Raw genomic sequence first — 57,671 nt, 5'->3', positions numbered from 1 at the left:
AGATCATCCTTGCGCTCACGCAGCAGGTGCAGGAACTCGAACAACACGCGGGCACGGCGAATCGGCGGTGTGTCGGCCCAACCTGCGAACGCAGCCTGGGCAGCGGCGACGGCCTCGGACACGGTCTGGCGACTGGCCAGGGCGACGCGGCCGGTCTTTTCGCCAGTGGCCGGGTTAAAGACGTCCTGATAGCGATCATCGCGGCTCACGCGCTGGTCGTTGATGTAGTGCTCGAGGGTGGTAGTCATGGCAGAGGCTCCCTGGTGGATGGCAATGGAAGCCACGATAGGCTTTCGCTTTGTTCCCAACCAGAGCAGAATTCAGAACTTATTGTCCATACAAGAGAACAATAGCACCATGGAAAAAGCCGAGATCGAGGGATTGTGGACCCATATTCACTGGCTGTCGGTGCTGGAGGAGCAAGGCACCTACACCGCCGCCGCGGCGCGCCTGGGCGTGAGCAAGTCCGCCGTCAGCCAGCGCATCTCGGACCTGGAGAAAGCCACCGGTACACGGTTGGTCACCCGCACCACACGCAGCGTACGGCTGACCGATGCGGGGCAGTCCCTGACCCGCGAAGTGCGCAGCGCCTATGCCCAAATCGCGCGCAGTTTCTCTTCGGTACGCGACTCGGCCGGGGAGATTCGCGGCCTGGTGCGCCTCACCGCGCCGGTGGCCTTTGCCCGGCAACAGTTGGTGCCGCATCTGTCGGAGTTCTTGCAGCTCTACCCGCAGGTGCGCATTCAACTGGATGTTTCCGATACCTTGAGTTCGCTGGCGGCCGAGGGCTACGACCTGGCGGTGCGCCACGGTTTCCAGGTGCCGGAAACCCATGTGGCGTGGAAGCTGTGCGACACCGCCTCGGTGCTGGTGGCAACCCGCGAATACTTGCAACGCCACGGCGAGCCGTGCGAACCCGGCGACCTCACTGCGCATAATTGCCTGTTCTACCCACGCGGGGCAGACCAACCGGCCTGGACCTTCGAACGCCACGCCGAGCGTATCACCGTGCCCATCGCCGGTAGTTTTGCCACCAACAACAGCGAAGCCCTGCGCGACTCGGCGCTCAACCACCTGGGTATCGCCCTGCTCCCGGATTTCAGTGCCCACGCCGCATTGGCCAGCGGCACGCTGGTGCAGGTGCTCGAGGGTTGGACGCTCAAAGGGGTATTTGCCGATGAGATCTACTTGATCCGCCCCTACTCGCCCCATGTACCCAAGTCGGTCAGTACGTTAGTTGGCTATCTAAAGAACAAGTTATCAGCGGGGTTTCGTTTCACTGGATAAACAACAAGCACATTAAGCGGAATCATTCTCGACAAACCGCTTTTTAATAAGAAACCATATAGCCAGCGGCAATAATCCTCATAACAAACACTTCAACTATGTGGGCTCATAACAAGTTATTGACGCCCACTGAATTTCAATACAACTAATTGTATTGAATATAAAAATCTTGCCCATACCGCCTACGTTACAGCCGTTGTGACTCGACGTACTTGCAAAAAAACCACAACCGTCTAGGTTCATGAATACCGTGAAGGCCAACCGCCATTGTTCATTCAGCCAGCCATTCTGGCGAGGGATTCTATTGCTCTGAAACAAGACCCGACGCTGCTCTAAATACAGACACGGAACTTAAGTCTTAATACTCAGAAGGGATGCTTTGATGAAACGCAGCCAGCCGTATCGTGCGTTCTTGAAAAAGGGGCCAGCCCAACATTTCTGGCTGTCATTGTTTGGCTTTTGCGTGTTGGTCATCGCCAGCTTCCTGTTGTTCGAGCAACAGATCCAGGCCTTCCTGCTTCACCTCAACCTGTACCAACCTTCCACGCCCGGTGTGGCACTCAACCTGGCCCTGCTGCTGATTACCCTGCTCGCTTTGGATGTGCTGCTGCCCGTACCCTCGAGCGTGGTTGCGCTGCTGGCGGTTGCCATGCTCGGAGGCCTGGGCGGCTACCTGGTGATTTTTATCGGCTTGTGCCTGGGTGCCGGGTTGGGCTACGCGTTGGGCGCCGGCTACTTTCGGTTGTTATCCGGTCGTCTTGGCCTGCATCAGCGTCGCCCGGGGCACTTGGCGTATCGGCTGAACACGCTGTCGTTGATTTGCCTGCGCGGGGTGCCGGTGCTGGCGGAAACTTCGGTGGTGGCCGCCGGAATGCAGCGTTACCCGCTGCGCGCGTTTCTGTTGATTACCACGCTGGCCAATGCGGGCCTGGCGTTGGCCTATACCGCCATCGGCACGTTCCTGATCGAGCAGAATGCACTGCTGGTGACGATCCTTGCCAGCATGGTGCTACCGCTGCTGTTCGTGGCGGGGTACAGCCTATACAAATCTTTGCGCAAACCCGCTGCCGAACAGGCGTTGCGTGGCTGCTTCAGCGTCAGCTATGACTACCCGGTGGTGTTCACCGACCACCTGTTCGACCCACGCAACCCTTGCCTGCATCAACAACTCAGCGCACCGCACAACGGGCCAGTGACGGTGCTGGTGTTTGCCGACGCACAACTGCTGCACAGCGCGCCTCATCTGCGGGAGCAGATCGACGCGTATTTCGCCGCCCACACCGACCTGCACCTGCAAACGGCGCCCATCGCCGTGCCGGCCGGCGAACTGAGCAAAAACACCCAAGTCCTGGAGCAGCTCTACAGCGACATGCTGCAGCACCATCTGGACCGGCATTGCTACGTACTGGCCCTGGGCGGCGGTGCGGTGCTGGACGCGGTGGGCTACGCCTGCGCGACCTTTCATCGCGGCATCCGTCTGGTGCGCGTCCCCAGCACGGTACTGGCGCAGAACGACGCCGGTATCGGGGTGAAAAATGGCATCAATGCCTTCGGTCAGAAGAACCTGCTGGGCGCGTTCTATCCCGCTACAGCGGTGCTCAACGACTTCCAATTGCTCACCAGCCTGACCCACCGCGACCAGATCGCCGGGCTGGCCGAAGCGGTCAAGGTGGCGCTGATCAAGGACTCGGCGTTTTTCGAGTGGATGGAGCAGCATGCCGACGCCCTCGCGCGCTTTGATCACCCGGCCAGCCGCTACGCCATTCGCCGTTGCGCCGAACTGCACCTGGGGCATATCACCGGCGCCGGGGACCCGTTCGAACGCGGTAATGGCCGCCCACTGGACTACGGGCATTGGGCCGCGCACAAGCTGGAAAACCTCAGCCAGCACCGCCTGCGTCATGGTGAAGCCGTCGCCGTGGGCATGGCGCTGGACGGTCTGTACGCCAATGCCGTGGGGTTGTTGAGCGCTAGCGACACGCAACGGCTGATGAACCTGCTGCACACCCTGGGCTTCAACCTGTGCCCGCCGGAACTGAAGATGAAAGATGCCCAGGGCCGCTCCCAGGTGTTGCTCGGCCTGGAGGAGTTCCGTCAGCACCTGGGCGGGCAGCTGTCGATCCCCATGCTTCGTTGCATCGGAGAGTCGGTAGACCTGCATGCCATCGATGACGCACAAATGGAACAGGCGCTGCAACGGTTGGCGAACCGCGGCGACCTGGCGCTGCCACTGAGTTACGCGCAATGAGCCAGACCAACCTGAAAACCTGGTTGACCCTGGGTCGCGTGTCCAACCTGCCCACGGTGTGGACCAACACGCTGGCTGCCGCCCTGCTCGCCAGCAGCGCCGGAGCGTTGGCGCCGCCGTCGTCGCTGGTCTGGGGGTTGCTGCTGAGCACGCTGTCGCTGTTGTACCTGGCCGGCATGCTGTTGAACGACTGGCTGGACGCCGACTGGGATCGACAACACCACAACCCGCGCCCCATCACCCTGGGCCTGGCCAGCCGGCAGCAAGTGGGCCTGGCCACGGCGCTGCTGCTGATCCTCGCCGCCATGGCCGTGCTGGGCCTGAGCCGCCTGATCGATCAGCCCCACTGGCTGCTTGGCGGCGTGGGGCTGCTGCTGGCCTGCATCTTCGGCTACAACCTGCTGCACAAAAAATACGCCCACAGCGTATGGCTGATGGGAGCGTGCCGCTCGGCGCTGTACCTCACGGCGGCAGCCAGCCTGGCACTGCCGCCGGAGCCGATCTGGCTGTGCGCAATGCTGCTGGGCGTGTACATCAGCGGCCTGACTTACCTGGCTCGCCAGGAACACCGCAACCAACTGGTCAGCCGCCTGCCGCTGTTGCTGATGCTCAGCCCGCTGGCTTTGGCGATCTACTCCAACAACCTGTGGTTCTGGCCGGTGCTGCTGCTCTGGCTGGGTTGGTTGGGCCTGCACTACCGCAGGCACCTGGCCAACCCGCAACAACGTCAGGTGCGCGCTTTTATCGGCGCAGGCCTGGCGGCGTTGCCGCTGTTCGATGGGCTGGTGTTGGCCGTGGCCGACCAGCCGTTGGGCAGTCTGCTGTGTGTGCTGGTGTTTTTCCTGCTTCCCCACTTTCAGCGTTGGATCAAGCCGACATGAACATGCGCCAGGATCGCCTTATCGAACTGCGCCAAGTCCTAAGCCAGCGACTGCACGACAGCCAAGCGCTGTGGTGGTGCCAGGCGCAGGCCGCGCTCGCGCAACAACCGGACGCCACCACGGCGGCATTGTTGAGCAGCCAGTGCAAGCGTCACTTGACGGCCCCTGAGGTCGACCTGGCGCGTGCACTGCTGCTGGGCCAGGTGCTGGAAACCGCCGCCATTGCCGAACATTTAACCCTGCTACGCCAGTGGTTCCTGTGGGGCGACGATCAGGAAAAAATCGCCCTGCTCGGTGCCCTCGACTGGCTCGACAGCAACGGTCAGTGCCTGGCGCTGGCCTTGCAGGCCGGACGCACCAGCAACCCGCAGGTGTTTGCCGCCCTGGCCCTCGACAACGCCTACCCATCACGCCATTACCCCGAGCGGGCCTTTCACCAGCTTGTACTCAAGGCACTCGGCATGGGCCTGGACGTCGGGCGTGTGGTCGGCCTCAAGCAACGGCATAGCACCACGTTCAATCAGTTGGCCCTGGACCTGATGCAAGAGCAACAGGCCGCGGGCCGTCCCATATCGCCCGGCCTGCCCGAGGTGATCGCCTTCCACCTGCTGGACCCGGAACAACGCCGACACCTGCCACCGCAGTGGCACCCGTACCTGAACTGAGACTTTCCCTGAAGAGGATTCACTATGCCCACCTACTTCGATCCGCATATCCATATGGTCAGCCGCACCACCGACGACTACCAGAACATGGCCGCCGCCGGGATTACCGGGGTGATCGAGCCGGCGTTCTGGCAGGGCCAGGCACGCACCAGCGTCGGCAGTTTCATCGACTACTTCGACACCTTGCTCGGCTGGGAACGCTTTCGCGCCAGCATGTTCGGCATCCATCATTTCTGCACCATTGGCCTGAACCCCAAGGAGGCCAATGACCTGTCGGTGGCCAATGAGGTGCTGGAGATATTGCCGCGTTACCTGGTGAAAGACGGTGTGGTGGCCGTCGGTGAAATCGGCTACGACGACATCACCCCCGAAGAGGACCGTTTTCTCGCCGCGCAACTGGAGCTGGCCAGGCAGTTCAACCTGCCGGTGCTGGTGCACACGCCCCACCGCGACAAGATCGGCGGCACCAAGCGCACCCTGGCGGTGATCCGCGAAGTGGGGATTGCCGAGCACCTGGTGATCATCGACCACCTCAACGAACTGACCTTGCCCCTGGTGCTCGACAGCGACTGCTGGCGCGGCCATTCCATCTACCCCAACACCAAGATGTCGGAGCAGCGCATGGTCGCCTTGCTCCAGGAATACGGCACGGAAAAAATGGTGGTCAACAGTGCCGCTGACTGGGGCATCAGCGACCCGCTGAAGGTGCCCAAGACCGGCCAGGCGATGTTGGCGGCGGGCTTCAGCCAGGCCCAGGTCGAACAGGTGCTGTTCCATAACCCGGTGGATTTCTTCGCCCAGAGCGGCCAGTTGGACAAGGCCCTGGTCAGCACACCGCTGCCCATCGACCAGCGCAAGCAATGGCAGGACAACTCGGCCCTGCGCGGCCAGGAGCCGGTGGTCAAATGAGCGACATCGGCGGTTGGACGGCCACTCAGGTCGGCTATTGCAGCAATGTGCACCCGACCCGCGACCTGGCCGGACTCAGGGCCTCGATCGCCGAACATTTCCGGGGCGTGCGCAACCTGCGCGGGTTGGACGTGCAGGACAGTGGTTTGTGGATCTGCGCTCACGCGGCCCGGCAGTTGCAGCAACCCGCGGCGCGCCAGGAATTCCTGGGGTTGCTGCAAGACAGCGGGTTGCGCCTGACCTCCTTGAATGGCTTCCCCTATGGCGAGTTCCATCAGGGCGCGGTGAAAGCCGAGGTCTACCTGCCCAGTTGGGCCGACCCGCAGCGGTTGGCCTACAGCCTCGACCTGGCGTACCTGCTGGCCCAGGCGTTACCGCCGGATTGCCGCCAAGGGGTGATATCCACGGTGCCGCTGGGCTATGCCGCCACCTGGAGCACGGTGCTGCAAGCGCGTGCCGACGAGCACCTCAGCCAACTCACCGCCGCACTCGCCCAATTGCACCAGGACAGCGGCAAGAAAATTGTGTTCTGCCTGGAGATGGAGCCGGACTGCGTGCTGGAAAACACCGAGCAGGCCATTGCGTTTTTCCAGCGACGGCAGGCGATGGACCCGAACCATGCCTACCTGGCCCTGTGTTTCGACGTGTGCCACCAGGCGGTCATGTTCGAGGATTGTTACCAGTCCCTGGACCGGCTACGCCAGGCAGGCGTAACGGTGGGCAAGGTCCAGCTGTCCAACGCGATGATCTGCCGCCTGCCGCCGCCGCATGATCCGCGACGCGAACACGTGCTCGACACCCTGGGCCGCTTTGCCGAGGCCACCTACCTGCACCAGGTGAAGGCTCTCGACCCACAGGGTCGACGCGTGGCCTGGGCGGACTTGCCCGCAGCCCTGGCGCAGTGCAGTGAGTTTCGCGAGCTGCGCGTTCACTTCCATATACCGCTGTTCAGCGAACGGCTGCTGCTGCCCGAACTCAGCGGCAGCCAGGAGGCGCTGGCGCAGACCTTCGACTACCTGTCCGACCACGTCGAGTTTCACCCGGTATTGGAGGTCGAGACCTACAGCTGGGGCGTGCTGCCCGCTCAACTGCGCCCCACCACCACCCTGGCCCAGCTCGAAGGCATCGTCGCCGAACTGCACTGGGTCGAGGACCAGTTGCGCCAGCGCGGCCTGTTGCACGCCTATAGCCGGGAGGCCTACGCCGATGCTTTCTGAGCAACCGCTGCTGCTGATCAACGTGGTAGGGCTGACGCCTGCGCTGCTCGGTGAGGCGACACCGCACATCAACCGGTTGCTCAAGACCGCCCAGTTGGCTCACTTGCAACCGGTATTCCCCGCCGTCACCTCGACGGTGCAGGCGTCGATCCTCACCGGCGCGCCGCCGTCGCAGCATGGCATCGTCGGCAATGGCTGGTACTTTCGCGACCAGGCCGAGGTGCGTTTCTGGCTGCAACCCAATGGGCTGATCCAGGGGGAAAAGGTCTGGCACACGCTCCAACGCGAAATCCCGGGGTTTCGCTGCAGCCAGTTGTTCTGGTGGTTCAACATGTATGCCGACGTGGACGCCGCCATCACCCCGCGCCCGCACTACCCGGCCGATGGGCGCAAACAGTTCGGCCTGTATTCGTCGCCACCCGGGCTGCATGAGCAGATCGAGCAGCAGATCGGCGAGTTCCCGTTCCCAGGGTTCTGGGGGCCGGCGGCGGGCATTGCCTCGAGCCGCTGGATCGTTGATTGCGCCATCACCGAATTCCAGATCAACCGGCCACATCTACAACTGATCTACCTGCCCCACCTGGATTACAGCCTGCAACGCGTGGGGCCTGAGCATCCGTCGATCGCCGCCGAAGTTCGCGCCATCGACAGCCAGGTCGGGCGCCTGCTGGATTTTGCCCAGGCCCAGGGCGCCGCCGTGATGCTGCTCTCGGAATATGGAATCGATGCGGTCGAGCAATCGGTGTCGATCAACCGCATCCTGCGCAACGAAGGTCTGTTGCAGGTGCGCCAGTCCCTGGGCTGGGAACTGCTCGACCCTGGCGCCAGCCCGGCGTTTGCGGTGGCGGACCATCAAATTGCACATATCTACGTCAAACGCGCCCAGGACATTCCTCGGGTCAAGGCCCTGCTGCAGCGCCAGCCCGGCATCGAACAGGTGCTGGATAAGGCCGAGCAACACGCCTGGCAGCTCGACCATCCGCGCAGCGGCGAACTGGTGGCCGTGGCCGCCAGCGGGTGCTGGTTCGATTACTACTACTGGCTGGACGAGCGCAAAGCACCGGACTTCGCGCGTACCGTGGACATTCACCGCAAGCCCGGCTACGACCCGGTGGAGCTGTTTGTCGACCCGGCCATTCGCTTTCCCACGCTGAAAGTGGCGCGGCGCCTGCTGCAAAAAAAACTCGGCTTTCGCTACTACATGGACCTGATCCCGCTGGACACCTCACTGGTGCGTGGCAGCCATGGTCGCCTTCCGAGCAACGCGCAGAACGGCCCGTTGCTGATCACCGATTGCGCACTGTCGTTACCGCCACGGTTGGCGGCGACGGCCGTGAAGCAACTGCTCCTGGAGCATTTCCTGGGGCGCCCACAGACCGAACCGGCCACAGCCAAGGAGCTTCCATGCGGCGAGCCTTATCTATCACAGTCCTGAGTGCACTGGCCGGGTTGGCCCATGCCCAAGACACCAACCCCTTCGACTGCACGAACTTTTTGCAGTATGGAGGCAACCTCGATCAGACCCGGGCCACCTTCGTGCAAAGCCCCGAGACCCTGGCCTGGAACTGGTTTGCCTGCCTGAATCAGCCGGCTGCTGCACAGAGCCCGAATGTGGTATGGGAAACCTTGAAACCTTCCGACCAGGTCTACCTGCCCAATGGCGCCGCGCCCCAACCCTACAACCAGAGCGTGGCGCCGCCTGCCGCCGTACTGACCCAGGCCCAGGCGATGGGTATGAACCCGAATCGCACCTTCCACAACCTCAACGCCACCCAGCAGGTGGACGGGCTGATCCTGGAAATGGGCGGCCAGGTACCCGCCGCCGAACAAGGCCAGGCGGTGCGCTTCCAACTGCTGATGGGCGAGGACACCTTCAATTACATCGTGCAGCAGAAGGTCTACAACGTGAATGGCCAGGCCGCGCTGACCAGCGACCTTGATTTTCCCGCCACTGCCTGGGAGCTCAAAGCCGCCTGGCTGTGGATCGGCAACGACCAAAGCTACCAGCAGCAACTGGCCAGTGACGGCTACTACATCGCCCAGGCCTACTACCAGCAAGGCACGCAGTATGTGGTGGGGTATGCCGCGCTGAGCGGCCTGCATGTGATCAACAAACTCAATCCCGACTGGGTGTGGACCACCTTCGAAAACCGCAATAACGGCAAGTACACCGTGACCAACGCAATCCCGCCCACGCCGATGACCAACAGCACCGGGCCAACCCCGGCGGCGCAACCGGTCAACAGCACATTCCAGGCCCAGTACCCGACACTGGCGCAGTATGAGTTGATCGGCGTGCAGTCCAAGACCACCCCGACCTTGCTCGCCAACTCCCAGTTGGAATCAGCGTTCCAGAGCGAGTCGTCGTGTTTCGCCTGCCATGGCACCGCCGCGTATTCGCCCAAGCAGGGCTACTTCAATTTCGCCCTGAACAAAGACGGCGGCATCGTCTACCCCACCGCCCCGCTACCGGACACCGACTTTGTTGGTTACCACAAACTGGATTTTGTCTGGTCGCTCAAACGCGCCCAGTGGCAACGTTAAGGAGCCTGACATGAGCGTATTGAATTTCCCGCGCATCTACCTCGGCGGCCATATGTTCTGGAACCCGCCGACCGCCAACAACAATGACATGTTCCCGCTCTACGACGCGGTGAAGATGCAGATGAACTGGCGGTTCCTGAAAGACTTCGACATCACGCCATGGAACGCTGCCAGCACTCTGCTGCCCTGGACCATAACGCCGCTGCCCCCGGCCCAGGTGCCCGCCTACGTCATGCAGGTGCCGGGTAATGCCGCGAATTTGGCCGCGCCGACCATCCCCGGCGAATGGAACCTGTTCGGCGACAACGCCTGCGGCACCGTGAGCTACAACCAGACGCAATCGGTGATCACTGGCGGCGAGCTGCCGGAAGGTGGCTACGTGAGCCAGGACCCGCTGATCAACCAGAGCTTTCAGTTGCTCGGCAACTCATTCGGCGGTGCGCCGAACTCACCGGCGCGCTTCGTCGATGTGAGCCCTTGGCAGAACACCTTCACCGCGCTGTACTTCGACAGCCTGGTGTTGGGCAATGCCCAATGTGGCCTGACGCTCAAGCGCGAGCACCGCATGCTCGACCGCTTTCTCAACTTCAACTGGGCCAACCTCGGCGGCCTGGCCTACGTCACCACCACCTGGCAAACCTGCTTCCCGAAAGAAAACCTGTCCTGGGTGCTCGGCAATTCAGCGTTGCTGCAAAACCTGCAAACCCAGATGCAACAGCAAAATGCCAAGGGGTTGATGTTCCGCTTTTCCACCTACCTGACCTGCTACGACAAGAACGGCATCCTCAACAACTACCCACCGATCGATACCCACGACGCCACGCCCGAGGCCCAGGCTAAAGTGCAGGCCATGTATCAACAGGGCCTGGACAACGTCGGCGATATTTTCTTCAACCCGGCCTATAGCCGTACGGTGGGCACCCTGGGCCTGTGGTTCGATGACGAATTTCCCACTGCCCCCGCCGGGCGGCGCCTGGTACCCGCCCAGACGGTGCCGATCTACAAAACCTCACCGAGCGATGCCACCTCGGCGCAGCTCGGCGTGATCTCGGCCCAGGCCCATGGCAATACCTTGTCTCTGGACCTGGGCAACACCTTCCCGTTTTATCCCCTGGAGCCCAAGACCGACATCCCCGTCGCAGCCAAATACCAGGCCGGCGACTATCAAGTGGGCGTGCGCCAGGGCACGCAATTCACCCCCATCGCCAGCTTCGGCTACGACGATTACCAACAGGCGCAATTCGACAAGCGCTCGGGCATCCTCGACCTGCCGTTGACGGTCGATGCACAAAGCCTGTTGCAGACCGGTAGCCTGGAACTGCAACAACCCGGCACCACGGCCATCATCGCCGCGACCCAGCAACTGTGGACCGCCGAAGTGGTGCAGAGCGCCAGCTTCATCGATGTGGGAGACACCAAGACGCTGCAGATCATGGTGCAATTCGACGGCCAGCCTGCACCGGTCGGTACCACGCTGTGGGTTGCGCAGTACAACAACGCCTACATGCTGTGCACCACCGATTACTACCTGGCATTCAGTAATGATGCGGACTTCACGCTGTTCAACAACGACCCGCAGAACCCCATCAACAACAGCCCCAACCTGCCGCAATTCATTGGGACGATACCGCTGGCCGGCCAGATCACCGAAGGCACCGGCCGCCAACTGATGGCGACGCGCCTCGCCGTGTCCGACGATCAGACCGAGCCTGTGACCTACCGGCAATTTCTGCCGACACCGGCTTCGGTTGCCTTGAGCCCGTGTCTCACCTTTGCCAACCCGATCCCCATGCAAGGCACGCTCAAGGACCCCCTCAGCAACACCGTGCAATACAGCCTGGCCAAAGTGCAGACTGACGCCAACGGTATCGCCAACCTGACCGTCACGGCCCAGGCACCGGGGTTTCCCACGCTGCGCTTCTTTGTGCAGGAAGGTCAGCAGGCACCGACCATCCCCTTCAGCTTCCCCCTCAACCAAGCCTACACCGACTTCCTCGCGCCGTTGCGCGTGCTGCCGCTGGAACCCCAGTTGCAACAGGACTTCGTCAATGCGTGGAACCTGATTTACCAGCGCGAAGATGCCGGCCAGATCATCTGGGAGACCTTCATCTACCCCTTCATCCTGCAACCTTTTTATTACCTGTACCCGATCATGAGCAAGTACATGCCGCTCAACTCCCTGACGCGCATTGAAGGCGCCGTGGACCAGTTGATTGTGCTGATCAGCAAGCCGTACCAGGAAGAAAGCACCCTGGCGATGCCGATCACCCGCGACATGCCGCAAAGCCGTCGCGCGGTGCTGGAGCTGTGGGCACAAGCCCTGGTCAAGCGCAATTACCCTCCCATACCGCTCAGCATGAGCGACTACCACTGAACCACTGACGGAACCACCGGGTGACACCTGCGTCACCCGGCACAACACAGGAGTGTGATGATGAATACCCGCCTCTTGAACCGGCTGTTGCTGCTGCTACTGCTGCTCAGCCCCGGCGCGTTTGCCGACGACGCAGCCGTGTACTTCACCAACGGCGTGCACAACACCGAAGGGTGCAATGAACAAAACGGCAACTGCATCGCCAAACGGCTTCCCGGCGAACCGTCCGACCCATTCTTCCCGGCGCAATGGATCAGCGACTGGACGATGTACCGGGTGATGCACAACTACGAGAAAAACCCACCGCCCTACAGTAACCCGCCCTCGACCCTGCAACCTTCGGACTACACGGTATCCAAGGGCACCAGCTATTACGACACCACCTACATCCCGGCAGACGGCGACGGCTTCGGCGCGATGATGGAGCACTACGAGAAGTACTGCCTGCCGATCTTTCCGATCAAGAACAACAATTACAGCTGCTCTTTCGTGTCCCTGGGCAATAAGGCGTACTTCCTCACGTACCCGCAGGACCGCCCGAAAGACATGCCGGCCTGCTGCATGTTCTCGCCGATGAACCACCCGCCGCGCCAGGACTTCGTGCAGCACCTGCCCTACAGCGTCGAACGCAGCCAACACCTCAATGGCAGCGTGCAGGCTTACGCCCTGGACTTGCAGTCGCCGTCGGGGCCGATTCTGTTCGGCTATGCCTTCAACAAGCAGCTGACGGGTAAGCCGCCTTACCGACTGCCGCAATCGTTTTTCTTCTCGGGGGACACCAGCGTCGCCAACGCGCCCATCGTCAGCCAGAACTACACCCACTTTCGCATTGCCAAGCCCGACCCGGCCGAGACCTGGAATCAAGTGGCCGCCATGTGCCCGTCGAACCCGCCGCCTTGCCAGTTGTTCGAGCCACCGGCAGCCCAGAGCAATGGGCATAAGGCGCAGTGGAACCAGCTCATGCAGCGCAAGCCCTGACCTTCAAGGATGAACCGCCATGAAAACGCTACTGAGTGTGATGTTACTCGGGCTGGCCAGCCTGTCGGCCCAGGCCCGGGAAGCTCCCCAGCCGTCGGCACAAGCGACCCAGCTCAATTGCCGGCCGCCGACCAGCGCACCGGCCGCCGACGCCGGGCAAGGACCGTTCGATAACTACAGTTGGCAGTTGTTTATCGCCTTGAACTGGCCGGCACAAAACGGGCGGCGCGGCCAGCCCGACTGCAGCAAAGCACCGGGCGCTGCCGGTTACACCGTGTGGCAGACCTACAAGACGGTCGAAGAAATATTCCTGCCTCAGGCCGCCAACCCGGGGCCGTGGAACACCCCGCTACTCGCCAAAAGCCTGGGCATCATCAATATTGCCGCATTGAAAAACAGCTCGCAGGTCAACTCGGTTGACCAGGCGGTCGGCGGTTGGCTGATCGACCAGGCCGGTAACCCGACCTTTTACGACATTTCGGCCAACGAGATCTCCTACAACTACATTGTCAGCAACACCTTCTACAACGCCAATGTGGTGTCCAAGGCGAACAACATCGCTTTCCCCAATGGAGTCATCGAGGTCAAGTCCAGCTGGCGCATCCTCACCCCCCACGACAACGCCAGCCGCTATCTGACGATGCTCGCCCGTGTGCCCACATTCGACAGCCAGGGCCAGCGTACCGGTGTGACCGAAGCCTACCTGGGGCTGGTAGGCCTGCATGTCATCACCAAGGCGGCCGGCTATCCGCAGTGGATCTGGTCAACCTTCGAGCAGGTCGACAACCTGCCGTCTGCGCAGAGTAGCAACGGCACCTACAGCTACTTCAACCCAGACGCCAGCACTACCAACCAGTCGCCCTGCGACTGGCAAACCCACGGCACCCAGCTGGTCTGCGTGCCCAAACCGGGCATGACATTCCAAACCCCCAACCCGCTCAGCCGCGTGACCCCGATTGCCGACATCACCCAGGCCGTCAACACGACCTACCGCGCCAACACCGGGCTGCAAAACAGCCCGTTGAAGTACTACCAGCTCATCACCACCCAGCGCCCGAGCACACCGAACGACCCCGGCAACCCCTTGGGTGACCCGACCCCTGCACTGTCGGCCAACGTGACCATGGAGAGCTATATCCAGCAAAACAGCAGTTGCATGAATTGCCACTCCATGGCGACGCCGGTGAAGAGCCGCTACAAGTCCGACTTCTCCTACCTGTTCAAATTCGCCAACGCGCCGGGCAACCCATCGCCCAAGGACAAGGAATAGACCATGAGCATCCTCAACGGACCCCGACTGAATTTCTGGGGCGGCATCCGCACGGACGTCAGCCTGCCGAACAACTCCCCGACCCTGCCGCAGAACTCGGATGCCAACTGGCCGCTGTTTGACCTGACCACCTCCACCCTGGCCCCCGAGGCCGAGCTGTATAGCGACGAGCAACTGAACAACATGATCAACACGCCCAACGGCAATTACTACACCGCCGGCGGCTGGAACCACTACGGGCAACATGTGGTGAGCATGAAGAACGCGCTGATCAGTTCCCAAGGCAGCCCGGGCAATGTCGGCACCAGCGGCGACCAGGTCGGCCAGCCGGTCTACCTGCTGGGCTCCATAGACCCGGTGACCCAACAAGGACCGATTTCCGGCCCGATGATGGTGGACCTGGACCCCACGGCCTCGACCACCACTCAGATCTTCGTCGGCGGCCTGCAGATCGGCAACAACGACAACATCCAACTGTTGATTCACGCCAATGCGGTGTGCAGCAGCCTGGATGTGAAAAAACGCGTGCTGGAACCGCCCAGCATGGATGCACCGGGCTCCTTTCGGTTCAGCGGCACCTTTCAACTGACTTTCCCGTTGAGCAGTATCGTCAGCTGGAACCAGAACAGCAGCGGCCTGCGCGCGATCATCCAGGCGCCGGGGGCCACCGGGATCGTGCTGCGTTTCGTGATGTTCGAAATGTGCCCGCAGATGACCACCGCGCAATTGGTCGACGACTACGCCAACGGCCGGGATACGCCGAACCCGAGCATCGGCCGGGTCATCGGCACCCTGGCCCCGGCGTTTGCCGGTGAACCCCTCGATTGCCAGCCGGGCCGGCAACTGATCAACCAGGACACCAGGAACACGGGCTACGCGCAGTTGGCCAATGCGGCGCTGTTGAGCCTCGATATGGTCAATGTGATCCCCAAACAGACTTTCCGCGCCGTCAGGGACGACATCACCAGCCCCATCGGGCCTAACGCCAATTATGGCCCGGTCACGCTGACCGCCGGCACCACCTCGTTGATCACCCTCGACCCCAGCGCCAGCCCGCTGGTCAATTACTACGTGTACGGCGGTATCGTCGATGTGCCGTTGAACACCAGCCAGCAGCAGGCGGTAAAGGCCAGCGCCCTGGCCATCAAGGCGCCGAACCGGGTGGCCGAGACCTCACTGAACGCCATCGAGTCGGTATACCGGGTGTATGCCGACCAGCGCAATGTGTACCTGGAGGATTACCCCAAGGGTTTGTCGATTACCCTGTATGTCAGCTACCTGGGCGGCGCGGTGCCCAACACCACCCGGATCGACCTGACGCCCGGCGCACCGGCGGTCTACGACGCCCCGCAATACTGGGATTTCCTCAACGTGCCCGCCAGCGTGACGCTGGAAGCCGGCCAGCCCAGCGTCCGCTTCCCCGTCACGCTCAAACCCGGCAGTGCCGCCCAGGCGGGTTTCGTCGCCCTGGCCTATAGCGTCAATGGCCATCCCAGCGGCGCCTACTTCACCAACCTGCGCAAATACGCGCAGACCGATTTCGGCATTCCCAAGGGCACCACGATCACCTGGGCAATGATGTATCCCAAGGTCCTGCGTTTTCACTACCTGGCCTTCCCTGCCATGTCGCGCTACGTCGCGTTGAATCAGCCTGACGCAGTCATGGGCGCCAAGGATGCCATCCTCGCGCGCACCTCGGACGTGTACAAAGGCACCACACTGTTCATGCCGGTGGTGCGCTCGATGTCGCCCTGCCAGCGGGCGCTGCTGCGGGCGTACCTCACCGGTGAACCGTGGCAGCCGCCACAGACGGAGCATCAGTCATGACCCTTCTTATACCTGCGCAGCCCGGCGAAAACCTGCGCCCCAGCACATTGATCGCCGAAGGCTTGCTCAACCCCCGCGGCCTGTGCCTGCAAGCCGATGGCAGCCTGTTGCTGGCCGAAGCCGGCTCCGGCTTGCCGGACCAGCCGTTCAGCGGTCGTATCAGCCGCCTGCGACCCGATCCCCATCAGCCCGGCGCCTACCTGCCTGGCGAGGTATTGGCCCAAGGGTTTCGCGCCATGAATATGCAGGCGCGCATGCTGCGCGATGAGATCATGGGCCTGTCGGACATCGCCTGCGGTGGCGGGCGCTGTCTGGCCAGCCAGACCGATTACGTTGGCGGCTCCAAACTGCTGGACCTGCAATACAGCCCGCCTGAGCCGGTATTCCACAGCCGGGGCAACCTGAATGCGCTGTGCTATCACCCCACCCGCAAGAGTTGGCTGGCGGTCAAGCCCGATACCAACCAACTGGTGGAGTTCAGCAGCGGCGCGGACGAGCGCGTGCTGGTGCAATTGCCCGATCTGGCGCACGGCCAGGACGCCGTGCCCGTCACCCTGGTGTACGAAGCCCAGACCGATGCGGTGCTGATCAGCCTGTTTTCCGGTGAACTGCACGCTGATCCTGCGCGCAAAGGCATCGACTTCGCTGACCGCGCCGGCCAAGTGATTCGGGTAGACCCATCGAGTGGGCGTATCGACGTGGTGGTTCACGGCCTGCAACTGCCTACCGGCCTGGCACTCTGCCCGGATGGGCAACTACTGGTGCTGGAACTCTGCAGCCATCTGCAACAGCCCTTGCCACCGGACTGGAGTGGCGCACCTTTGCATGGCGGTTTTACCCGTTTCAGCGGGCGGCTGCTGCGATGCGGCTTGAAGACCGGGCAGGTAGAAGTGCTGGCCAGCGGGCTGGATACACCGTCCAATGTATGCCGAGTGGACGGTGCGGTATTGGTGAGTGAAGGGATGGGGTTGACGGGGCGAGCGCTGCCTTCGCCCGACCACAGGAGCGTACCGCTGAGCGGCAGGCTGCGGCGGGTGCTGCTCTGAGTGATCAGGCGGGAGAGCGTTGCAGGACGCTCCCCCGCCGTTTGGCCCGTGCTTAGAAATCCACCGTGGCCGACAGTTGCATGGTGCGCGGGTAGCCTGGCGAAAAAGCCCCATACGACGCAACGCCCGACCAATACTCACGATCAAACACGTTCTGCACCGTTGCGCGGAACGTTGTCGGGCGGCCCTCGATCTTCGTCGCATAGCGTGCACCGGCATCGACGCGTGTCCAGGAACCCAGCACCTGGGTGTTGGCCTGGTTGACGTATTGACGGTCGGTGTAGATCGCCCCGCCGGTCAGGGTAAAGCCCTCCAGCCACGGCGTATCCCATTCACCCCACAGGTTGGCCTGGATGTCCGGTACGCCGACCGGTTTATTGCCACGGTTGGCGGCAGTGGCCGACTGGGTCAGCTCACCATCGAGCAACGTCACACCACCCATCAAGCGCGTGCCGGGGGCCACTTCGCCGAACACACTCAACTCGACACCCCGGTTGCGCTGTTCGGCCTGCACCGAATACACGCCGTCAGCGCCTACCTCGCCGCCGGGCTTCTCAATCTGGAACAGCGCCACGGTGGTCATGAAGGTGCCGTGCTCATATTTCACACCCAACTCATGCTGCTTGGACGTATACGGCGCAAAGGTTTCCCCGGCGTTCACCGCCGTGCCCGGCGCGATATCGCCTTTGCTCAGGCCCTCCACATAGTTGTAGTAGAGCGAAACATCCTCCCAGGGCTTGACCACCACCCCCACCAGCGGCGTCGTCGCGTTGTCTTTGTAGCGCGAACTGACGACGCCCGTGGCCGCGTAGTTACGCGACTCGATATCCTGGCGGCGCACGCCCAGGGTCAACTGAATACGGTCGTCCAGCACGCCGAGGGTGTCGCTCAATGCCAGGCCGGACAACTCCGATTCGGAAATGCGCAGCACCTTGGGGCTGTTGATGGACTGCTTCGGCGCGTCCACCGGGTGATAAATGTTGGAAAGGATCGGCGTACCGTTGTTGATGCCACGGGACAACTCATCCTGATAACGAGTCGCCATCAACGTGGTGATATGGCTCACCGGGCCTGTGACAAAGTTGCCCCGCAGGCCAATATCAGCCGTCGAACGATCGACATTGAATTTGTAGTAACCGGGTGTATTGCGGGTGTCACCGGCGTCATTGAGGATCTGTGGCACTTGGTCGGACATGCGTTTCACATCCGACCGGCCGCCACCCGCATGGGCGAACACAGTCAGTGAGTCGTTCAAGTCATATTCGCCGCCGAGCAGTGCCGACTGCTCTTGGGTGTCCGACCAGCCCCATTTCTGCGGCAGACTGGTACGCCCATTGGCGGCCGACGGCACCTGCACGCCAGCGGCAATGGTGAACGGTCGCGATGCGCCGTCGAAGCTTTCTTTCTGGCTGATGTAGTCGAGGTTCAGGCGCAACCGTTCGCCGCGGTAATCCAGGGCAATCGCCCCGACCCCCACGTCGCGACTCTGGTTGTCGACCGCCGTGTCCCCACCCTGGAGGCTGCCGTTGAAACGCACGCCGAACTGGTTTTCGTCACCAAAGCGGCGGCTGATATCCAGGTGCCCCCCTACTTGGGAGTCCGAAGCGTAGCTACCGGTGAAACGGGTCAAGTCTTGGTCCAGCGGGCGCTTGGGCACGATATTGATCACCCCGCCGACACCGCTGTTGGGCGAAATGCCGTACATCAGCGCACCCGGCCCCTTGAGCACCTCAATGCGCTCGGCATAGTCGGTGAAGGCCCGGTAGTTGGGCGCCACGCCGTACACACCGTCGTAGGCCAACTCGCCCAGGTTGCCCTCACCGACGGCAAACCCACGAATGAAAAACGAATCGACGATGCCTCCTGTCTGCCCGGTAGAGCGCACCGACGGGTCGCGCTCCAGGGCATCGGCCACCGTCACGGTTTGCAGGTCGGCCATGGTCTTGGCGGTGTAACTGGTCACGCTGAATGGTGTGTCCATCACGTCCTTGTTACCCAGCATACCCAGGCGAGCACCACGGGCCACCTGGCCGCCGGCAAGCACGTCGGGCAAGTCGCCAGGGCCGTTGTAACGGGCGTTGACGTTGGTTGCGTCAAGGGTCAGGGGCTGCGTGCCGTCAGCCGGTTCCGGGGTGGCGGCCCAGGCGTGGGGGCTTGAGACGGCCAGGATCAAGGCGCTAAGAATGGCGAGTGTTAACCGGCGAGTAACGGGCATGACATCGGGGTCCTTTCAACGAGAGGCAATGGGAATTACGCCTATTGCCAGTCGACTCGCGAAAAAGTATCAGCCTCCTGAATATTTTTTGACCTCATGGGCGTTGCGCGATCAAGGCTTTGCCCTTTAGCATTGGGAATACTTCTCAATTGCACGAATGCGCGCCATGAGCGAAACCTGTTCCGACGATCACAACCACCACCTGCGCGCGATCGAGGCGCTTTACAGCGGGCACCACGGCTGGTTGTACGCCACTCTGAAAAGAAAACTCGGGAATGCCATGGATGCGGCGGATCTGGCCCAGGACACCTTCACTCGCATCCTCGCCTCCCAAGTCACTGTCATCGAGCGGCCACGGGCTTACTTGAGCTGCGTGGCCAAGGGCATCCTGGTCAATTGGTACCAGCGCAAGGCATTGGAACGCGCCTACCTGGATGCGCTCGCCCATGCGCCGCAGCACGAGGCGCCTTCGCCGGAATCGCACTTTCTGGTGCTGGAGACCCTGCATGAAATCGATGCGATGCTCGACGCGCTGCCGCCCATGGTCAAACGTGCTTTCCTGCTGTCGCAGATCAACGGCCTCAAATACCACGACATCGCCGTGCAACTGGACGTGTCGCTGATCACCGTCAAGCGCTACATGAAACAAGCCTTCCTGCAATGCCTGACGTGGGTCGAATGAATGCCCACAGTGCGTAGAGAGCCACCGCTGGCAGCCGAAACCCTCGAAGAAGCCGCCGAGTGGCTGATGCGCCTGAGCGAGAACGACCTGAACGACAGCGAGCGTGCCGACTGGGAACGCTGGAAGGTCAGTACGCCGGAGCGTGCCCGCGCCTGGGCGCGGGCACAATGGCTGCAGAGTACGCTGGGCGGCCTGCCGCCGTCCCTGGCGATGTCGGCACTGGATCGGCCAAGCCACCCGGAACGGCGCGCGGCCCTGGGCAAACTGGCCTTGTTACTGGCAATGATGCCCGTGGGCTGGGGCGGCTGGAAGCTGGCCCAATCCCAGCAGTGGACAGCGGACTACCGTACCGCCGTGGGCCAACGCCGCGAACTGACCCTGGCCGATGGCTCGCGCATCACCCTCAATACCGACACGGCCATCGATGTGCGGTTCGACCACCAGCAGCGCCTGGTCTATTTGCGCGAGGGCGAGATCCTGGTGCAGACCGCAACGGACACAGCCGCCCTCCCCCGGCCGTTTCTGGTCAACACCCGCCAAGGCCGCCTGCATGCCCTGGGCACGCGCTTTACCGTGCGTGAACTGGGTCCGCGCACCCAGTTGGTGGTACTCGAAGGCGCGGTGCAGGTAGCGTTGGCCGAGAACCGTCAGACTGCGCCGCTGGTCATCAATGCCGGGCAACGTACCGCCTTCTCCGCACAAACCTTCGACGCGCCGAGCCTGGCCGATCGCAACGCCGATACCTGGACTCAGGGCATGCTGATCGCCGACAAAATGCGCCTGGCCGATTTTGTCGCCGAACTGGCACGCTACCGCCGAGGCTTCGTGCGCTGCGATCCGGCGATTGCCGACCTGCGCATTTCCGGCGCCTTCCCCATCAGCGACACCCAGCGCACCTTGAACATGCTGGTGCACACCTACCCGGTGCGTGCGGCCGACCATTTGAGCGGCTATTGGGTCACCCTTGCCCCCGCCTGACCCGGCGCACCGATAAATAAGGGGCCTCTTCATGCTCGTCATTCGCAGCACGCTGCTCAGCCTGGCGCTAGCCGGCGCGGCCCTGGCAGCCACCCCACCACCGTTGGATTCGCTCAGCCCACGCACCTACCGGATTGCCCCTGGACCACTGGGCCCCACGCTGTCGGGTTTCGCCATGGACGCCGGTATTGCCCTGTCGTTCCTGCCGGCCTTGACCGAAGGGCGCACCAGCCCAGGGCTGTCCGGGACTTACTCGGCCCAGCAAGCCGTCACGCGTTTGCTGGCCGGCAGTGGCCTGGAGATGGTGCCGCGCGACGACGGCAGTTATACCCTGATGCTGCGCCAGGTCATTCTGTCCGCCACCACGGTCAACGGCGTTACACCCCGTACCGAGAGTTTGCCGCAGCCCTACTCGGGCGGCCAGGCCGCCGCCGGTGGGCGCCTGGGTATGCTGGGCAATACGGATGTGATGGACGCGCCCTTCAGCCTCAGCACCTACACCGCGTCGCTGATCCAGGACCAGCAGGCCGTGACGGTAGGCGATGTGCTGGAACGAGACTCATCGGTGCGCTCCACCGGCCAGGCGGGCGGGATTGTCGATTCGTTCTTCATACGCGGCTTTCCTGTCGGGGAAGGCAACCTCGGTGAGCTGGCGTTCGACGGCGTGTACGGTGTGGCTGCCAACTATCGGGTCTTCACCGACTACGCCGAGCGTGTCGAAGTGGTCAAAGGCCCGGGCGCCCTGCTCTACGGCATCTCGCCGAACAGCGCTGTCGGCGGGGTGATCAACGTGGTGCCCAAACGCTCCCTGGATGAGGACCTGACCCGTTACACCGCCAGCTACGCACAAGATGCGCACGTCGCGAATCGGATCGATATCAGCCGACGCTTCGGCGACGAACGCCGCTTCGGTGTGCGCTTCAATGGCGGCGTGCAACAAGGCGATACACGCGTCGACGCGCAATCGCGTGCAGTCGACATCGGTGCCCTGTCCCTCGATTACCAGGGTGACCGCTTGCGTACCAGCCTGGACCTGATCGCCCAACAGGAACAATTCGACGCCGCTTCCCGACCGTTCCTGATCGCCCCAGGTATAAAAATTCCCGACGCCGCCAATGGGCGTACCAACGTGAGCCAGGAATGGGGCTGGTCGAAAACCCGGGATAAATCCGCCCTGTTCAGCGCAGAGTACGACCTGAGCGACACACTCACCGTATTCACCCATGCCGGTGGCGGCCAATCGGGCGTGGCACGCCTGTCCGATCAGACACCCACAATCATCAATACCGCCGGCGACACCTCATCGACCCCTGGCTATTACCGTTTCGAGGTCCGGCGCTACACAGTGGATGGCGGTGCACGCCTGCACTTCGATACCGGCCCGATCAGCCACAGCACCACCGTGCAGGTCAGCCGTTATCGCGACGAGCTGTCGCGCGGGATCAATTCCGGTACGCCGATCCTGTCCAACCTCTACCATCCCGTCGACCACCCTGAGCCATCGATTGCCAAGCCGGACGCCCTGAAGGTCTCCACTTCCGAACTGTCCGGCGTCGCCATTGCCGATACCCTGTCGCTGCTGGAGCAACGTGTGCAAATGACCGTCGGCCTGCGCCAGCAGCACATCCAGTCGCATAACTACACTGCGAGCGGCACGGTGGCCACGCCCTACGACGCAGGCAAGACCACACCGCTGTTCGGCGCGGTGGTCAAGCCGTGGGAGCATGTGTCGCTCTATTACAACTACGTCGAAGGTCTGAGCAAGGGTGACATTGCCCCCGCCAACGCCTCGAACGCCGGTGAGGTCTTTACGCCTTACGTTTCGAGGCAGCACGAACTCGGCTTGAAACTCGACTACGGCACCTTCATGTCGACCCTGGCGCTGTTCCAGATTTCCAAGCCCAGTGGCGAATTGGTCAACGGGAGATTTTCAGTACAGGGTGAACAACGCAATCGTGGCCTGGAGTTGAGCCTGCTGGGCGAAGTCGCCCAAGGCGTGCGCCTGCTCGGCGGTATTACGTTGCTGGATGCGCAATTGACCCGAACCGGCGTTGCCGCCGACCTGGGCAATACCCCGGTGGGTGCACCCAAGGCGCAGGCCAACCTCTGGACCGAATGGGATGTGCCCTGGGCAGAAGGGCTGACGCTGACCGGCGGCACGCTCTACACCGCCAGCCAATACGTCAACCAGGACAACACCCAGCAACTGGCCCCCTGGACCCGCATCGATGCCGGCGCGCGATACAGCACGCGCATCGCCGAACGACCGACCACATTCCGTGCCTCGGTGCAAAACCTGTTCGACCGCCATTATTGGTCCGGCGTGGCTTCCTACGGTGCCTTCTCCCAAGGCGCGCCGCGCACCCTCGTGCTATCAGCCACCGTCGATTTCTGAAACCCGTACGCTCACCCAATCCTCTCGAATACTTGCCTGATCCTCTGAACTTGCCGACTAGCGGATAGATCCCCCTTGCGCGCTGGTCTAGAGTTCGACGATGGGCGACTTGTTGTCGCACCACTCCTATAAGAAATCAGCACCACCAACCGATGATCAGCAGGTGACCCAGCCATGGAATTACGTATAAACCAAAAGGCCTATCAGGTTGAGGCCGACGCCGACACGCCCTTGTTGTGGGTTATCCGCGATGACCTGGGGCTGACCGGCACTAAATACGGTTGCGGGCTGGCCCAGTGTGGTGCCTGTTCGGTGCTGGTGGACGGCAACGTGGTGCGCTCCTGCGTGACGCCGGTGGCCGGCGTGGTGGGACGGGAGATCACCACCATCGAGGCCGTTGAAAATGATGACGTAGGCAAACGCGTGGTCGCGGCCTGGGTCGAACATCAGGTGGCGCAGTGTGGTTACTGCCAGTCCGGGCAGGTAATGGCGGCCACGGCGCTGCTCAAGCACACCCCAGCGCCCACGCCGGCGCAGATCGACGCGGCGATGGTCAACCTATGCCGCTGCGGCACCTATAACGCGATCCATACCGCCATGCAGGACCTGGCGAAGGAGGTCGTCTGATGAATACCTCCGACAAAAACCTCGACTTGCCCCTGGGCGATCCGGTCAACCTGTCCCGCCGTCGTTTCCTTGCCGGCACCGCCGTGGGCGCGCTGGTCATTGGCTTTGGCCTGCCGCTGAGTTCGCCCAGGGCATTGGCAGCCACAGCCAACGCCGCAGAACGGGGCACCCAGGTGCCGGCGTTCCTGGAAATCCGCCCGGACGGCAGCATTCACCTGCGCAGCCCATTCATGGAAGGCGGCCAAGGCACCCACACCGCCATGGCGCAGATTGTCGGCGAAGAGCTGGATGCCGACCCCGCCACCTTTATCGTCGAGGCTGCCCCGCCCGGTGAAGCCTATGTGGTGATGGAAAACGGCATGCGCATCACCGGCGGCAGTATGTCGGTGCGGATGAGCTACCCGACCATGCGCCGCCTCGGCGCCCTGGCCCGCGCCATGCTGCTGCAGGCCGGTGCCGAACAGCTCGGCGTGCCCGTGGCCCAATTGACCACGCAACCCGGCCGCGTCGTGCATACAGCCTCCGGCCGCTCGGTGGGTTATGGCGAACTGGCCGGTCGCGCGCTGGACATGCCGGTGCCCGATCCGGCAACGATCACCCTGCGTGATCCAAGCCAGTTCCGCTGGATCGGCAAGCCGGTCAAGCGCCTGGATGCCTACGACAAGTCCACCGGCAAGACGCAATACAGCATCGACCTCAAGGTCGACAACATGCTCCACGCCGCCGTGCAACATGCGCCGCGCCTGGGCATGACCGTCGGCAGCCTGCGCAACCAGGCGCAGGTCGAAGCGATGAAGGGGGTGCACTCGGTCCATCAACTGCCCGGCGCAGTGGCCGTGGTTGCCGAACGCTGGTGGCATGCCAAGCGTGCCGTCGAGGCGATCCAGGTGGACTGGCTGGAAGCGCAGGCCGACTCGCCGCTGCGGGTCATGCCTGCGGATTTTTCCAGCGACAAGCACCGTGACTTCCTTGCCGCCCAACAGGGGCCGGCCCGTGACGACGAAAAAGAAGGCGATGTGGCCGGTACGCTCGCAAATGCCAAAACCAAGGTCGAAGCCACCTACCACAACCAATACCTGAACCACGCCCAACTGGAGCCACCGTCGGCCCTGGCACGCTTCAACCCCGACGGCACGCTGGAGGTCTGGCTGCCCAACCAGGCGCCGGACATGTTCCGCGGCGATATCGCCAAGCGCACCGGGCTCGACCCCGCGAAGATCACCCTGCACTCGCCGTTGCTCGGTGGTTTTTTCGGCCGTCATTTCCTGTATGACTCGGCCAACCCGTATCCGCAGGCCATTGCCTTGGCCAAGGCAGTCGGTCGCCCGGTCAAGTTGATCTGGAGCCGTGAAGAAGAGTTCCTGCGTGACGTGCTGCGCCCGGTCGCCGTGGTCAAGTTCCGCGCTGCGCTGGACGACAAGGGCCTGCCGGTCGCCCTCGAGGCGGTCAGCGCCACCGAAGGCCCGACCGAAGCCCTTGCCGGCAAACAGGGCGATAAAATCGATCCCACGGCCCTTGAAGGGCTGTCGGGCAAAGCCTACGCGATCCCGAACAAACGCATCGCGCAGATCTACGTCAAAGGCGCGCCCATGCTCGGCTACTGGCGTTCGGTGGGCAATTCGCTCAACGACTTCTTCTACGAGGCGTTCCTTGATGAACTGGCCGACAAAGGTGGCCACGACCCCTACGAGTTGCGCCTGCACCTGTTGCGCGACAACAAGCGGCTGACCACCCTGCTGCAAGCGGCGGCGGAACTCTCCGGCGGCTGGAAGCGCGGGCCGTACACCGCAGAAGACGGCAGCCGACGCGCCCGCGGCATCGCCATGGCCTCGCCGTTCGGCTCCCAGGCGGCGGTGGTCGCCGAAGTCTCGATTGAAAATGGCCAGGTCAAGGTGCATCACATCTGGGAAGCGATCGACCCGGGCAGCATCGTCAACCCGGCGATTGTCGAGGCGCAGGTGCATGGCGCCGTGGCGTTGGGCTTGTCGCAGACCTTGGTGGAAGAGTCGGTGTGGGTAGACGGCAAACCCCGGGCGCGCAATTACGACCTGTACCCGATCCTGCCGCCTTCGCGCATGGCGCAGGTGCACGTGAAGATCGTCGAGAGTGGCGAAAAAATGGGCGGTATCGGTGAGCCGCCGCTGCCTGCAGTGGCGCCCGCCGTGGCCAATGCGGTGGCACATCTGACCGGCCAGCGCATCCGCAGCCTGCCATTGAGCCGATATACGTTCGCCTAACCGACAGGAACCGCCCATGAACAACCCACGATTCGCAAGAACCGCAGGCTGGCTGGTGCTGGCCGCCCTGGTCGCGGCCGGCGCGCTGGCCTGGTATGTCACACGCCAGCCCGCCACGCCTTTCGAGCAGGAGCAGACCTTTGACCCGGGCCTGGTCAGTCGCGGCGAGTATGTCGCCCGCGTCAGTGACTGCGTGGCCTGCCACAGCCTGCCGGGCAAGGCACCCTTCGCCGGTGGCCTGGAGATGGCCACGCCGTTGGGGGCGATTCATGCCACCAACATCACGCCTGACAAGGGCGCCGGTATCGGCGCCTACACCCTGGCCGACTTTGACCGTGCGGTGCGCCACGGCGTGGCACCCGGCGGGCGACGGCTTTACCCGGCCATGCCCTACCCGTCCTACGTCAAGCTCAGCGATGACGACATGCGTGCGCTGTACGCGTTTTTCATGAAGGGCGTGCAGCCTTCCAACCAACCCAATATCCCCAGTGATATTCCCTGGCCGTTGAATATGCGCTGGCCCATTGCACTCTGGAACGGCCTGTTTGCGCCCAGCGCCCCGTACGCGGCCAAACCCGGCCAGGATGCGCAATGGAATCGCGGCGCCTATATCGTCCAGGGGCCCGGCCACTGCGGCAGTTGCCACACACCGCGCGGCCTGGCCTTCAATGAAAAAGCCCTGGATGACTCCGGCACCCCGTTCCTCGCCGGCGCCCTGCTCGACGGCTGGTATGCACCCAGCCTGCGTCAGGACCCCAACACCGGGTTGGGCCGCTGGAGCGAGCCTGAGATCGTGCAGTTTCTCAAGACCGGTCGCAACCGGCATGCCGTGGTATATGGCTCGATGACCGAGGCGTTCAATAACTCCACCCAGTTCATGAACGACGAGGACCTGACAGCCATCGCCCATTACCTCAAGTCACTGCCCGGCGACCCGCAGCGTGACGGCACGCCCTGGCAATACCAGAACGCCGCCGTCGACACCCGCCCCGGCGCCCACACCTACGCCACCCGCTGCGCGTCCTGCCACGGCGCGGACGGCAAGGGCCAGCCCGAGTGGATGCCGCCCCTGGCCGGTGCTACCTCGGCGTTGGCGACGGAAAGTGCCTCAGCGATCAACATCACCCTCAACGGCTCACAACGGGTCGTGACCGCCGGCATGCCGGACGCGTACCGCATGCCGGCGTTTCGTGAGCAGTTGTCGGACGCAGAAATCGCCGAAGTGCTGAGTTACGTGCGCAGTACCTGGGGCAACCATGGCGGCGCGGTTGAGGCATCAGCGGTGAACAAGCTGCGCGGGCATACCGACCCGGCCAGCAGCAGCCCGATCATCCTGCATATGCGCTAAACAAGCCGCTCCTCGGTTAAATGTGGGAGGGGCGGTGCAACGATTCGACTTGCTCCCGATGGCGGTGGGTCAGTGGGTATATCTGCCGACTGACCCACCACCATCGGGAGCAAGCCCCGTCCCACATTTGGATCGCGGTGCATCCATTGATCAAGCGTTGCGTTCCAGGCTCACGGCGAAACAACAGCCGTTCGGCTCTCTGGCGGTGAGGTCGACCTGCCATTGCTGAATGCCGCAAATCCGCTGCACCAGCGACAGGCCCAGGCCCAACCCTTCGCCACGGCTTTGTTCGCCGCGTACGAAGGGTTGGAACATCGCTTCGCGCTTGTCATCGGGAATGCCGATGCCACTGTCTTCCACACTGAAGCCATGCTCACTCAGGGTCAGGCGAATAAACCCTTGGTCGGTGTAGTGCCAGGCATTGCGCAGAAGGTTGCCCATGACCGATTGCAGGAACGTCTGGTTGTACAACTGCGACGAGGCGTGTTCGCTGGCATAGATGAACGTCAAGCCTTTTTCGCGAATCATCCGCCCCCAGATCTCGACCAAACCGTCGGCCACCTCTTTCAGGGTGGCCTGCGCGCCATTTTCCCGGGCATCCGAAGCCCGCGCCAGCATCAGGAAGGTGTCCACCAGTTGGCGCATTTCATCGCTGGCCCGGGCAATGCGGCCGACCTGCGCTGCCGAGCGCTGATCCAGGGAGGGGTCACTGAGCAACAGCTCACAGGAGCTGGCCAATACCATCAGCGGCGTGCGCAATTCGTGGCTGACGTCACTGGTGAAGAGCTTTTCCCGGCTCAACGCGTCGCGCAGCCGACCCAGGGTCTTATCGAAGGACAGGGCCAACTCCCCCACCTCATCTACCGCGTAGTCCGGATGCAGGGGCGGCGCCACGTCCAGCAACTGATCACGATGGCGCACCTGCCGCGCCAGGCGGATCACGGGCGCCATGACCCGACGAGCCAACAAGCGGCCCAACAGGATCGCCAGCAGAATGCTCAGCACAAAACCCACCGCCACCGCAGCGAACAGCACGCGCTCGCGTTGCTCGAAGCTTTCCTGGTTACGCAGCAGCACATATTGGCGACCGTCCACCACCTGGGAAACCGCGTAGTAAGACTGCCCCTGATACTCGATTTCCTGGAACCCCGGCGCCAGCGTGGCCAGGGCCGGGTCGAGGGCCATGTCGCCCGACTCGCCCTGGGCAAAAAACAACTCGTCTTTTTCCGGGTGGTGGCTCCAGGCGCCAGCATCGTCCTGGCGCAACAGACGGTTCAAGCCGCCCCCAAGGTCGGCACTGGTGAGTTTGGACTCGACGACATGCACGGTCGCCACGATACCTGCGGCAAACACTCCCGCTACAAAGGCACTCATCAGGGCAAACACAATCACGATCCGCTTCGTCAGGCTTTGCCTGAAATCCATGCCCATACGAGGTTCCACTGCCGCGTTCAAACCGCAATACCCTTGGTGTCGGGCAGTGCCTTGCGACGCCGCCGTTCGAACCAAAGATAGACTACGGGAGTGGTGTATAGCGTAAGAATCTGCGAAACCGCCAACCCGCCGACAATCGCGATACCCAACGGTTGGCGCAATTCAGCCCCGGCCCCATGCCCGAACGCCAGCGGCACCGCGCCCAGCAAAGCGGCCAGCGAGGTCATCAGGATCGGCCGCAAGCGCAGCAAGCAGCCTTCGCGCACCGCCTCGCGGGGCGACATACCCTGCTGCTGGGCCTGCAAGGTGAAGTCGACGATCATGATCGCGTTTTTCTTGACGATGCCGATCAGCAGGATGATGCCGATCATGCCCAGCACCGACAGGTCCTGGCCGCACAGCATCAGCGCCAGCAAGGCGCCAAACCCGGCAGACGGCAACGTCGAAATAATCGTCAGTGGGTGAATCGCGTTCTCGTAAAGCACACCGAGCACGATGTACACCGTGAGGATCGCCGCCAGGATCAACCACGGTTGCGACTTCAGCGAGTCCTGGAACGCCTGGGCGGTCCCCTGGAAACTGCCGACCACGGTGTCCGGCATCGCCACCGCCAGGCTCGCCTGGTTGATGGCATCCACGGCATTGCTCAGGGCTTGGCCGGGCGCCAGGTCGAACGACAGCGTAATCGCCGGGAACACGCCCTGATGGTTGATGATGATCGGCACTTGCTCGGTCTGCACGCTCGCCAGCAGGTTGAGCGGCACCCGCGCGCCGGAACTGGCGCGCACAAACAGATGCGCCAGGGTGGCGGTGGAGGTTTGCCAGCTCGGGTCGAGTTCGAGGATCACATGGTTCTGGTCCAATTGGGTGAACATCGTTGCGACCTGGCGCTGGCCGAAGGCGTCGTACAGCACGTCATCAATCGCCTGCACCGTCACGCCCAGGCGCGCGGCGGTCGGGCGGTCGATCACCAGGGTCGACTGGGCGATGGCCTGCTGCTGGTCGGAGGTCACATGCTGCAGTTGCGCCAAGGTCTTGAGCTTGGCCAGCAGCACGCCGCTCCAGTGGTCCAATTCAACGCTGTCCGGGTCTTGCAGGGTGTATTGGTATTGGGTCTTGCTGGCGCGACCGCCGATCTGGATGTCCTGGTTGGCCTGCATGAACACTTTCACACCGTCCAGGCGATCCAGCGCCGGCTGCAAGCGACGGATCACGTCAGCGGCACTGGCGGTGCGCTCGCTGAAGGGCTTGAGGTTGATCATCACCTTGCCCTGGCTGACGGTCGGGTTGGGACCGATCCAGAAATACACGCGTGCCACCGCGGGGTCTTGGCCGATGACTTCGGCGGCGCGGTTGACCTGGGCACGCATCGCCGACGGCGAGATATCCGGCGCCGCTTCGGCCACACCCTGGATCAGGCCGTTGTCCTGCTGTGGGAAGAAGCCCTTGGGAATGCCTACGTACAGCACCGCCGTAGCGGCCAAGGTCGCAATGGCGACCGCCAGGGTCATGCGCTGATGGTCCAGCACCCAGTCCAGGCTGCGTCGGTAGCCATTGTGCAAGCGCGTGAAGGCGCGCTCGCACGCCTGGGCGAAGCGTCCCTCTGGTTGCTCGGCGTGAGGTTTGAGCAGCCAGGCGCAAAGCATGGGCGTAATGGTCAGCGAAACGATGCACGACATCAGGATCGCCACGCTGACCGTCACTGCAAACTCGCGCATCAAGCGCCCGACGATCCCCGACATCAACAAAATCGGCAGGAATACCGCAATCAATGACACCGTCATCGACACAATGGTGAACGCTACTTCGCGCAGGCCATCCACCGCCGACTGCAAGCGCGACTTGCCCATTTCCAGGTGACGCACGATGTTTTCCATCACCACAATGGCATCGTCCACCACAAAACCCACGGCAATCGCCAGGCCCATGATCGACAGGTTGTCGAGGCTATAGCCCAACAGGTACATCACGCCGAACGTGGCCACCAGCGACAGCGGGATGGTCAGGCTCGGAATCAGCGTGGCCGTGGCCTTGCGCAAGAAGATAAAGATCACCACGACCACCAGCGCGATAGACAGCAGCAAGGTGAATTGCATGTCGTTGACCGAGGCTTCGATGGTTTGCGTGCGATCGCCGACCACCTGGACCTGCACATCGCGCGGCAACGAAGCGGTGAGTTCAGGCAACTTGGCCTTGAGCGTGGCGATCGTCGACAGCAGGTTGAAGCCCGGCTGTTTATGAATATCGACGATCACCGTCGGCTCACGCCCCAACTGGGCGGCTTGCTGGGTGTCTTCGGCCCCGGCGATGACGCGGCCGAGGTCGCCGAGCTTGATCGGCATGCCATTTTTATAGGCGATGACCTGGTCCCGGTAATGCTGCGGGTCAAGCATCTGGTCGGTGGCGCCAAGGGTGATGGAGCGGCTGGGCCCGTCGAGGCTGCCCTTGGGTTGATCGAGCGTGCTGACACCGATCACGCTGCGCACGTCCTCCAGCGTCAGGTCACGGGCGGCCAGCGCATCCGGGTCGATCTGCACGCGCACGGCAGGTTTCTGTTCACCGTGAAAATCCACCAGACCCACACCGGGCATCTGCGACAGGCGCTGGGCGATGTAGTTGTCGGCGTAGCGGTCCAGCTCCGGCAAGGTGCGTGTGGGCGACGTGACCGCCAGGGACAGCACGGTGCCTTCGGCCGGGTTGACCTTGTTGAAGGTCGGCGCGCTGGACATCGTCTTGGGCAGGTTGGGCGTGGCGGTATTGATCGCGGTCTGCACATCCTGGGCCGCACCGTCGATGTCACGGTTGAGATCGAACTGCAGGACGATCTGAGTCTTGCCGGCGGCGCTCGATGAGGTCATCGAGGTGACTTGCGGCACGGCGGCGAACGCCCGCTCCAACGGCGTCGCCACCGAGGAGGCCATGGTTTCGGCGCTGGCGCCGGAGAGTTTGGCGGTGACCTGAATCGTCGGGAAATCCACGGTCGGCAGCGGTGCCACCGGCAACTGGAAGTAGGCAAACGCGCCCAGCAGCATCACGCCCACCGCCAACAGGCTGAGGCCGACGCGGCGTTGAATCAAACCGGCCAGGCCCCTCATGGCTTGGTCTCCGCCAGCACGGCAGTGTCGGTGTTGGCGGGCATCACCTTGACGCCGGGGGCGACACGGGATTGGCCTTGTACCACGACGGTTTCCCCGGCGTTCAAGCCCTGGCGAATCCACTGTTTGCCGTCGACCACGGTACCGGCGTCGACCTGCCGGGGTTGCAAGCGCTGATCGTCGCCCACCACGTACACAAAATTGCCTTGGCGGCCGAACTGCACGGCCTCGGCAGGTACCACAGTCACATCCTGGTGGGTTTGCACCAGCAAGCGCGCGCTGACCAGTTCACCCGGCCACAGCTGGCCGGCGGTGTTATCGAATTGCGCCTTGAGCTGCACCTGACCGCTGGCCGCCGCCACCTGGCTGTCGATAAAGCTCAAGCGCCCCTGCGCAATCGCCTGGCGGCCATCGCGGGTCATCGCCACCACCTGCAACGCGCCCTTGGCGTTCTCTTGAAGAATCTCGGCCAAGTCATCCTGGGACACGGCAAACGCCACCGAAATCGGGTTCATCTGGGTAATGGTCACCAGCCCCGTGGCCTCGGCGCCGTGGGCAATAGCGCCGACATCCAGCAGGCGCTGGCCGGTGCGCCCGGTGAACGGCGCCTTGACCTGGGTGAACTCCAACTGCAGGCGTGCGCTGTCCAGCGCGGCCTGATCAGCCTGCACCGTGGCCTGTTGCGCAGCCAGTTGGGCACGGAAGGTGTCCACATCCTGGGTCGGCCCGGCCTTGGCGGCGGCCAATTTGCTGGCGCGGTCGAGGTCGACACGCAGGTTGGCCAGTTGTGCCTGATCTTTAGCCACCAGTGCCTGGGCCTGGGCGACTTGCGCCTGATACACCCGTGGGTCGATCACCGCGAGCAGGCTGCCGGCGCTGACCATCTGGCCTTCGTTGAACAGGATCTTTTGCAACTCGCCGTCGACCCGCACCCGCACATTGACGCTGTTGAGCGCCTGCACATTGCCGATGGCGCTGATCCAGATCGGCAAGTCCTGACGGCTGACCGTCGACAAACGTACCGGCACGGCACTTGCCTCCACCGGCAGCGGTGCGGCCTGCGCGCGCCGGACCCAATGAACGCCCCCGGCCACGGCGGCCAGCGACAGCACGATCAGGGTGCCCAGAACCAGGCGATGACGGGAATTGGAGACACTCATGGCTGAGCCACCTGTACGGGAGATTGGGAAGCAAGGCCGGCGACGGAGAAGTCCCCACCCAGAGCGCGGAACAAACCGACGGCGGCCTGTAAATGCTGCAGGCGCACCTGAAGCAGGCTGTCTTCGGCCTGGTACTGGGTGCGCTCGACGATCAACAGCGTCTGGAAATCGGTGGAGCCCAAGCGGTAGCGCACCTGGGCCAGGCGCGCGGCTTCGCGGGCCGAGTCGACAGCGGCCTGGTTGAGCGCGTAGCTCTTGTCCAGCTCACGGGTAGCGCTCAGTTGGGTCTCGACGTCTTGCAGGGCCTCGATGATCGATTCGCGGTAGCTGGCGGTCAGCTCCTGCACATGGGCTTGATCGAAATGCAGTTGGCCCTTGAGTTGGCCGCCTTGGAACAGCGGCTGGCTGAGGGTGCCGATGGCGCTCCAGATTTGCCCGCCGGCCAGGGTGTCGATACCGCCCAGCAGGTCCAGGGACAGGTTGGGCAGAAACGCTGCACGCGCCACGCCGACATCGAAGTTGGCCGATACCAGGCGCGCTTCGGCGGCCTGAATGTCCGGGCGCTGGCGCAGCAGCCCAATCGGCAGGCCCGTGGTCGGCTGCGGAATTTGCAGACCCTTGAGCCCCTCCCCTTGCAAATGGAAGCCCTCGGGCGGCGCTCCGACCAGCACCGCCAATTGATACAACGCCTGGTCGCGCTGCTGGCGCAGCGGTGGCATGGCCGCTTCGAAGGTTTGCAGGGCGTTGCGCTGCTGGGCCACTTCCAGGTTGGACACGGCGCCCTGGCGGGCTTGCACCTCCACCAGGTCGAGCACTTGGCGCGCATCGTCGGCGATGGATTGGGCCAGGCGCAGGCGCTCTTGCAGGGACAGCACCTGGAAATAACTGTCGGCGATGCTTGCGCTCAAGCTCATACGCAAGGTGCCGGCATCAAACACCGTAGCCTTGGCCAGTGCGTCTGCCGAGTCTGCCGCTGCACGCTGTTTGCCCCAGAAGTCCAGCTCATAGGTGGCTTCGGCAAACACGCTGCGTTTTGGTGTGGTGCCGTAATTGTTCTGGCGTTGGAAGTTGCCTCCCAGATTCAGCGCCGGAAACTGCGCCGCGCCCGCCACTTGCGACGAAGCGCGGGCTTCATCGATACGACTGACCGCCGCCTTGAGCGTGTAGTTGGCGGCCAGGCCACGGGCGATCAACTGGTCCAGCTCGGCGCTGTGGAATTCGCGCCACCAGCGCCCGCCCTGCGCCGCCGACGCCGACGCCCCGGCATCCCATTGCGCGGCCAGGGGTAAGGTGGGTGTTTGATAATCGGGCACCATCGAACAACCGCTGAGCAGCAGGCCGACAAGCCATAAAGAGGTTCTTGCAACTGACATGGGCACCCGCCCCCCGCTAAAGAATGCGGCGAAGATAGCGAGAGGTGCCTGCCAGGGCGTTCGTCAGTCGATAAACTTTTGTTTAAGAAACCTGGAAACTGTAGCCGGCCCCGGGGATGGTCTTGATCAGCGAGTACTCGAAGCCTTCATCCAATTTGCGCCGCAAGCGGTGGATGTGTTTGTCGATCACGTTGTCGTTGGGGTCGAAGTCATAGTCCCAGGCACTGTCGAGCAACATGTCGCGGGTCACCACCTGGCCACTGTGGCGCATGAGCTTTTCCAGCAACAGGGCTTCGCGGTGCTGCAAGGCAATGCTACGCCCCTGGCGCACGGCGGTGCGGGTGGCGCAGTCAAGTTGCAACTCGCCGACGTGCAGGGTTCTGCCCGATTGCTCGCGGCCGCGCAGCAACGCATCGAGTCGCGCCAGCACTTCGGCAAACGCATAGGGCTTGGACAGGTAATCATCGCAACCCGCTTGCAGGCCCTCGACCTTGTCGCGAGTCGATGATTGGGCGCTGAGCATCAACACCGGCACCCGCGACTGGCGTGCGCGCAGTGCCTTGACCAAGGCAATGCCGTCCAGGCCCGGCAGGCGCCGGTCGACGATCAACACGTCGTGAATGCCCTCCAGCGCCAGGCCGAGGCCGCTGGTGCCGTCCACGGCCACATCCACCACATGCCCGCTTTCGCTTAAACCGCGCAGCAGGTAGTTGGCGGTCTGCTCGTCATCTTCAACCACAAGAATGCGCACGCTTGTATCTCCAGCTCGAATCTAAACTTTAATTTATCTGGCGGGAACGTGGCGCCGCTCCAGGCTTTGCCACACTATGCCACCTCTGCCCTGAAGACGTGACCGGTTCTCTTGCCATGACTCATGTTCTGGTCGTTGAAGACGACTTAACCACCGCCCGCGAAATCGAACTGGCGCTGATCGACTACGGCTTCAGCGTGACCACGGCGCTGAACGGTCGCGACGGCCTGCTCAAAGCCTTGAGCGAGCCGTTTGACCTGATCGTGCTCGACCGCATGTTGCCCGGCGGCCTCGATGGCCTGGGCGTGCTCACTGCATTGCGCGCGGCGGGCACCACCACGCCGGTGCTGATCCTCAGCGCCTTGAGCGCCCTGGATGAACGCGTACGCGGGCTGCGTGCCGGTGGCGATGACTACCTGACCAAACCTTTCGAATTCATTGAGCTGACCGCTCGCCTGGATGCGCTCAACCGCCGCCGCGCCGAACCGGTGGCCCCGGCGCCGGAAACCCACCTGCGCGTGGCCAACCTGGAAGTCGACCTGCTGCGCCGTACCGTACGCCGTGGCGAGCGCACCATCGAACTGGTCCCGCGCGAATACGCCCTGCTCGAACACCTGATGCGCAACGCCGGCCTGGTCATCACCCGCACCATGCTGTTCGAGGCCGTGTGGAATTACCGCTACGACGAGCGCACCAATGTCATCGAAGTGCACATCGGCCGCCTGCGCCGTAAAATCGATGGCGACGGCGAAGGGCAGATGATCCATACCGTGCGAGGAGCCGGCTATGTCCTTCGCACGCCTGAGTGAAATCCCGCGGACCATCAGCTTTCGTACCGGGCTCTTGTTTCTGGGTCTGTTCGGCTGCTCGTTCCTGGCGTTGTTCGGCTATATCTACTGGCAGACCTCGTTCTACCTGAAAACCGAAGCGGATACCGCGCTGTATCGCCAGGTGGAAAACCGCAGTGCACAAGACGCCGAGTTGCGCCTGCATGAAATCCGCAAACACGCCGCCCAAGACACCGACGGCCGCCTGCCCCACAGCCTGTTCGATGCACAGGGGCAGTTCATTGCCGGCGCGATTCGTCAGTTGCCGGCGTATACGGCGTTGGACAAACCCCAGGAATTTCGCTGGCTCAAGGCCAACGGGCACCACCGGCCCGTGCGTTTTATCGTACATCGACTGGATGACGGCAAGCTGCTGCTGGTTGCCCAGGATGTGCATGACATCCGCGAATTCGACGAACTGCTGATCAATGCACTGATCTCCGGCGGGCTGCTGTTGCTGCTGGTCGGCCTGGTGGGCGCGGTGGGGCTGGGCTACCTGGCCCATCGTCGCCTGGACAAGGTCAGCCGTTCGATCACAGGCATTATCGAAGGCGACCTGAGCGGCCGCCTGCCGGTACGCGGCAACAACGACGACATCGACCGCCTGGCCCAGGTGGTCAACGGCATGCTCGATGAGTTGGAACGCTTGATGAGCGAGGTCAAAGGCGTGTGCGATGACATCGCCCATGACCTGCGCACCCCTTTGACCCGCCTGATCGCCGGCCTTGAGCGTGCACAACGCCGTGACATGGCCCCCGCCGACTATGCCGCCAGCGTGGACGCCGCGCTGAGCGAGGCCAAGGGGTTGCTGCTGACCTTCAAGGCATTGCTGCGCATCTCTGAAATCGAAAACAGCGCCCGGCGCAGCCACTTCGCCCCGGTCGACCTCAACCTGATCGCCGCCGACGCCGCCGAGCTTTACGAGCCGCTCGCCGAAGAGCGTGGCACGGTCCTCAGCGTCGACACCCACGACACCCCGGTGATCATCGCCGGTGATGCGCAACTGTTATTCGATGCGCTGTGCAATTTGCTGGATAACGCCATCAAGTTTTCACCCGGGCACAGCCAGGTGCGGCTGAGCGTGATTGCCGATGCGGCCTGGACCGGCATTCACGTGACCGACAACGGCCCCGGCATTCCCGAAGCCGAGCGCCAGGCGGTACTACGCCGCTTGTATCGCGCCGAAGCGAGCCGGCACACACCGGGCAATGGGCTGGGGTTGAGCATGGTGGCGGCGGTGGCGCGGCTGCATGACATGCAACTGACGGTCAGCGATGCGCAGCCTGGGTGCCGGGTGGAATTGGTAGGCAGGACTACCGCCAAGACGCTCTAGCCCCCTGTGGAAACCCGCATTGTAGTGAGCGGGCTTGCCCCGCGCTGGGTGGCGAAGCCGCCCCAATAAGAACGCCGTGGTGTTTCAGAAAGACCGAGGTGCCTGGGTTTGGGGCGGCTGCGCCACCCAGCGCGGGGCAAGCCCGCTCACTACAAGGCCGGGTTGGGGCGGATATTCTTGACGGACGGGAATGAGACTACCCTCCCTCATTGGTTTTGAGCGCTGCGCCCGACGATATTTATCACGTTTTTTTGACGTTTTTTTCTCATTCCCGGCCCTACATTCGCCGCGCTTCAATATGCAAATGATTCCTATTGGTTTAATCTCGAACACCACTCGCGGATCTCCCGTGCAGCCATAAAAACCCGGAGCTTTCACCGCATGACCAGCCGCCTTCCCTCGTTCGTCAAAAAAGCCCTGCTCGCCACTGCCTTGGTCAGCGCCGGGCACGTGTACGCCGCCAGTGAACCGGTCGGCCTGGTGGTGTACAACGCCCAGCACGAAAGCCTCACCAAGGCCTGGGTCGAAGGCTTCACCCAGGAAACCGGGATTCCGGTGACGATCCGCAATGGCGATGACACGGAGATGGGCAACCAGATCGTGCAGGAAGGCGCCGCCTCCCCGGCGGATGTGTTCCTCACCGAAAACTCCCCGGCCATGGTCCTGGTGGACAACGCCGGCCTGTTCGCGCCGGTCGCACCCGCCACCTTGGAACAGGTTGATCCTGCCTACCGTCCGGCTCACGGCAAATGGCTGGGCATTGCCGCACGCTCCACGGTGTTTGTGTACAACCCGAGCAAACTGAAAGACGCCGACCTGCCCAAATCGCTGATGGACCTGGCCTCGCCAAGCTGGAAAGGCCGTTGGGCCGCCTCGCCGGCCGGTGCCGACTTCCAGGCCATCGTCGCCGCCGTGCTGGAACTCAAGGGCGAAGCCGCCACCCTCGACTGGCTCAAGGCAATGAAGGCCAACGCGAGCATCTACCGTGGCAACAGCGCCGTGCTCAAAGCCGTCAACGCAGGCCAGGTCGACAGCGGCGTGATCTATCACTATTACAGCTTCGTCGATCAGTCCAAGACCGGCGAAAACAGCAAGAACACCCAGCTGCACTACTTCAAGCATCAGGATCCGGGCGCGTTCGTGAGCATCTCCGGTGGCGGCGTCTTGGCCTCCAGCAAACATAAAGAACAGGCCCAAGCCTTCCTGAAGTGGATCACCGGCAAAGACGGCCAGGCGATTCTCAAGGACGGCAACTCGTTCGAATACGCGGTGGGCCTGAACGCCCAGTCCAACCCCAAGCTGACCCCGCTGGCGCAATTGGATGCACCGAAGGTCGACGCGTCCAAGCTCAACAGCAAAAAAGCGGTCGAGCTGATGACCCAGGCCGGACTGCTCTGATTGTTGCCTGAACCTTCCCTGACCGGCATCGCCCACGCGTCGCCGCGCAAACGCTTCCACGGCCTGTTCAAAAGCCGTGGCGGCACGTGGGTCACCAGTTTGTCGGTACTGGTTTCGCTGCTGGCCCTGCTGCCGATCGCGTTTGTGATCGGCGTGTCGTGGCAAATTGGCTGGGCGCAGATCGAAGCGCTGGTGTGGCGCCCGCGTGTGGGCGAACTGTTGCTCAACACCGTATTGCTGGTGCTGTTCACCTTGCCGTTGTGCATGGCGCTGGGCATTGCGCTGGCATGGCTGACCGAGCGCAGCAACCTGCCGGGGCGGCGCGCCTGGTCGTTGTTGGCCGTGGCGCCGCTGGCGGTGCCGGCGTTTGTGCACAGTTACGCCTGGGTCAGCCTGGTGCCGTCGATCCACGGCTTGCCGGCGGGCGTGCTGGTGTCGGTGATTGCCTACTTCCCGTTTTTGTACTTGCCGGTGGCGGCGACGTTGCGCCGGCTTGACCCGGCCATCGAAGACGTGGCCGAATCCATGGGTCTCAAGCCCTGGGCGGTGTTCTGGCGGGTGGTGCTGCCACAACTGCGCCTGGCGATCTGCGGCGGCGCGCTGCTGGTGGGCCTGCACTTGCTGGCCGAATATGGCCTGTACGCGATGATCCGCTTCGACACCTTCACCACGGCCATTTTCGATCAGTTCAAATCCACCTTTAACGGCCCGGCGGCGAACATGCTGGCTGCGGTGTTGGCGTTGTGCTGCCTGGCGATGCTGACCGTCGAATCCGCCGCACGCGGGCATGCGCGCTATGCGCGGGTCGGTTCCGGCAGCGCCCGTGAACAGCGCACCGTCACACTGGGCGCGACCACCACCCTGCTCGCCCTGGCCTTGCAAGTTGCCACCTGCGCACTGGCCCTGGGCGTTCCGCTGGTCACCCTGGGCAAATGGCTGATCGCCGGAGGCAGCGAGGTCTGGCAGCTCGGCGAACTGTTGCCGGCACTGGAACAGACCGTGCTGCTGGGGATTGCCGGGGCGCTGTTGACCACGTGCGCGGCGGTACCGATCGCGTGGCTGTCGATCCGTGCGCCGGGGCGCTTGCAGCGCATGCTGGAGGGCTGCAATTACATCACCAGCTCGCTGCCGGGTATCGTCGTCGCGCTGGCCCTGGTCACGGTGACCATCCACTTCGCCCGACCGATCTACCAGACCACGATCACCGTGCTGCTCGCCTACTTGCTGATGTTCCTGCCACGGGCGCTGGTGAGTCTGCGCGCCGGTATCGCCCAGGCGCCGGTAGAGCTGGAAAACATGGCACGCAGCCTCGGCCGTTCGCCGGGCCGCGCGTTGTGGCTGATCACCATGCGCCTGGCCGCCCCCGCCGCCGCTGCGGGGGCCGCGTTGGTGTTCCTGGCGATCACCAATGAACTGACGGCGACGCTGTTGTTGGCCCCCAACGGAACGCGCACCCTGGCCACCGGGTTCTGGGCAATGACCAGCGAAATCGATTACGCCGCCGCGGCGCCCTATGCGCTGATCATGATCCTGCTCTCACTGCCGTTGACCGGCCTTCTCTACCACCAATCCAAACGCACGGCAGGCCGATGAACGCCCTCGAACTCCACGCCCTCTGCAAGACCTTCGGCACCCAGCGTGCCCTGGCGGACGTCAGCCTGTCGGTGCCCACGGGCAGCCGCACAGTGATCGTCGGGCCGTCCGGCTCCGGCAAGACCACCTTGCTGCGCATGATCGCAGGCTTTGAATTCCCCGACACCGGCCGCCTGACCCTCAACGGCCAGACCCTGGTGGACGCCACCCACGCCGTACCGGCGCACCAGCGCCAGATCGGCTACGTGCCGCAAGACGGCGCGCTGTTCCCGCACATGACCGTGGCCGACAACATCGGCTTCGGCCTGGCGACCAAAGGTGAGGCCCGCGACACCCGCATCGCCGAGCTGATGGACAGCGTGGCCCTGGACGCCAACATGGCCCGGCGCTGGCCCCACGAGTTGTCCGGCGGCCAGCAGCAGCGTGTCGCCCTGGCCCGTGCATTGGCGCAACAGCCACGGCTGATGCTGCTGGACGAGCCGTTTTCGGCACTGGACACCGGCTTGCGCTCGGCCATGCGCAAGATGGTTGCACGCCTTCTGAGCGACGCCGGCATCACCACCATTCTGGTGACCCACGACCAAAGTGAGGCGCTGTCATTTGCCGACCAACTGGCGGTGATGCGCCAGGGCCGCCTGGTGCAATCGGGCCACCCGATGGACCTGTACCAATACCCGGTCGATGAGCAAACCGCGTTGTTCCTCGGTGAAGCGGTGGTGCTGCCCGCCAGGGTCGAAGGCGGCTGGGCGCATTGCGGCCTGGGGCGCGTACCGGTCGACAACCCGTCCCTGCACGACACCACACGGATCATGCTGCGCCCGGAGCAGCTGCAGTTGAGCACCAGCGGTGATGCCGGTTGCCGTGGCGTGGTGACCGAGCGCGAATTCGGCGGTAATACCTGCACCCTGACCGTGGTATTGCACCCCGATGAGGACGAACCGGGCCAGGCGATCCTGGTGCGCAGTTCGGGCTTGCAGGCGCCGCCGACCGGCACTGAGGTGCACCTCACCACGATCGGCATGGCGCATATCCTGAAAAAAGACGCGGCGCTCAGTCTCAGCTAAGTTTCGGGGCTTACCTTCTCCCCTGCGCCAACCACAGCGCAGTCAAGGAGAACTAACCCATGAATGTCACAGCAGCCCGCTGGCTGAACAAAGTACCCGAGGTGACGCTGTCATTCTGGGTGATCAAGATCTTGTCCACCACCGTGGGCGAAACCGGCGCGGATTACCTCGCCGTCAATGCCGGTTTCGGCGCCGGCTGGACCAGCATCGGCATGGCCGCGCTGCTGGCGGTGGCGTTGTTCTGCCAGATGCGCACCAAAGCCTACACGCCTTGGATCTACTGGCTGACCGTGGTGCTGGTAAGCATCGTCGGCACACAGATCACCGATATCCTTACCGATAAGCTCGACGTGAGCCTGTACACCAGCACGGCGATTTTTTCGGTATTGCTCACCCTCAACTTCATCGTCTGGTTCCGCACCGAACGCAGCCTGTCGATCCGCGACATCGTGACACCACGGCGTGAGTGGTTCTATTGGACCACGGTGCTGTGCACCTTCGCCCTGGGCACCGCCGCCGGGGACCTCGCCACCGAAGCGCTGGGCCTGGGCTTCACCCTCGGTGCAGTGATCTTCGCCGGTCTGATCGCGATTGCCCTAGTGGCCTGGCGCCTGGGCGTCAACAGCGTGCTGACCTTCTGGGTCGCCTACATCCTCACTCGGCCGTTCGGCGCCTCCCTCGGCGACCTGCTCACCCAAGCCAAGACCTACGGCGGCCTGGGCATGGGCGCCAGTTGGACCAGCGCGCTGTTCCTCTGCGTCATCGTACTGCTGGTGGCGGTCGCGCAAATCAGCGTCGGCAACCGCAAAGCCATCACTCAATAATCTCTGCTATCAAGGAAATCCTCATGCGCATCGCTCAAAACCTGCTTCGCCGCGTCGCCATCGCCTCGGCCATCTTTATGCTGACCCTGGCCACGGGCTGCTCGAAACCAGCCGACAAGCCCAAGGACGCCGCCGACGCCAACCCGACCAGCAGCCAGGCCCACGCCTCGAAACTGGGTGACCTGTCCGAATTCCGCAGCATCGCGGCAGATGTGTCCGCACTGGTCGCCAAGAATGACCTGCCCGGCGCCAAGGCCCGTATCAAGGACCTGGAAACCAGTTGGGACGCCGCCGAAGCCGGCATCAAGCCACGGGCCGCGAACGACTGGCATGTGCTGGACAAAGCCATCGACCGTGCCCTTTCGGACTTGCGTGACGGCAACCCGAACCAGGCCACCTGCAAGGCCTCGATGGATGACCTGCTCAAGACCTTCGACTCGATGAAAGGCTGACGCGGTTCGGCACAGGTGCTTCAATACACACGCGGCGATCCTTTCGCCGCGTTTTTTTTGCGTGGAGAGAAACATGCGGATACTGCTGGTCGAGGACGACCCGATGATTGGCGATGCCATCCAGCGCGCGCTCAGCGATGCGAGCTATGCCGCCGACTGGGTCAACAATGGTGTCACGGCCCTGGCCGCCCTGGACACCCATCCCTATGACCTGGTGCTGTTGGACCTGGGCCTGCCCGGCAAGGATGGCTTGCAAGTGCTGGAGACCCTTCGCAGCCGCAACAACCCGGTGCCGCTGCTGATCATCACCGCCCGCGACAGCCTCGACGACCGCCTGCGGGGGCTCGACGGCGGTGCCGACGACTACCTGCTCAAGCCCTTCGACATGCCCGAACTGCTGGCCCGCATGCGCGCCGTGCTGCGCCGTAAAGGCGGCAGCGCCTCATCCTTGCTCAGCAACGGGGTGGTCTCGCTGGACCTGCTCTCCAAAGAAGCCAGCAGCGCGGAACAACCTGGCGTGGCACTCTCCAGCCGCGAGTTCGCGCTGTTGCAAGCCTTGTTGATCCGCCCGGGAGCGATCCTCTCGCGCAGTGAACTGGAAGATCGCCTGTATGGCTGGGGCAACGAGGTGGAAAGCAACGCCATCGAGTTCTTTATTCACGCCTTGCGGCGCAAGTTAGGCACTCACGTGATCAAGAACGTCAGGGGCATGGGATGGATGGTTTCAAAAAACGTTTGAGTGAGTCGGTTCAACTGCGGTTATCGGTGACCCTGTCCCTGGCGATTCTGTTGGTGGCGCTGGTGGCCAGTGTGTTTGCCTTCGTCTCCGCTTTTGAAGAAGCCCACGAACAACAGGACGATACCCTGCGCCAGGTCGCCATGCTGTTCGATCGTCAGCAGATGAGCCTGAACTACCCGCAAGGCAAGGCCATAGAGGGGGATGACGAAGAGTCCCGGGTGATCATCCAGTACCTGGGTGACAGCCGGCATTCGACAGGCACCACCGATGAGGCGCTGCCCCTGCCCTTTCCCACCACGCTCACCGATGGCCTGTCCACGGTCGAGGTGGCCGGCGAAGCCTTCCGTGTGCTGGTGCGCACCACCTCCAAAGGCGAACGCATTGCCGTGGCCCAGGAGCAGGATGCCCGCGACAAGGATGCCCGCGAAAGCGCATGGCGCAGTCTGCTGCCGTTTCTGATTTTGTTTCCAGTGCTGTTGTTGGTAGTCGGCGACCTGGTGCGCAAGCTGTTCCGCCCGATCGGGGTACTGGCAGCGGAGATCGACCAGCGTGCCGAGCAGGCATTGCACCCGATTGATGAGCAGCATCTACCGACCGAAGTGCGCCCGTTCGTGGTGGCGATCAACCGTCTGCTGGGCCGTGTCGCACAGTCCATGGACAGCCAGCGCCGCTTTGTCGCCGATGCCGCCCATGAACTGCGCTCACCCATGACCGCCCTGTCGCTGCAGGCCGACCGACTGGCCGCCACCGACATGTCGCCGATCACCCGCGAACGGTTCTTGCCGTTGTCCCGGGGCATCGAGCGTGGCCGCAAACTGATCGACCAACTGCTGAGCCTGGCAGCGGCGCAATCGGCGGCGGATCGGGCGCCCACCCAACTGTCCGTGCATGACGTGTATCGGCAGGTGCTGGAGGATCTACTGCCATTGGCCGAGGCCAAGCAGATCGATATCGGTGTCGACAGCGCCGTGGACGTGCCGGTGATGTTCAACCCGATGGATCTGTTCACCTTGGTGAAAAACCTGGTCGATAACGCCATCCGCTATACCCCCTCGGGCGGACGGATCGACCTGTCGGTGGTGGCGATGCCTGGCGCGGTCCAGTTGCAAATCAAGGATTCGGGGCCCGGTATCACCGTGGAAGAACAAGCACGGGTGTTCGACCCGTTCTATCGCAGCCTGGGCACTGAGGAGGCCGGCTCCGGGTTGGGCCTGTCGATCGTCAAGGCGATTGCCGAGCGCACCGGGGCGCGGGTGCAACTGGGGTTTACCGATGAGGCGCAGCAGCGGGGGTTGTGTGTCACGGTGTGGCTGGCGACGTAACGTTCGCAACGCTTTTTTCGTGCGGATATTGCCAGGCATAACTAAAAGTCCATAATGGACAAAATAGTTTATGCGGAGATATCCATGTCCAGCACGCCTCTCGTGATCAACCAGGGCCAGGCTCGTGAACTGCTCGCACAAGTCGATGTGCCGCACATCCTGCACCAGCTGTTTCGCGAGCTGGCCGCCGGGCAAGCGGTGCAGCCCGCGCAACAGTGGGTAGAGTTCCCGCACGGCGCGGGTGACTTCATCAATTACCTGGGCGTGCTGGCCGCCGAAGAGGTGTACGGCGTCAAGACTTCGCCGTATATCGTGCGCGAGCAAGGGCCATTGGTGACGGCTTGGACATTGCTGATGTCGATGCACACCGGGCAGCCGCTGCTGCTGTGCGACGCGGCAGAACTGACCACCGCCCGCACCGCCGCCACGACAGCACTGGCCGTGGATGCCCTGGCGCCCGTGGCAGCCCGACGCCTGGCGATTATCGGCAGCGGCAAGGTCGCCCAGGCGCACCTGCACTACGTGCAGCACCTGCGCGGCTGGCAAAGTATCCGCCTGTATTCGCCAAGCCTTGGCAGTGCCGGCGTTGAAACCCTCGCGCAGCTCAAGGCGCTGGACCCGCGCCTGAGTCTGGCCCGATCCTGCGACGAGGCCCTGCAAGACGCCGACGTTATCCTGCTGTGCACCTCGTCGGCCGGTCCGGTGATCGATCCCTCGCACCTGAGTAAACCGGCGCTGATCACCTCCATCAGCACCAACGCCCCCCGTGCCCATGAAGTACCGCCCCAGTGCCTGAACGCCATGCACGTATTCTGCGACTATCGCCAGACCACGCCGGACGCGGCCGGCGAAATGCTGATTGCTGCCGAGCGGCACGGCTGGGATAAACGCGCCGTGGTCGGCGACCTGCCCGAGTTGCTCAGCGACAGGGCACAGCGTCCGGACTACGATCGCCACGTTTTTTTCCGCTCCATCGGGCTGGGCCTGGAAGACGTGGCACTGGCCAATGCCCTCTACCAGATCCAGCGCTGAATCCCATTCAAGGAGATGTTCATGAGCCATGCAGACTTCATCATCATCGGCGGCGGCATTGCGGGTGCGTCCACGGGTTTCTGGCTGTCGCCGCACGGCAAGGTGCTGGTGCTGGAGCGCGAAAACCACCCGGCCTATCACTCCACCGGGCGCTCGGCGGCGCTCTACACCGCCGCTTATGGTACGTCGCAAGTGCGTGCGCTGACCCTGGCCAGCCGGGCGTTTTTCGATAACCCGCCCGCAGGTTTCTGTGAGCACCCGTTGCTCACGCCACGGGGTGAGTTGACCGTCGACTTCAACAATGACCCCGCCGAATTGAACGCCCAATACCTGAGCGCCAAGGCCACGGTGCCGCAGGTCGAACAGTTGAGTGCCGACGAGGCTTGCGCACGCTTGCCGATCCTGCGCCGCGAAAAAGTCCATGGTGCGATCTATGATCCGACGGCCAGCGACATCGACACCGACGCCCTGCACCAAGGCTATTTGCGCGGCATCCGCCGCAATCAGGGCGAAGTGCACACCGACAGCCACGTGCTGGGCCTGAGCCGCGATGCCGACGGCCTGTGGCAGGTGCGTACCCAGCACTCGACCTTCACCGCCCCGGTTATCATCAATGCCGCCGGGGCCTGGGCCGATCACATCGGCGCGTTGGCGGGCGCCGCGTCCATCGGCCTGCAACCCAAGCGCCGCTCGGCGTTTATCTTCGTCGGGCCTGAGGGTGTCGACAGCCATGCCTGGCCGATGCTGGTGGCCCTCGACGAAGCTTTCTACATCAAGCCCGATGCCGGCATGTTCCTCGGTTCACCGGCCAATGCCGACCCGGTGGAACCCCAGGATGTGCAGCCCGAAGAACTGGACATCGCCATGGGCATCTACCAGATCGAAGAAGCCACCACCCTGACCATCCGCCGCCCCACCCGCACCTGGGCCGGCCTGCGCAGCTTTGTGCCGGATGGTGATTTGCTGTCGGGCTTCGATACCCGCGTGCCCGGGCTGTTCTGGGTCGCGGCGCAAGGCGGCTATGGCATCCAGACCTCGCCCGCCATGGGCCAGGCCAGCGCCGCCCTGGCACGCGGCGCCCCATTGCCCGAGCACCTGACGCGGTTCGGCCTGGACGCTGGTATGCTCTCCCCCGTCCGCCTGGAGCCCCATTGATGAACACCGCTGAACACGACAAGGTCATGCAGAACTTCCGTGCGATCGCCGATGCGATCGCCACGTTGTTCTTTCCCCATGCGGAAGTGGTGCTGCATGACTTGCGCACGCAAACCGTCGACTACATCGCCAATAACCTGTCGAAACGGGCCATTGGCGATGACTCCTCGCTGGAGGACATGCTCAGCGATGACGTCAGCGAAGTGAATATCGGCCCTTACGAAAAGCTCAATTGGGACGGTCAGAAAATTCGTAGCCTGAGTACCGTGTTGCACGACCACCAGGGCCATCGCCTCGCGGTACTGTGCATCAACCTGAATATTTCACTGTTCGAAAACGCCAAGGCGGCGCTGGACCTGTTCCTGTCGCCCAGCAAGCTGATCCCCCAGCCGGACTCGCTGTTTCGCGATGACTGGCAGGAACGCATCAACACGTTCCTGCACGCCTGGATGCGTGAACGCCAACTGAGCCTGAACCTGCTGACCCGTGACCACAAACGCGAACTGGTACTGGCGCTGCATGCCGAGGGCGCATTCAAGGGCAAGAGCGCCTCCAACTACGTGGCCAATGTGCTGGGCATGGGCCGGGCGACCGTCTACAAACACCTGAAAGAACTGAAGTTGTAGTGAGCGGGCTTGGCCTGATGCCAGTCAGTTAAGGCTTAACGCTGTCACGGTGGGAGGGGGCTTGCTCCCGATAGCGGTGTGTCAGTCACGGTTTCTGAACCTGACACACCGCTATCGGGAGCAAGCCCCCTCCCACAGGTTATCCATCGTCTGCTCTATCGCTTAACTGACAGACATTAGGGCAAGCCCGCTCACTACAGTTAGGACAGGGGTTATCAATCGCCGTAGATGTCGGACTTGAAGTACTGCTGGGAAATCTTCTGGTACTCGCCGTTCGCGCGGATGCCGTCAATCGCGGCGTTCAGCTCACTGACCAACGCCGTGTTGCCCTTGCGCACCGCGATACCGGCGCCCTCGCCCACGTACTTGGGGTCCTTGAGCTCCGGGCCGACAAAGGCATAGCCCTTGCCACGCGGCATCGACAGGAAGTCGCTGAGGGGGATGGTGTCGGCGAAAATCGCATCCAGGCGGCCTGCGGCCAGGTCCATGTAGATCTCTTCATTGTTGCTGTAGCGCTTGACGTTGATCCCTTGGGGTTCGAACACCTCGGTGGCATAGCGGTCGGTGGTCGTGGCGCGTTGCACGCCGACGGTCTTGCCCTTGAGGCTGGCGTACTGATCGTCCACCACCGCCCCCTCCTTCATCACCAGCCGCGAGCCGGTGAAGTAATACTTGTGGGTGAAATCCACCGACTTCCTGCGGTCTTCGTTGATGGTCATGGACGACAAGGCCATGTCGATTTTCTTCACCTTGAGGGAAGGAATCAGCCCGTCGAACTCACCCTCTACCCACACGCACTTGGCTTGCATCTGCGCGCATAACGCGTTGCCGATGTCGTAGTCGAACCCGACGATCTTGCCTTCCTGGGTCTTGGAAGCGAACGGTGGATAGGCCGCTTCAATGCCGATGCGCAGGGTTTTCTCGGCGGCCAGCAGATGGCTGGAGGCGATCAAACCCAAGGTCAAGGCTGTGATGAGCGCGCGTTTCTTCATGGTCGTGTTCTCGCAAGTTGTTGTTGGTTTGGCAAGCGTGAAGAACGAGGTGACGCTACTTTTTGTACTTATAATTCCATACTGGACTTTTATGTATTAACCGTCAATCACACCTCGATGTTGCCGCCCCCCATGACTTTTTTGCACAACGCAGTGGTGTTTTTGAGCGTTTTGCTCTGATTTATGCGTGCCTATACTCGGCTCAGCCACCCGGTCGCGCCGGGGGCCAGTCCCCACAACAATAATTAAGGACAGCCACCATGACCCAGCCCTTCCTGGCCGCTCGGGATTTTCTCCTCGCTCACCGCACTGACTACGCCACCGCCGTCCGCGATTTCCGCTGGCCGCAGCTGGACGCATTCAACTGGGCCTTGGATTACTTCGATGCCATGGCTGAGGGCAATTCGGCCGATGCACTGTGGATCGTCGAAGAAGACGGCAGTGAGCAGCGCTACAGCTTCCAGCAACTGTCGGCACGCTCCAACCAGGTCGCCAACCACCTGCGTGCCCTCGGAGTGCGGCGTGGTGAGCGCATCCTGTTGATGCTCGGCAATGATGTGGCGCTGTGGGAAACCATGCTCGCCGCCTTCAAGCTCGGCGCCGTGGTCATCCCCGCCACGGCGCTGTTGAACCCCGATGACCTGCGCGACCGCATCGAGCGCGGGCAAGTACGCCATCTGGTGGTCGGCCAGGCACATATCAGCAAGTTCACCGGCCTGGCTGACGGCTGTAATCGTATTTGTGTCGGCTCGCCACCCTCCGGTTGGGTCGCCCACAGTGCCGCCTTCGAATATCCCGAGGCGTTCCAAGCCGACGGCAGCACCCAGGCCATCGACCCGATGCTGCTGTACTTCACCTCCGGCACCACCTCGAAACCCAAAATGGTGTTGCACAGTCACCAGAGCTATCCGGTGGGCCACCTGTCGACTATGTACTGGATCGGCCTGCAGCCAGGCGACCTGCACCTGAATATCTCCTCGCCGGGCTGGGCCAAGCATGCCTGGAGCTGCCTCTTCGCCCCCTGGAATGCCGGTGCCTGCATCTTTATTCATAACGTGGCGCGATTCAGCGCACCGGCCCTGCTCGGCGCGCTGGAACGCTACGGCGTGACCAGCCTGTGCGCACCGCCCACGGTGTGGCGCATGCTGATCCAGGAAGACCTGGCCTCCTACAAGCCACGCTTGAACCTGCGTGAACTGGTGGGCGCCGGTGAGCCGCTGAACCCGGAAATCATCGAGCAGATCCAGCTGGCCTGGGGGTTGCCGCTGCGCGACGGTTTCGGCCAATCGGAAACCACCGCCCTGGTGGGCAACACACCCGGCCAGGTGCTCAAGCCAGGCTCCATGGGCCGCCCATTACCGGGTTACCAAGTGGCGCTGCTCGATCCCGACGGCCGGCCCGGCACCGAGGGAGAAGTCGCCTTGCCCCTGGCGGTACGCCCGCTCGGCTTGATGCTCGGCTACGAAGACAGCCCGGAAAAAACCGCAGAAGTGATGCGCGACGGCTACTACCGCACCGGCGACACCGCACAGATCGACGCCGACGGTTACATCACGTTCGTGGGGCGCGCCGACGATGTGTTCAAAGCCTCCGACTATCGCATCAGCCCTTTCGAACTGGAAAGCGCACTGATCGAACACCCGGCCGTGATGGAAGTGGCCGTGGTGCCGAGCCCCGACCCGTTGCGCCTGGCCGTGCCCAAGGCATTCCTGATCCTGGCCCATGACAGCGTCGGCGACGCCGAGTTGGCCCGCCACATCCTGGCTTTCGCCCGTGAACAATTGGCACCCTACAAGCGCGTGCGGCGTATCGAGTTCGTCAGCGAGCTGCCCAAGACCATTTCCGGCAAGATCCGCCGCGTGGAACTGCGCCAGATGGAAGTGCTGCGTCGCCAGGGTGATACACGAGGTGAACACGAGCACTTCGAGGAAGACTTTGTGCAGCCCCAGGGCTGAAAAAAGCCACAGGGGCGACGCTACGGCATTGGCCGCGATTGCATTGGGTGCCCCTCTAGGCCCAGCTAATCGCGACCCCGGCCAGGTAGAGGCCCACGCCGAACACGGCATGGCTGATCAAACTGCGCAAGCGGTTCTTGCCCGGCGTCGGCGTCCTGGAGGATGCGAATCCCGCCCCCATGGCGGGCTGTATCACACACAGTGGTACAGCCACTGTGACCACGCCCCACGCGAGTGCCGGCAGGAAGGTGGGTTGCTGCAGCCAGTCAACACCTTGAATCCACACCAGCAACACGGCAAACACAACGCCTGTGACGTAGTGCGCAATCCAGCCCAGAGCGACTTCACCTCGCACGGGCATCGCTTGCCCAATGCTGCGATGAGCGAACTGCCCTCGGCAGGCATGCCCGACCCAGCGTCCAACCAGCGCGAAATTCAGCGTTGGAACGCCAAGGGCTTTCAGGATCAACATCCACACATCCATCACCACCGTAGCCCCGGCGCCCAACCAAACAACCTGTGCAGCCATCTCCAGCGATGCCATATCCACCTCTTGTCCATGGACCGATTAAACATGCGCAGGCATCATAGAAGTTGAAGTCAACTTCAAGTCAATGGTCTATCAATGGATATCACTGAGGTCGTCAAGCGCACGGGCATTCCTGCCCACACCTTGCGTTTCTATGAGAAGAAAGGCTTGATCACGGCAATCAGCCCGCCCGGCGCTCGCCGCCAGTTTGCCGCAGCAGTGGTCGAGCAATTGGCGGTGATTGCACTCGGGCAAGCCGCAGGCCTCTCACTGGACGAGATACAGGCCATGCTGCCCGCCAGTGGTCAGGTGACCGTGGACAGAACGGTGCTGTTGGCCAAGGCCGATGAGCTTGATGCGACGGTCAAGCAACTGCAGGCCATGAGCAAGGGCTTGCGGCATGCCGCCACATGCCCTGCCCCCAACCACGCGCAATGCCCGAACTTTCGCCGGTTACTCGACATTGCCGCAGCGGGAGCCTTCAAGCGCTCCAGGCACAAGGCCGGCCCTGCGGGTAGCCTCATGCACCGCTGACGGCATGCCTTACCAAAACCAATAAGGCAGGAATTTGGGAGTCGGCTCATTGGCCAACTCCAAATGGTAAGTAATGGAATTAAAGAAAAACAAATCCAGCAGGAGAAAGGCGGCGGCACCAAAGCAGAAAACCACAAGCTCGCGATGTGCAGAGGCGCGCAGGCGTGACTCCATCCAGGGCCGAAGTGCAGCGAGGGCAATCAAGCCAACGGACGCACCGAGGTAATTGGGATGAAGGGGCGTCTGGGCATACAAACCATGAACCCAGGCCAGCAACAACAGGCCCAGCCCGATCGCCGGCAAGTTCAAGCAGAACTTCAACAACTTTTGTCGCGTCTTTGCAAATAGCTGGCTACGTTCTACAAAAATATAAGCGGCCAACAATGAAATAGCAGGCGTAATTGAAAGTATATAACGCGCCTTCTTCGAACTCGGGATCGTGAACAGCACGAGCACCACCAGGAACCAGCCGGTGAGATACAGCAGCATGTCTGTCGACGGGTGAGGTGTATCGGCAAAAAACTGCTTGCCCTTCTTGATAATGACGCCCACAGCAATTAAAGCGGTGACGCCGTAGGTCAACAGGCCCGCCGAAAAATAGAAGTAGTAACGGGGAGCGTGATCACTGCCAAAGCGTCCCAGCCCCTGCATGACCAGCACCTCATGCAGGAAAGCCTCGCCGCCTTGTAAATAGGCCGCCCACGCGAGTATGGCAACCCCCAAGGCCAGCACCACGCCAGCCAGCAAGGAAAACACCACCAGCATGCGCCACTGTCGGCTCAGCAGATAGTAAGAGGCGACCACACTGGCCGGACCAATCAGGCCAATCGGGCCACGAAATGCAAAGCCCAGCGCAAGAACCGCGAGAACCAGCAGCAAGCGCAAACGTTGCTTGTACATCTCTCCCGTATAAGCCAGGTAAAAACACATCACCGTAAACAGTGCCGGGTAGACATCCAGCGCCAAGGAATTCACACCGTCAAGAAAAGACCAGGTGAACAGCGCAAACACGACACCGTATGCGCCCCATTTCTTTTCATGCAGTGCTCCCAGCTTGTAAATGAACACCAGCATCAAGGCGGCGGCTATACAAAAGGGAACGCCCATCGAAAGAATCGAGATGCGCCCAAATGGCAGGGAGACCAGATAGACAAGTAATGTATTGAAGACCGTATAGTCAGGATAGGGCTGCAGGTCATCCGCAATGGGAAACAGGGTGACGCCGTACTGCAGCATATATTCGGCAAAATCGACAAAGCGCGTGGTGTAGTTGAGTACCGCAGGCTTGTACTGCAATACCGCCAAGACCACAAAAGCCATGATGAAGATAAATGAGCACGGCTTTTTTAAGGCCACTTCCCTTAGTTTGTCCACACCGTTCCATCGCCCCCAGAAAACGCGCAAATTAGCACTTTGTTTTTTGGGTAATCCAGACGCTAAAAGTAAAGAGTTGTTAAAAACCGTACCTCGTCTCGAGAGCATTGGCCAGCCGGGCTACGGCTGGCCAAATCACACCTAAACCCAGCCGCCATCCACGATAAAGTTCTGCGCGGAGCACATCGCGGACACCTCAGACGCCAGAAACAGCGCCATATCGGCAATATGCTGAGGCTCGACAGACCCCGGCAAGCACTGGCTGCGGCTGATCAACTCGCGGGCCGCATCATCGACCCACATCGCCAGCTGTTTTTCGGTCATCACCCAGCCGGGCACCAGTGTATTGACGCGGATACGGCTTGGCCCCAGCTCCCGCGCCAATGCGCGGGTCATGCCATGGGCGGCGGCCTTGCTGGCGGCGTATACCGGGTAGCCGGCGGACGCCATCATCCAACCGACCGAGCCCAGGTTGATGATCGAGCCGCCGCCGGCGCTTTTCATCATCGGCACCACGGCCTTGGCGGCAAAAAAGGCGTGCTTGAGGTTGACCGAGATCAGCTTGTCGAAGGTTTGCGAATCCACCTCGTCCAACGTGTGGCGCACGTCATTGGCTGCATTGTTGATCAGTACGCTGATCGGCCCCAGGGAATGCTCGAAACGCCCGATGGCGGCCTTATAGGCGATTTCATCGGTGATGTCGCAGCACACGAACTCTACCCTGTGCCCGTTTGAGTTCAGCAGTGCCGCCAGGCGCTCGCCCTGGCTTTGCGCGCGGTCCACAAAGGCCACCTTGGCGCCTTGGGCGGCGAACGCACGCACCATGAACTCGCCGATGCCTGACGCGCCTCCGGAGATCAGTACGGTCTTGCCTTCAAGGTCGGGATAAACAGCCTGTGCAGTACTCATATAACGGTTGCCTCGATCAATTAGTCTTATTTTATTTTACGAAACCGGCTTTAAAGGCTATAAATTCGCTGTCACAGCGACAAATATCGCACATTAGTAGAACTATTCCACTCAAAACAACAAAAGGAAGTTCGATCATGAAGCACCCTCGATACCTGCTTTCGGGCCTCGCCATGTCCCTGCTGATTGCCAGCGGCGGCGCCCAGGCAGCAGGGCTCAGCAGCGAGCACAAACCGTTCGGTAAAACCAACGACGGCACGCCCGTCGAACAGTACATCCTGCGCAACAGCCATGGCATGCAAGCCACGGTGATTACCTACGGCGGCGTGTTGCAGTCGCTGAAGGTGCCGGACAAACACGGCAAGGTCGACGACGTGGTGCTCGGCTTCGATGATGTGCAGGGTTACCAGGCCGGCACGGCGTTTTTCGGCGCGACCATCGGACGCTTCGGCAATCGGCTCGCCGGCGGTGCCTTTGAACTCGATGGCAAACGCTACCAGGTGCCGCTCAACGACGGTCCCAATTCGCTGCACGGCGGCGCCCAGGGTTTCGACAAGCAGGTGTGGCAAGCCAAGCCGGTCAACGGCAAGGATTCGGTCGGCGTCACCCTCACCTACTTGTCCAAGGACGGCGAGATGGGCTTCCCGGGCAACCTGAAAACCGAGGTCACCTACAGCCTCAACGATAACAACGAACTGCACATCGACTACAAGGCCAGCACCGACAAACCCACCGTGCTCAACCTGACCAACCACAGTTACTTCAACCTCGCCGGCGCAGGTAACGGCGACATCCTCAAGCAAGTCGCGACCTTGCATGCCAGCCACTACACCCCGGTGAATGCCACCTTGATTCCTACCGGCGAACTTGCGCCCGTCCAGGGCACGCCGATGGACTTCCTCAAACCCACCGCCATCGGCCAACACATCAAGGATGATCACCCGCAACTGAAATTCGCCGAGCCGAAACAAGGCGGGTTCGACTTCAACTGGGCACTGGATAGCAAAGGTAATGTGAAGCAACTGGCGGCCGAGGTGCATGACCCTGAGTCCGGGCGGCGGTTGCAGCTCTACACCACGGAGCCTGGAGTGCAGTTCTATACCAGCAACTTCCTCGACGGCACAGTGAAGGGTAAAGGCGGCAAGCCGTACCTGCACTGGGGCGGGTTCACCCTTGAGACCCAGCACTTCCCGGACGCGCCCAATCAACCGAAGTTTGCCTCGACCCGCCTGAACCCTGGGCAGACCTACACCCAGAGCACCGTCTTCAAATTCACTACCGACTAAAACTGTGGGAGGGGCTTGCTCCTCCCACATTTGCTCCTCACATGGCTTGGATCAGCGCTGGCCAACAGCACCGAGGATCACACCGTCTTCAAACTCACCACTGATTAAAACTGTGGGAGGGGGCTTGCTCCCGATGACGGTGGGTCAGTTGTTACATCCGGTGCTGCACCACTGCTATCGGGAGCAAGCCCCCTCCCACATTTGATTCTCACATGGCTTGGATCAGCTTTGGCCAACAGCACCGAGGATCACACCGTCTTCAAACTCACCACTGACTAAAACTGTGGGAGGGGGCTTGCTCCCGATGGCGGTGGGTCAGTTGATACATCTTCCGGCTGACACACCGCTATCGGGAGCAAGCCCCCTCCCACATTTGCTTCTCACATGGCTTGGATCAGCGTTGTTTCATTCGGTCGATGACCACGGCCAGCAGCAGGATGGACCCTCGGATCACATATTGATAAAACGTGTCGATGTTTTTCAGGTTCATCGCATTCTCAATGATCGCCAGAATCAACACCCCGGCAATCACATGCCGGATCATGCCGATACCACCACTCAACGACACCCCGCCCAGCACACACGCCGAGATCACCGTCAGTTCGAACCCCTGGCCGATCATCGGTTGGCCGGAGGTCATGCGCGAGGCCAGGATCACCCCGGCCAGGGCGCCAATCACGCCGTGTACGGCGAAGATCAGGATCTTGGTGCGATCAACGTTCACCCCCGCCAGCAACGCCGCTTCCGGGTTGCCGCCGATGGCCATGGTGTTGCGCCCATAGGTGGTGTAGTTGAGCAGCCAGCCGAAGAACAGGAAGCACAGGATGGTGATCAGGATCGGCACCGGCACGCCGAACAACTGGCCGTTACCGAACACAAAGAATTGATCCTGGGATACGCCCACCGCCTTGCCATCGGCAAAGATATAAGCCAGGCCCCGCACGATCTGCATGGTCGCCAACGTGGTGATCAACGCGTTGACCCGCAGCTTGGCGATCACGATCCCGTTGATCAGCCCGACGACCAGGCCCATCACCAGCGCCGCCCCGATGCCCAGCATCACGCTGTCGGTATCGCGCATGACGATGGCCGCCACCACCCCGGCGCAGGCGATCACCGAGCCCACCGACAGGTCGAAGTGCCCCGACGCCAGGCAGAACAGCATGGTGCACGCGGCGATGCCCACGGTGGAAATTGCCAGGCCCAACCCGCGCATGTTCAGCGGCGAGAGGAAGTTATCGACCAGCAAGGCGCACAGCACAAAGATGCCCACCGCCGCCAGCAGCATCGCCCAGTTGTCGAGCAGTGCACGGATATCCAAGGGTTTGCGTGCCGTTGGCAACGCGTTGTTTTGAGTGGTCATGGTGTTCTCTCAGTTCGCCAGGCCGCGCGGCAGGGCCAGCTGCAGCAGGTTGGATTCAGTCGCGTGTTCGCGGATTTGTTCGCCGCGCATGGCGCCTTCGCACAGCACCAGGATGCGATCGGAGATGCCCATGACTTCCATCAAGTCGCTGGACACCACAATCACCGCGATGCCCTGGGCCGCAAGGTTATGGATGATCTGGTAAATCTCGGCCTTGGCGCCGATATCGATGCCGCGCGTGGGCTCATCCAGCAGCAGCACTTTCATCGGCATCGACAGCCAGCGGCCGAGAATGGCCTTCTGCTGATTACCGCCGGAGAGGAACAGGATTTTCTGCGCCGCATTCGGCGTCTTGACCTTCATCGCCTTGATCTGTTGGTCGGCGTTGCCTTTTTCCCAACCTTCGCGCAACAACCAGCCAAACCTCGAATGCGCACCACGGGCACTGATGTTGATGTTCTCGGCCACGCTGGACAGCGGGATGATGCCTTCCTTCTTGCGATCCTCCGGGCACAGCAACACCCCGGCGGCAATCGCGTCGCGAGGCGAGCGCAGCGGCAATGGCTCACCACAGAGTTCCAGCGTGCCGGCGCTGGCACGCTCCAAGCCGCTGAGCAGGCGCAACAGCTCGGTGCGCCCGGCCCCGACCAGCCCGAACAACCCAAGAATCTCGCCTTTGCGCACCTCAAAACTGATCGGCTCGCGCAAGCCCGAGCCAAGCAGGCCGTCGACCTTGAGCGCCACCGCGCCCTGTTCGCGCGCACGGTAGTCGTAGATATCCTGGATATCGCGACCGACCATGCAGGTCACCAACTGGTCGTGG

The 57,671-nt window shown here is 62.5% G+C and carries 47 protein-coding genes (1 of these 47 running past the window's edge); 34 read left to right on the top strand and 13 right to left on the bottom strand.

Annotated features, from left to right (window positions below):
- On the bottom strand, positions 1–248 hold the 5' end (the start) of the coding sequence (locus C9383_RS04445; protein ID WP_090371875.1) for a CoA-acylating methylmalonate-semialdehyde dehydrogenase. 1,252 nt of this gene lie to the left of the window's left edge; 248 of the gene's 1,500 nt are visible here — the first part of the coding sequence; the start codon lies at positions 246–248; the stop codon falls past the left edge of the window.
- Positions 249–357: 109 nt separating this feature from the next.
- Here C9383_RS04445 and C9383_RS04440 point away from each other — a divergent pair, with 109 nt between their 5' ends.
- From C9383_RS04440 to C9383_RS04380, 13 genes are all read left to right on the top strand, one after another.
- A complete protein-coding gene (locus C9383_RS04440; RefSeq protein WP_090371878.1) occupies positions 358–1,287 on the top strand; it encodes a LysR family transcriptional regulator in 930 nt (309 codons plus the stop codon).
- 382 nt (positions 1,288–1,669) lie between these two features.
- The gene (locus tag C9383_RS04435; protein ID WP_090371880.1) at positions 1,670–3,535 is read left to right on the top strand and encodes a 3-dehydroquinate synthase; all 1,866 of its coding nucleotides are present in this window, start codon (positions 1,670–1,672) and stop codon (positions 3,533–3,535) included.
- Entirely contained in the window at positions 3,532–4,416 is an 885-nt protein-coding gene (locus C9383_RS04430; RefSeq protein WP_090371883.1) for a UbiA family prenyltransferase, read from the top strand. Before C9383_RS04435 ends, C9383_RS04430 begins: the two co-directional genes overlap by 4 nt.
- Positions 4,413–5,081: an EboA domain-containing protein gene (locus C9383_RS04425; RefSeq protein WP_090371885.1), complete on the top strand. Its 669-nt coding sequence runs from the start codon at positions 4,413–4,415 to the stop codon at positions 5,079–5,081. The genes C9383_RS04430 and C9383_RS04425 overlap by 4 nt, the downstream gene beginning before the upstream one ends.
- 24 nt (positions 5,082–5,105) lie before the next feature.
- On the top strand, positions 5,106–5,990 hold the full coding sequence (locus C9383_RS04420) for a TatD family hydrolase (RefSeq protein ID WP_090371887.1): 885 nt from the start codon (positions 5,106–5,108) through the stop codon (positions 5,988–5,990).
- Positions 5,987–7,207 (top strand): metabolite traffic protein EboE, encoded by a 1,221-nt coding sequence (gene eboE / locus C9383_RS04415; RefSeq protein ID WP_090371889.1) that lies wholly within the window; start codon positions 5,987–5,989, stop codon positions 7,205–7,207. Before C9383_RS04420 ends, eboE begins: the two co-directional genes overlap by 4 nt.
- Complete coding sequence (locus C9383_RS04410) at positions 7,197–8,642, top strand: alkaline phosphatase family protein (RefSeq protein WP_090371891.1); 1,446 nt, start codon at positions 7,197–7,199, stop codon at positions 8,640–8,642. The genes eboE and C9383_RS04410 overlap by 11 nt, the downstream gene beginning before the upstream one ends.
- Positions 8,612–9,751, top strand: a complete 1,140-nt coding sequence (locus tag C9383_RS04405; protein ID WP_090371894.1) for a hypothetical protein — start codon at positions 8,612–8,614, stop codon at positions 9,749–9,751. Before C9383_RS04410 ends, C9383_RS04405 begins: the two co-directional genes overlap by 31 nt.
- Before the next feature lie 10 nt (positions 9,752–9,761).
- Positions 9,762–12,125: a hypothetical protein gene (locus C9383_RS04400; RefSeq protein WP_090371896.1), complete on the top strand. Its 2,364-nt coding sequence runs from the start codon at positions 9,762–9,764 to the stop codon at positions 12,123–12,125.
- Between the two features lie 60 nt (positions 12,126–12,185).
- Complete coding sequence (locus tag C9383_RS04395; RefSeq protein ID WP_090371898.1) at positions 12,186–13,103, top strand: hypothetical protein; 918 nt, start codon at positions 12,186–12,188, stop codon at positions 13,101–13,103.
- Positions 13,104–13,122: 19 nt separating this feature from the next.
- On the top strand, positions 13,123–14,373 hold the full coding sequence (locus tag C9383_RS04390; protein ID WP_090371900.1) for a hypothetical protein: 1,251 nt from the start codon (positions 13,123–13,125) through the stop codon (positions 14,371–14,373).
- Positions 14,374–14,376: 3 nt separating this feature from the next.
- Entirely contained in the window at positions 14,377–16,200 is a 1,824-nt protein-coding gene (locus C9383_RS04385) for a hypothetical protein (RefSeq protein WP_090371902.1), read from the top strand.
- The gene (locus C9383_RS04380; RefSeq protein ID WP_090371904.1) at positions 16,197–17,246 is read left to right on the top strand and encodes a hypothetical protein; all 1,050 of its coding nucleotides are present in this window, start codon (positions 16,197–16,199) and stop codon (positions 17,244–17,246) included. Before C9383_RS04385 ends, C9383_RS04380 begins: the two co-directional genes overlap by 4 nt.
- A 52-nt stretch (positions 17,247–17,298) precedes the next feature.
- Here the strand turns inward: C9383_RS04380 and C9383_RS04375 are convergent, their stop codons facing one another.
- Positions 17,299–19,461 carry a TonB-dependent receptor gene (locus C9383_RS04375; RefSeq protein ID WP_090371905.1) on the bottom strand — a complete coding sequence of 721 codons (2,163 nt, stop codon included), beginning with the start codon at positions 19,459–19,461 and terminating at the stop codon, positions 17,299–17,301.
- A gap of 166 nt (positions 19,462–19,627) precedes the next feature.
- On the opposite strand from C9383_RS04375, the gene C9383_RS04370 reads away from it, so the two are divergent.
- The 6 genes from C9383_RS04370 to C9383_RS04345 all read left to right on the top strand — a co-directional run bounded on the left by C9383_RS04370 (position 19,628) and on the right by C9383_RS04345 (position 27,728).
- Entirely contained in the window at positions 19,628–20,143 is a 516-nt protein-coding gene (locus tag C9383_RS04370; RefSeq protein WP_060755438.1) for a sigma-70 family RNA polymerase sigma factor, read from the top strand.
- On the top strand, positions 20,144–21,121 hold the full coding sequence (locus C9383_RS04365) for a FecR domain-containing protein (protein WP_090371908.1): 978 nt from the start codon (positions 20,144–20,146) through the stop codon (positions 21,119–21,121). It begins immediately after the preceding gene.
- 31 nt (positions 21,122–21,152) lie between these two features.
- Positions 21,153–23,516, top strand: coding sequence for a TonB-dependent receptor (locus tag C9383_RS04360; RefSeq protein ID WP_090371910.1), 2,364 nt, complete (start codon positions 21,153–21,155; stop codon positions 23,514–23,516).
- Positions 23,517–23,690: 174 nt separating this feature from the next.
- A complete protein-coding gene (locus C9383_RS04355; RefSeq protein ID WP_060755441.1) occupies positions 23,691–24,143 on the top strand; it encodes a (2Fe-2S)-binding protein in 453 nt (150 codons plus the stop codon).
- Entirely contained in the window at positions 24,143–26,380 is a 2,238-nt protein-coding gene (locus C9383_RS04350; RefSeq protein WP_090371912.1) for a xanthine dehydrogenase family protein molybdopterin-binding subunit, read from the top strand. The genes C9383_RS04355 and C9383_RS04350 overlap by 1 nt, the downstream gene beginning before the upstream one ends.
- Before the next feature lie 16 nt (positions 26,381–26,396).
- A complete protein-coding gene (locus C9383_RS04345; RefSeq protein WP_090371915.1) occupies positions 26,397–27,728 on the top strand; it encodes a c-type cytochrome in 1,332 nt (443 codons plus the stop codon).
- Between the two features lie 150 nt (positions 27,729–27,878).
- Here C9383_RS04345 and C9383_RS04340 read toward each other — a convergent pair whose 3' ends face one another.
- From C9383_RS04340 to C9383_RS04320, 5 genes are all read right to left on the bottom strand, one after another.
- A complete protein-coding gene (locus C9383_RS04340; RefSeq protein ID WP_060755468.1) occupies positions 27,879–29,153 on the bottom strand; it encodes a sensor histidine kinase in 1,275 nt (424 codons plus the stop codon).
- A 26-nt stretch (positions 29,154–29,179) separates the two neighbouring features.
- Positions 29,180–32,257, bottom strand: a complete 3,078-nt coding sequence (locus tag C9383_RS04335) for an efflux RND transporter permease subunit (protein ID WP_090371917.1) — start codon at positions 32,255–32,257, stop codon at positions 29,180–29,182.
- Positions 32,254–33,417, bottom strand: coding sequence for an efflux RND transporter periplasmic adaptor subunit (locus C9383_RS04330; protein ID WP_090371920.1), 1,164 nt, complete (start codon positions 33,415–33,417; stop codon positions 32,254–32,256). The genes C9383_RS04335 and C9383_RS04330 overlap by 4 nt, the downstream gene beginning before the upstream one ends.
- Positions 33,414–34,790 (bottom strand): efflux transporter outer membrane subunit, encoded by a 1,377-nt coding sequence (locus C9383_RS04325; protein WP_090371922.1) that lies wholly within the window; start codon positions 34,788–34,790, stop codon positions 33,414–33,416. The genes C9383_RS04330 and C9383_RS04325 overlap by 4 nt, the downstream gene beginning before the upstream one ends.
- An 82-nt stretch (positions 34,791–34,872) precedes the next feature.
- Positions 34,873–35,541 carry a response regulator transcription factor gene (locus C9383_RS04320; protein WP_090371923.1) on the bottom strand — a complete coding sequence of 223 codons (669 nt, stop codon included), beginning with the start codon at positions 35,539–35,541 and terminating at the stop codon, positions 34,873–34,875.
- A gap of 116 nt (positions 35,542–35,657) precedes the next feature.
- On the opposite strand from C9383_RS04320, the gene C9383_RS04315 reads away from it, so the two are divergent.
- The 12 genes from C9383_RS04315 to C9383_RS04260 all read left to right on the top strand — a co-directional run bounded on the left by C9383_RS04315 (position 35,658) and on the right by C9383_RS04260 (position 47,906).
- Positions 35,658–36,350 (top strand): response regulator transcription factor, encoded by a 693-nt coding sequence (locus C9383_RS04315; protein ID WP_060755448.1) that lies wholly within the window; start codon positions 35,658–35,660, stop codon positions 36,348–36,350.
- Positions 36,328–37,701, top strand: coding sequence for a sensor histidine kinase (locus C9383_RS04310; protein ID WP_090371924.1), 1,374 nt, complete (start codon positions 36,328–36,330; stop codon positions 37,699–37,701). The genes C9383_RS04315 and C9383_RS04310 overlap by 23 nt, the downstream gene beginning before the upstream one ends.
- 381 nt (positions 37,702–38,082) lie before the next feature.
- On the top strand, positions 38,083–39,099 hold the full coding sequence (locus C9383_RS04305; protein WP_060755450.1) for an iron ABC transporter substrate-binding protein: 1,017 nt from the start codon (positions 38,083–38,085) through the stop codon (positions 39,097–39,099).
- A complete protein-coding gene (locus C9383_RS04300; protein WP_411984667.1) occupies positions 39,100–40,692 on the top strand; it encodes an ABC transporter permease in 1,593 nt (530 codons plus the stop codon).
- Positions 40,689–41,756, top strand: coding sequence for an ABC transporter ATP-binding protein (locus C9383_RS04295; RefSeq protein WP_060755451.1), 1,068 nt, complete (start codon positions 40,689–40,691; stop codon positions 41,754–41,756). Before C9383_RS04300 ends, C9383_RS04295 begins: the two co-directional genes overlap by 4 nt.
- Positions 41,757–41,815: 59 nt before the next feature.
- On the top strand, positions 41,816–42,580 hold the full coding sequence (locus tag C9383_RS04290; protein ID WP_090371927.1) for a COG4705 family protein: 765 nt from the start codon (positions 41,816–41,818) through the stop codon (positions 42,578–42,580).
- Between the two features lie 23 nt (positions 42,581–42,603).
- Positions 42,604–43,032 (top strand): hypothetical protein, encoded by a 429-nt coding sequence (locus C9383_RS04285; protein WP_090371929.1) that lies wholly within the window; start codon positions 42,604–42,606, stop codon positions 43,030–43,032.
- Positions 43,033–43,105: 73 nt separating this feature from the next.
- Positions 43,106–43,771, top strand: a complete 666-nt coding sequence (locus C9383_RS04280; protein WP_090371931.1) for a response regulator transcription factor — start codon at positions 43,106–43,108, stop codon at positions 43,769–43,771.
- Positions 43,747–45,093, top strand: a complete 1,347-nt coding sequence (locus tag C9383_RS04275; protein ID WP_090371933.1) for an ATP-binding protein — start codon at positions 43,747–43,749, stop codon at positions 45,091–45,093. The genes C9383_RS04280 and C9383_RS04275 overlap by 25 nt, the downstream gene beginning before the upstream one ends.
- Before the next feature lie 84 nt (positions 45,094–45,177).
- Positions 45,178–46,125, top strand: coding sequence for an ornithine cyclodeaminase family protein (locus C9383_RS04270; RefSeq protein ID WP_090371935.1), 948 nt, complete (start codon positions 45,178–45,180; stop codon positions 46,123–46,125).
- A gap of 21 nt (positions 46,126–46,146) precedes the next feature.
- On the top strand, positions 46,147–47,280 hold the full coding sequence (locus tag C9383_RS04265) for an NAD(P)/FAD-dependent oxidoreductase (RefSeq protein ID WP_090371937.1): 1,134 nt from the start codon (positions 46,147–46,149) through the stop codon (positions 47,278–47,280).
- Positions 47,280–47,906: a helix-turn-helix transcriptional regulator gene (locus C9383_RS04260; RefSeq protein WP_060755458.1), complete on the top strand. Its 627-nt coding sequence runs from the start codon at positions 47,280–47,282 to the stop codon at positions 47,904–47,906. The genes C9383_RS04265 and C9383_RS04260 overlap by 1 nt, the downstream gene beginning before the upstream one ends.
- A gap of 215 nt (positions 47,907–48,121) precedes the next feature.
- On the opposite strand, the gene C9383_RS04255 is transcribed toward C9383_RS04260, so the two are convergent.
- The gene (locus C9383_RS04255) at positions 48,122–48,898 is read right to left on the bottom strand and encodes an ABC transporter substrate-binding protein (RefSeq protein ID WP_090371939.1); all 777 of its coding nucleotides are present in this window, start codon (positions 48,896–48,898) and stop codon (positions 48,122–48,124) included.
- A gap of 260 nt (positions 48,899–49,158) precedes the next feature.
- Between C9383_RS04255 and C9383_RS04250 the strand changes: the two genes are divergently transcribed.
- Positions 49,159–50,853 carry an AMP-binding protein gene (locus tag C9383_RS04250; RefSeq protein ID WP_090371941.1) on the top strand — a complete coding sequence of 565 codons (1,695 nt, stop codon included), beginning with the start codon at positions 49,159–49,161 and terminating at the stop codon, positions 50,851–50,853.
- A 55-nt stretch (positions 50,854–50,908) separates the two neighbouring features.
- Here C9383_RS04250 and C9383_RS04245 read toward each other — a convergent pair whose 3' ends face one another.
- Positions 50,909–51,397, bottom strand: coding sequence for a DUF2938 domain-containing protein (locus C9383_RS04245; protein ID WP_090371943.1), 489 nt, complete (start codon positions 51,395–51,397; stop codon positions 50,909–50,911).
- An 81-nt stretch (positions 51,398–51,478) separates the two neighbouring features.
- Here C9383_RS04245 and C9383_RS04240 point away from each other — a divergent pair, with 81 nt between their 5' ends.
- Positions 51,479–51,916, top strand: a complete 438-nt coding sequence (locus tag C9383_RS04240) for a helix-turn-helix domain-containing protein (RefSeq protein ID WP_090371945.1) — start codon at positions 51,479–51,481, stop codon at positions 51,914–51,916.
- 9 nt (positions 51,917–51,925) lie between these two features.
- On the opposite strand, the gene C9383_RS04235 is transcribed toward C9383_RS04240, so the two are convergent.
- Both C9383_RS04235 and C9383_RS04230 read right to left on the bottom strand, forming a co-directional pair.
- Complete coding sequence (locus C9383_RS04235) at positions 51,926–53,236, bottom strand: ArnT family glycosyltransferase (protein WP_090372450.1); 1,311 nt, start codon at positions 53,234–53,236, stop codon at positions 51,926–51,928.
- A gap of 195 nt (positions 53,237–53,431) precedes the next feature.
- Positions 53,432–54,199, bottom strand: a complete 768-nt coding sequence (locus C9383_RS04230) for an SDR family NAD(P)-dependent oxidoreductase (protein ID WP_090371947.1) — start codon at positions 54,197–54,199, stop codon at positions 53,432–53,434.
- Positions 54,200–54,336: 137 nt separating this feature from the next.
- Here C9383_RS04230 and C9383_RS04225 point away from each other — a divergent pair, with 137 nt between their 5' ends.
- Positions 54,337–55,485, top strand: a complete 1,149-nt coding sequence (locus tag C9383_RS04225) for an aldose epimerase family protein (RefSeq protein WP_090371949.1) — start codon at positions 54,337–54,339, stop codon at positions 55,483–55,485.
- A gap of 394 nt (positions 55,486–55,879) precedes the next feature.
- Here C9383_RS04225 and araH read toward each other — a convergent pair whose 3' ends face one another.
- Positions 55,880–56,848, bottom strand: coding sequence for an L-arabinose ABC transporter permease AraH (araH, locus tag C9383_RS04220; protein ID WP_060756379.1), 969 nt, complete (start codon positions 56,846–56,848; stop codon positions 55,880–55,882).
- Positions 56,849–56,857: 9 nt separating this feature from the next.
- Positions 56,858–57,671, bottom strand: an 814-nt coding sequence (locus tag C9383_RS04215) for an ATP-binding cassette domain-containing protein (protein ID WP_146164702.1), incomplete at its 5' end; no start/stop codon positions are given.

It is taken from the genome of Pseudomonas palleroniana (assembly GCF_003031675.1).
In the GTDB taxonomy this organism is placed as follows: domain Bacteria; phylum Pseudomonadota; class Gammaproteobacteria; order Pseudomonadales; family Pseudomonadaceae; genus Aquipseudomonas; species Aquipseudomonas palleroniana.
The sequence above is the reverse complement of the archived record's forward strand: the minus strand, read 5'-3'. Positions and strand labels throughout refer to the sequence as shown.

Excerpts from the sequence above, each read along its gene's own strand:
- C9383_RS04440 (WP_090371878.1), top strand. The coding sequence starts at position 358 with ATGGAAAAAGCCGAGATCGAGGGATTGTGGACCCATATTCACTGGCTG.
- C9383_RS04435 (WP_090371880.1), top strand. The coding sequence starts at position 1,670 with ATGAAACGCAGCCAGCCGTATCGTGCGTTCTTGAAAAAGGGGCCAGCC.
- C9383_RS04430 (WP_090371883.1), top strand. The coding sequence starts at position 3,532 with ATGAGCCAGACCAACCTGAAAACCTGGTTGACCCTGGGTCGCGTGTCC.
- C9383_RS04425 (WP_090371885.1), top strand. The coding sequence starts at position 4,413 with ATGAACATGCGCCAGGATCGCCTTATCGAACTGCGCCAAGTCCTAAGC.
- C9383_RS04420 (WP_090371887.1), top strand. The coding sequence starts at position 5,106 with ATGCCCACCTACTTCGATCCGCATATCCATATGGTCAGCCGCACCACC.
- eboE (WP_090371889.1), top strand. The coding sequence starts at position 5,987 with ATGAGCGACATCGGCGGTTGGACGGCCACTCAGGTCGGCTATTGCAGC.
- C9383_RS04410 (WP_090371891.1), top strand. The coding sequence starts at position 7,197 with ATGCTTTCTGAGCAACCGCTGCTGCTGATCAACGTGGTAGGGCTGACG.
- C9383_RS04405 (WP_090371894.1), top strand. The coding sequence starts at position 8,612 with ATGCGGCGAGCCTTATCTATCACAGTCCTGAGTGCACTGGCCGGGTTG.
- C9383_RS04400 (WP_090371896.1), top strand. The coding sequence starts at position 9,762 with ATGAGCGTATTGAATTTCCCGCGCATCTACCTCGGCGGCCATATGTTC.
- C9383_RS04395 (WP_090371898.1), top strand. The coding sequence starts at position 12,186 with ATGAATACCCGCCTCTTGAACCGGCTGTTGCTGCTGCTACTGCTGCTC.
- C9383_RS04390 (WP_090371900.1), top strand. The coding sequence starts at position 13,123 with ATGAAAACGCTACTGAGTGTGATGTTACTCGGGCTGGCCAGCCTGTCG.
- C9383_RS04385 (WP_090371902.1), top strand. The coding sequence starts at position 14,377 with ATGAGCATCCTCAACGGACCCCGACTGAATTTCTGGGGCGGCATCCGC.
- C9383_RS04380 (WP_090371904.1), top strand. The coding sequence starts at position 16,197 with ATGACCCTTCTTATACCTGCGCAGCCCGGCGAAAACCTGCGCCCCAGC.
- C9383_RS04375 (WP_090371905.1), bottom strand. The coding sequence starts at position 19,461 with ATGCCCGTTACTCGCCGGTTAACACTCGCCATTCTTAGCGCCTTGATC.
- C9383_RS04370 (WP_060755438.1), top strand. The coding sequence starts at position 19,628 with ATGAGCGAAACCTGTTCCGACGATCACAACCACCACCTGCGCGCGATC.
- C9383_RS04365 (WP_090371908.1), top strand. The coding sequence starts at position 20,144 with ATGCCCACAGTGCGTAGAGAGCCACCGCTGGCAGCCGAAACCCTCGAA.
- C9383_RS04360 (WP_090371910.1), top strand. The coding sequence starts at position 21,153 with ATGCTCGTCATTCGCAGCACGCTGCTCAGCCTGGCGCTAGCCGGCGCG.
- C9383_RS04355 (WP_060755441.1), top strand. The coding sequence starts at position 23,691 with ATGGAATTACGTATAAACCAAAAGGCCTATCAGGTTGAGGCCGACGCC.
- C9383_RS04350 (WP_090371912.1), top strand. The coding sequence starts at position 24,143 with ATGAATACCTCCGACAAAAACCTCGACTTGCCCCTGGGCGATCCGGTC.
- C9383_RS04345 (WP_090371915.1), top strand. The coding sequence starts at position 26,397 with ATGAACAACCCACGATTCGCAAGAACCGCAGGCTGGCTGGTGCTGGCC.
- C9383_RS04340 (WP_060755468.1), bottom strand. The coding sequence starts at position 29,153 with ATGGATTTCAGGCAAAGCCTGACGAAGCGGATCGTGATTGTGTTTGCC.
- C9383_RS04335 (WP_090371917.1), bottom strand. The coding sequence starts at position 32,257 with ATGAGGGGCCTGGCCGGTTTGATTCAACGCCGCGTCGGCCTCAGCCTG.
- C9383_RS04330 (WP_090371920.1), bottom strand. The coding sequence starts at position 33,417 with ATGAGTGTCTCCAATTCCCGTCATCGCCTGGTTCTGGGCACCCTGATC.
- C9383_RS04325 (WP_090371922.1), bottom strand. The coding sequence starts at position 34,790 with ATGTCAGTTGCAAGAACCTCTTTATGGCTTGTCGGCCTGCTGCTCAGC.
- C9383_RS04315 (WP_060755448.1), top strand. The coding sequence starts at position 35,658 with ATGACTCATGTTCTGGTCGTTGAAGACGACTTAACCACCGCCCGCGAA.
- C9383_RS04310 (WP_090371924.1), top strand. The coding sequence starts at position 36,328 with ATGTCCTTCGCACGCCTGAGTGAAATCCCGCGGACCATCAGCTTTCGT.
- C9383_RS04305 (WP_060755450.1), top strand. The coding sequence starts at position 38,083 with ATGACCAGCCGCCTTCCCTCGTTCGTCAAAAAAGCCCTGCTCGCCACT.
- C9383_RS04295 (WP_060755451.1), top strand. The coding sequence starts at position 40,689 with ATGAACGCCCTCGAACTCCACGCCCTCTGCAAGACCTTCGGCACCCAG.
- C9383_RS04290 (WP_090371927.1), top strand. The coding sequence starts at position 41,816 with ATGAATGTCACAGCAGCCCGCTGGCTGAACAAAGTACCCGAGGTGACG.
- C9383_RS04285 (WP_090371929.1), top strand. The coding sequence starts at position 42,604 with ATGCGCATCGCTCAAAACCTGCTTCGCCGCGTCGCCATCGCCTCGGCC.
- C9383_RS04280 (WP_090371931.1), top strand. The coding sequence starts at position 43,106 with ATGCGGATACTGCTGGTCGAGGACGACCCGATGATTGGCGATGCCATC.
- C9383_RS04275 (WP_090371933.1), top strand. The coding sequence starts at position 43,747 with ATGGATGGTTTCAAAAAACGTTTGAGTGAGTCGGTTCAACTGCGGTTA.
- C9383_RS04270 (WP_090371935.1), top strand. The coding sequence starts at position 45,178 with ATGTCCAGCACGCCTCTCGTGATCAACCAGGGCCAGGCTCGTGAACTG.
- C9383_RS04265 (WP_090371937.1), top strand. The coding sequence starts at position 46,147 with ATGAGCCATGCAGACTTCATCATCATCGGCGGCGGCATTGCGGGTGCG.
- C9383_RS04260 (WP_060755458.1), top strand. The coding sequence starts at position 47,280 with ATGAACACCGCTGAACACGACAAGGTCATGCAGAACTTCCGTGCGATC.
- C9383_RS04255 (WP_090371939.1), bottom strand. The coding sequence starts at position 48,898 with ATGAAGAAACGCGCGCTCATCACAGCCTTGACCTTGGGTTTGATCGCC.
- C9383_RS04250 (WP_090371941.1), top strand. The coding sequence starts at position 49,159 with ATGACCCAGCCCTTCCTGGCCGCTCGGGATTTTCTCCTCGCTCACCGC.
- C9383_RS04245 (WP_090371943.1), bottom strand. The coding sequence starts at position 51,397 with ATGGCATCGCTGGAGATGGCTGCACAGGTTGTTTGGTTGGGCGCCGGG.
- C9383_RS04240 (WP_090371945.1), top strand. The coding sequence starts at position 51,479 with ATGGATATCACTGAGGTCGTCAAGCGCACGGGCATTCCTGCCCACACC.
- C9383_RS04235 (WP_090372450.1), bottom strand. The coding sequence starts at position 53,236 with ATGGCTTTTGTGGTCTTGGCGGTATTGCAGTACAAGCCTGCGGTACTC.
- C9383_RS04230 (WP_090371947.1), bottom strand. The coding sequence starts at position 54,199 with ATGAGTACTGCACAGGCTGTTTATCCCGACCTTGAAGGCAAGACCGTA.
- C9383_RS04225 (WP_090371949.1), top strand. The coding sequence starts at position 54,337 with ATGAAGCACCCTCGATACCTGCTTTCGGGCCTCGCCATGTCCCTGCTG.
- araH (WP_060756379.1), bottom strand. The coding sequence starts at position 56,848 with ATGACCACTCAAAACAACGCGTTGCCAACGGCACGCAAACCCTTGGAT.